Origin of the sequence: Ammoniphilus sp. CFH 90114 (genome assembly GCF_004123195.1) — a bacterium.
Taxonomy (GTDB): Bacteria; Bacillota; Bacilli; order Aneurinibacillales; family RAOX-1; genus YIM-78166.
The window spans coordinates 1-57671 of record NZ_SDLI01000005.1 but is presented as its reverse complement, the minus strand read 5'-3'; the positions used below and the strand labels follow the sequence as shown (position 1 = coordinate 57671).

The window sequence follows — 57671 nt, the reverse complement described above, 5'->3', positions numbered from 1 at the left end:
CGGATCAGCTCATTCAGTTTTTTCTTTTTAGGACTTCCTAAATAATGCAACGGTAGATCCTTCTCTTCTTCAAGCAGGCTAATTGCTGCAGTCTTGATCTCTTCCACCGGTACAAGATGAGGCGCCGGGTAGCCAGAGCTTAGACGGATGCACCCCTCTGGAATCGTTGGCATCCACTCCCCCGGTGGATCATTCTTCAGTGCTTCTTTACTATGTTTAGAAAAAAAAGATTCGACATTCACGTTATCATTCACCTTTCGTTTCATTCACGTACGTCTTTCTAAATAAAATAGAAAGTATTGGTAGAAACCCATGCTCTCTTTTATATTAAACTATAACTTTATAACGATTCAAATGAATTCCTAGGAATCTACATAAAAAGACCCAGAACGGATTCCTCACCGTCCTAGGCCACCTTCCTCTTCCTTATTTAATCCACTGCACGATATCTTCTATATTTTTTCTGGATTTCTGCCTCTTCGGTTCATGGGCTCGGTAGCCGAAGGCCACCATTACGGATACAGCGAGGTGGTCATCCTCTAACAAATTCTCCTCCTTGAGGATTTGTTGAACTTTTTCCATATTAAACCCTTCGATCGGACAAGAATCAATGCCTAGCATGGCGGCTGTCGTCATCATATTCGCCAAGGCAATGTAGGTTTGCTTTCCGGCCCAATCCAACATGGTTCGTTCATTTTCCAAGAGTTTCAGATCTTCTTCCTGAAACGTTTGGTACCTACCTATGATCTGTTCAAATACTTCTGGTGGAAATCCATGTACATTAATCATCTGATTTCTGACATATTCAGAGTCAAACTTTGTATCTTTGATCGTTCTAGCTAGAATGATGACGAAGTGACTTGCCGTTGGCAATTGTCCTTGTGCTCCCCAGGAAACGCCTCTTAACTTTTCTCTCAGTTCACGATTTTGAATTACGAGGAATTTCCAAGGCTCATAACCGCAAGAGCTTGGTGAAAGTCGGGCGGCCTCCAAAATTACACGGAAGTCCTCCTCTGCGATAGTTTTCGTTGGATCAAATTCCTTCGTCGCATGTCTAAATCGAAACGCATCAAGAATATTTTCCTTACTCATGATTACTTCTTGCATATGTATTCCTCCTCATCAGGCTACTTAGCCTACCTTTATTTAACTTCTCCAATAACAGGAAAAAGTATGGATGCTTAATCTGAAACTATATTTGTTGCAATTTACAAAAAAATAAACTCTATGGTCGTTGTTCATCCTCTCTTAGCATGAAGGTTACTGTAATTATATATAATACAGTTATACAAGTCAATATGGATGGAGTGTCCCACTTATTTTATTGAAGCATACCATTGCCGACATCGCAGTAGATTTTGAAATCAACCATACGGGGACGCTTAAGAACCCGCGATCAAAGCCGGAGAATAAAACCTTGCCCACCCCAACAGGGAAGCAGGGTTTTATAAAAACTTAAACATCGGATGCGTTTGTTTTGCTAGAATTAGTCTGCTTTCCTACTTCCTACTTCGTCTCGATTGCATACGATATGTAAAACTAGTCAAAGGGTTGCTGCTTTATGGCCATTTTGCATAAAACTTTACTATCTAGCCTTCTGGCTACCTCCCTACTAAGTGGGGTTGCTTTGGCGGATCAGAAGGAAGAGAGTCATTATCGAGACCTTCACGATACCCCATGGGCAACTTCGAGTATTCAGAAGCTGTATAATGAGGGCATGTTAAGGGATTTCAAGGATGCTGTCTTTTTACCTGCAAAAGCGATAACAAGAGCTGAATTCGTATCCCTTCTTTCTAACGCAATTAAAGAAGAGGTAGAATTAAAGGCGGTTCCCTTTCATGATGTAAACCCAAACGATTGGTTTTATGAATCTATAAAGAAACTCTATAGTATGGGAATGATCAAAGGCGTGGATGAAAACGCATTCCACCCTGAAAAAGCCATTTCACGAGAGGAAGCCGCGGTTATTGCTGCTCACGCTTTTGGTTATTCTCATAAAGGAAATCCCCCCCTCTATAAAGATTATAAGCAAATCAGTCCGTGGGCCCGGTCAAGTGTAGCTGCTCTATTCGAACATGATATCATGCTGGGTTCGAACCAACACTTTCGCCCAAAGGACTCCCTCACACGGGCAGAAACAGCCGTTTTATTACATCGCATTCTCCATGGAAGCCCCCCTACCTATGCTCCTCCCCCTCAAAAAACACCTTCTAAAGAAATAAAAAAAGTCCCCTCCTTCAAGAAAAAACTAGTAAAAAATGTAAACATGTTGCTAGAAACCCCATACCGATGGGGTGGAGCAACAATAAAAGGATTTGATTGCAGTGGTTTCACTCAATACGTTTTCAAAGAATTAGGCGTGGAGCTTCCTCGAACAACAAGGGAGCAATTTAAGGTAGGAAAAATCGTTTCCATGAAAAAAATGAAGGTCGGCGATCTCATCTTTTTTGATACGGGTAAAGGTTATATTAGTCATGTCGGGATCTACATGGGGGATAAAAAGATGGCACATGTGGGAAGCAAAGGCGTCAAAATCGATAAGCTAGATTGGTATTACAAGAACTATCGAGTTGTCGGTATTAAGAGGATAGAAAGGAAGTAACCGCAAGGTTCATGTTACATGGACTACTTTCCACTCGGTCAGCAGACCCTACCTTAGGAAGTATCAGGCAAATAAAAACCCCTTTCTATTATCACTAGAAAGGGGTTTTCTCAATTCGTAAAGACTCTAGCAGACTCGTATGGTCATTTTAGGTCAATGTTCATCCCTAAACCAAACGCCCAAATACAACTTTATCAATGGCTACAAAATCGTTGCGGTCGACTGAAGATGAAGGGATAGAAAATTGCACCCTTGCCGCTGCCGTCCCAGGAGGTGCCTTTTCCGTGATACCCGTATATACCAACCACCTACTGCCTACTGCAGGTGCAGAGATCCCCCGTCCAAAAAGGCTAAGTCCTAATCCAATTTCCTTGCCGTCACCATCTAACCATAAAACCTTGACCAGTGCATCAGCTATTGCAACACCAGCCCCTAAACGTCCAACCCTCAGACCATAGTTAAGTAAGAAGCAGTGGTTCTCAGCATTGGCAATCGGAACATCTTGAAAGATGATGCCTCCAACCCCTACATCCGTTCTAGCTTCGGTAGTTCCCTCATAAACAAAATTTGTAGCAACTGCTTGTGTGCTAACCGGTGTCCATTCGATCAAGCCATCTTCGAAACTGGGGTTTTGTATTAAATTTGCCGAACCGGCCCTGGCTAGGAGAACCTGGTCGATTTTTAGGGTACTGCCCTCGTCCATCACAGGGTTAAAAAGGATCCTCGCCATTACTGCACCAGGAGGAGCAGGATCTGTGATATCCAGGTATGTCAGATAGTTCACCTGATTGTTCAAGATGTTAGTTGGAATGTTTATTTCTAACCCAGGAGACCCAATCGTGTTGTTTCCTGCATCCAGCCACTGCACTTGAACTGTCATAGCCGCCACCCCACTAGCAAAAGCACCAAAACTAAAGAGGTAGGGGGCGTTGGAAGGCTGGTTCCCAATGAATACATCTTGGAAGAGGGTACCGCTTAATGTAGTCGTCACATCGACTGCACCCTGTAGAGGACTTCTAAAAGTCGGTTGAAATGTGGGCCCGGTCCAACTCTGCAATCCCACTTCAAAACTAGCGTTTTGTACAAGATTCATTGTGTTTGTTATAGCCAAAATAACTTGATCAATAGAAACAGAGCCTCCAGGTCCACTACTAAACAACAGGCGTGCAAAACGAGCACCAGGAGGCGGGGAATCCGTAATATCGTAAAAAGTGACCCTTGCATTGATATCACTATCCGTAGTGAATTGGGGAATGAACAGTCTTAAACCCGTGCCTATTTCTCGGCGCTTGGCATCCAGCCACAACACGTTTATTGTCATCTCGGGCTGAGAAGAACCAAAAGCATTGAAACTTAACAGCAAGGGAGAACATTCGGTACCAATTAATGCAACATCCTGAAACATATGAGCTATATCAGGACCCATGGTCGCGACCTGCGTTCCCTCAAAGTGCAACGAATTGGTAAGAGTAACATTTTCACTTGTCCAATCAGTTAAACCCGCTTCAAAGCTGGGATTTTGCACCAAATTAAAACACCTATGCCCGATAGCCGGAGTTACTTTTCTACAACCCACAATCTATCATCTCCTATTTATCATGTTTCAGTAGCTTCCTCTCTTTTGTAATAGTCTATGATTTCGATGGTAGTAGAGTGAGAACTTTCTCCGAATCTCAATACCTAAATAATATTCTAGTATTCATAACGATACTTGCTGACCGTTACTTCCGCCGTATCAGTTTTTTCACTTTTCTAGAAACTATGAAATAGAGAGGCCCAGAAACACCCGCAAGAAGAACGGAAGCCATCCATAAAGTCGGATTTCGTAATCCATAGGCTATGAATGCCAGGACGATGGATAAGACGAGCACGATAAAGGCATCCCTCTTTTTGTCCCTGGCATGTTCAAACTCAAACGATCTTCGCTGTGCTTCCTCCTGCCACTCTCGGTATCTGCGCGGTTCCTCCAACAAGCTAGGAAGGCTTTGAAGCGTTTGAAAGAAAGGCTGTCCTTGAACCCAACTGGCCACCAGCTTCCACCATCCACCCTGATGCTGCTCAAACCACTCCTTAAGAATGGGCTCACCCAGCCCGACTACATCTCCGTCAGGATAGATCGTGGCAATCAGCCCTTCCACCGTGATAAAGGATCGACCCAAAAACACGAAGCGTGTCGGTACCTGAATCGGCAGGGCCTCAATCACCTTCTGAAGCTCCATCTTCATTTTCAACATTTCCATTTGAGTCATCTGCTTAAACGATTTCAGGTCAAAAGAAAGAGCTTCTTCAAGCATCACTTCCATCTCTTTTCGGTTGGCGGAAGGAAGGACAAATTCCAGCTTGATCAGGTGCTCCACCGCTTTGGCATAATTTTTCACACCTAAAGCAATCAGAAGCTGCTGAAGGTGCTCCGCGTCTTTTTTGCTGATTTCCCCCATCATCCCAAAATCAAGGAGAATGATCTCACCCTTCTCATTCACCAGGACATTGCCGGAATGAGGATCGGCATGAAATTTTCCTTGCTCCAAATACTGAGGTATAAAAAGCTTCAAGAGCCTTTCCGCCAAACCTTTTCTGTCGATGCCGGATTGGTTCAAAAAGTCAGTATCCGTAATCTTCTGTCCTTCGACCCACTCCATGACCAATACTTTTTTCGTGGTGTATTCCGAATACACTTCGGGTATATAAACCTGCACCTCTTCTCTTTGAAATCGCTCCTTAAACTGTTGTGCGGTCTCCATTTCCTTTTTAAAATCCAACTCCCGCTCGATAACCGTCTTCATTTCCTTGTATAGCATAGGGAAATTCGCCTTATCTGAAAAAGGAGTAAACCGCGCAATCCATGTGATGATCCTTAGAGCTTGAAAGTCCGCTGCAATGACCTTATCAATACCGGTGCGCTGAATCTTCACCGCCACACTCGTTCCATCCAGCAGCTCCGCACGGTACACCTCCCCAATCGATGCGGACGCAACCGGTTCGCTTCCGACACTTCGCAAAATTTCACGGTAGGATGTTCCCCATTCCCGTTCAAGCTGTACCCTCGCTTGATCCCAACCTCCGGCTGGAACCTGATCTACAAGCCGCGTAATTTCTTCGACAAAAGGCTTAGGAAGCATATCCCCTCTAGTACTTAAGAATTGCCCCACCTTAATAAGTAAGCCTTGAAGCCGAATGGCCTTCTCCCTAAACTCTCGCGCTTGGCGCCGCATTAATCCATCCCATTCATGCCCCGTTTTTTTCCTCCATTGGTACCAAAAAATCTGTAAGAAAAACCGGAGCGCCATCCCCACTATGGAGACCATCCGAAACCATTTCCACTTCATGAAACCCTTCCCCCTAAAAATACGTATGGATTTCCTTATTCTTCACAAAGGTACATAATCCTCCAACTGGCTTAGTATTATGGTTATGAATGGGTCAGTTTCTTACCCAAGGGGGTATCCACGAGAGCGAACGAGGCTCGTATACTGACATACTCAAGCTCTTTTGGGCTTGCCCGGTCCGAATGAGGCTCGTATTCTGACAAGTTCTAGCTCTTTTAGACTTGGCCTGTCCAAATAAGACTCGTATTCTGACACACTCAAGCTCTTTTGAGCTTGCCCTGTCCAAATGAGACTCGTATTCTGACTGACTCAAGCTCTTTTGGGCTTGACCTGTCCAAATCAGGCTCGTATTCTGACAGACTCAAGCTCGATTGGCCTTGCCCTGTTCAAATGAGGCTTGTATTCTGACAGACTCAAGTTCGATTGGCCTTGCCCTGTCCAAATAAGACTCGTATTCTGACAGACTCAAGCTCTTTTGGCCTTGACCTGTCCGAATCAGGCTCGTATTCTGACACACTCAAGCTCTTTTGGCCTTGCCCTGTCCAAATGTGGCCCTATTCGACCTTCACCAGATAGGAGGCTTTAGATCTTTAATTATTCGTATCTCAATTATATCTCCTCTTTTTGCATAGAAAATAACGGATAAAGGAAAATAACTTAGCCAGGGCTTTGACGACATTTCTACCCAATGGAGACTTAGTTACCGAAGAGCCGAAAGAAAAAAACCTATCCAATCGTAATGTTGGATAGGTTTTTTGTTTTAATTGAGCAGTGGCAAGCCCTTCAACTTTCACTTACCGTTCAAGCATTTAAAAATGGCGTAAATCCCTAACCTGAACATCCCCGAAACGAGCATAGCACCTTGGATAATATCCCTATAGCTCTTTTGACATTAGGGTACATACACGACTTCAAATTGCTCAAACACAACAGGAAGCTCTTCGGTAAACTCTTTTTCAAGTTGCTCACAAATCTTCTTATAGTAGATTACATGCACCCTTCTCCAATAGTCCAGACTCAGATCGCCTTCTCCTTCAATCCGAGCGTGTTCCTCTGTAACGTCGCGAAAAGGAAGGATTTCGACCTTTGTCGTTTGGATGGAGCGATCCCATGCCAGTCAGTGATCACGCTGTAGTCTCCCACTTGCGGTAAGGGCTCGTTGTTTTGTTCAAATGACCATAACGCAGCAGCCGTGGCTTTTTTCTGTCCGTTCTTCACGAGATAAGCCAACTTATTTGCCGATTCTTCTGTTAGCTCAAAGTGCCAGGAAGCATAGCCCTTTTCAGAAGGCACTCCCTTCTTGCGAAGAAAGTCCCTCCACATCGCTCTTACGGATTCGTGTTCTGGTTTCAATCGAAGTTCTCCTTTATAAAAGCTAAAACCTCTTGAACATGCCCCTTTACCTTTACCTTCGGATAAACCTTCGCAATTCTCCCTTCCTGATCGATCAAAAAGGTCGATCGCTCAATCCCCATGTACTCTTTTCCATAGTTTTTCTTGAGCTTCCATACGCCATATTTCTCTGCCACTTCATGACTCTCATCGGCTAAAAGAATAAAATTCAGATCGTGCTTCGCGATGAACTTTTGATGCTGCGTGATTGGATCGGGGCTAATGCCGATGACCACGGTATTCAAGGCTTGAAAGGACGCATAATCATCACGAAAATCACACGCTTCCGTCGTACACCCAGGAGTCATATCCTTAGGGTAAAAGTAGAGAACCACGTTTTTTCCTTTAAAGTCAGACAACGTCACGTCTTTTCCATTACTGCCAGGCAACGTAAAATCCGGCGCCCATTGCTTCACTTCCATCATATTCATTCCTCCTATCATTTTGCTTTTCTTCTATTCTACCAATTTTTATAGCTCTCTATTAGCCAAAAAGAAACCAGTTCCTTACCTCTCCAAATAAGCCTCGTATTCAGACCGTTATATACATACAGCTGATCTATGGAGTTGATGACTCAACTTTTCTTAGAAATGATTCAACTGCCACTTGCCAAGCTTCCGGCTGATCATAATGAAGGAAGTGACCCGCGCATACAACACGAGTCATATAACCAAAAGCAAGTAGAACAAGTCTCCGAATTTGCCTTCTCCCCCCGCTTCTTATCCCATTCGCAAATAGACCATGAAAAAAGAGTATAAGTCAGGATCAGCCCTTCGCTCATACTCTTTAACGTTTATTCTATTTTGATTCTATAGGTGTAACTCGTTCGCAAGAGCTCATTTGCCGTTTCAACGTCTTGTACATTTGCCATAACAAAATTATCAAAAACCAACGGATGGGTCCATGTATCCGGTTTTGTCCTTTGAACCGTAATGACCGTTGCACTCACTACATTTTTATTTTTATCTAGCACTTCAAGTGTAAAGATAGGCTTTCGATTCAATTCCTTGGTGATGTTAAACGAAACATTCACATCATATCTTCCAAATACGGTTCCCGTAACTCCTTTAAATGCGTCGGGGAAAGCGGTTAACGATACTACTTCAATTCCTTCTACCTTATAGAGTGGATACGCCTCATCAGGTTTCTTGATTTGGACAGTGGAGGATTCACCATTCCAGGTCACATCATAACCTAGTGCTTCCCCCACCTTACGCAACGGTACGTAAGTCGTTCCATTATAAATAATAGGTGTTGCTGCAGAAGTATCAATGAGATTTCCTTCGTTTGTTATTTTAATATGTGGCGCTAGTTTGGCGCGGATTTCACTTACGGCATGCGTGACCATGGGGGTTGAAGCCACGATCGCTATAAGACCAACTGCCATAGCTAATTTTTTCAACTTCATCTCTCCTCTCCCTAATTGATGAACTTATTCCGCTCAAACAAGTGGTACTTGTTTCCTTAAAAAGGATATAATTCCAAACAGACTAATTTTAACATGTCATTTTAATAGAATCATCGTAAGAAAGTCCCAAATCTACGATCCTGCTTGATTCTACCTTAACAATGCGGCAAGTCCCCAACCATGGGTATCCCCGGCGCGAACACATTCGATTGTTTTGAGCGGCAAGGGAGAGAGTTGATTACTTTTTCACAGCATGGACATAATGGATCGTTTCGAAGGCAGTCAAATCATCCGTTCGGTGTTGAAAGAATCGCTCATTAATCTCGTTGGGGGATAAATGTTCATAAATAAGTAAACCTGACTTTTCTAGCATTTTCTCCATTTCCCAATAAGTGAAACAAGATTTGATGGGTTCTCCACCTTTTGATGCCATTTTTAGCATATTTTCAACTCGGTTAGACTTCCCTTTCTCTATAAAGAGGTTTTCGTCTGCATAATCAAAAACGATAGAACTTCCCGAGGGCATATCGGCAAATAAATCTTGTATTAACCTTGCATTCTCTTCTTTTGTTAAATAATAAGAAACGCCTAGTAGGTTAAAGAACGTTTTTTTGTTTTCAAACCCTTCATTTGATAGATTCTGATAAGAAAACGTCTCGGTAAAGTCCATGGGAACAAAATGAAGATGGCTTGGAATATCAAGATTTGCCTGAGCCAATCTACTCTTTTTAAACTCCTGGGTGGCTGGTTGATCCACCTCAAATATTTCTAAGCTACCTTTCCATTCTGGATGTCTAAAAGCAAACGTATCCAGCCCAGCTCCTAGGATGACATATTGCTTTAATCCTAACGACATTTCGTTCAATAATACTTTTTCGCAATAGGCAGCACGGGCTAAGGGAGTGGGAGAAAGCTGCACTTGAATAATCCATTTTAACTTTTCGTCTGGATCATCTCGAAACTTTTCCGTCCTATCTTGGTTGAAAAACGAAAATCCTTGAATCATATACTGACTGATGTTCGAAAATTCTTCTTGGAGTAGCAAATCTTGTGCAATAAAATCGTCGAAAATTTTTGGCGTGTCATATTTACTGTGGTATGCTCGAGCAAAAGCTGATATCAAGGACGTTAAACTGGACTCATTTGGCTTCATGCCATTTCCTCCCCATAAAAAAATAAGATTCCCCTGAACAGGAGAATCCTATTATACAAACATATTTTATAAATGTAAATTATAGAATAAATACTAATTTTTGTCAATGTATTTTTGTATAATAATGAGCCTATCGTAAAGGATTTTGTTGATGAAGGCTCTAAGACAGATATTCACGCGATGAAAGGATATGATGGTTATGCCCCCAAAAGTACTTGTCACAGGTGCAACGGGTAACATTGGCTATGATGTGGTGAAAGACCTTTTGAAAAAACGCGTCGCGGTCAAAGCAGCGGTCCGCGATGTGCAGAGAGATTCCAGTAGGTTTAAAGGTCTAGAGGTGGAGGTTGTTCCCTTTGACTTCTTGAAGCCTGATACATTTGAGCCTGCGCTGGAAGATGTTGATCGCCTGTTTTTAATGAGACCGCCCAAGCTAGCTAAGCCCCAAACGGAGATGAAGCCGTTCTTTAGGGTATTGAAAAAAGATGTCATTTCCCAGATTGTATTCGTGTCCTTGATGGGCGTTGAAAAAAATCCAGTCGTTCCCCACCGTAAAATCGAAAATATGATTAAGGCATCCAAAATACCATTCACATTTTTGCGGCCTGGTTTCTTTATGCAAAATTTAAATACCACGCATCGAGAGGATATCGCCATACGAAACGAACTCTTTATACCAGTGGGCCGTGCGAAAACCAGCTTCATTGATACAAGGGATATCGCAGCTGTTGCGGCAGTCTGCCTTTCATCTGAAGGGCATCTTGGAAAAAGTTATACCTTAACAGGGGCAAAAGCCTTTAATTACTACGAGATTGCTGACATCCTCTCCAACATCTTAGGAAGGAAAATAGAATACAAGAATCCATCCTTGCTGCAGTTTAGGCGCACGATCATCCGCCGCGGGATTCCCGAGGAGTTTGCCAATGTGATGACAATGCTTTACTTCATCACAAGACTCGGAACCGCAGAAAAAGTAACGACAGATGTAAAAAACATTCTAGGGCGAGATCCGATTTCATTTGAGCAATATGCGATGGATTTTCAATCCTTTTGGAATGAATGAGAAGTAGTTGTCGTTCTCCTTTCCGGACAAGCCTCGAATCGTGATAACTACGGTCCCTACATGAATCGACCATTCATTGAAATCGACTATTTTCTCCACCATACATATTAGGAAGATCATGGGAAAAAATAAAGGGCGTACGAAGCACTAAAGGAGGGAAAGTCAAATGCAGCCTTTAACCACGAAGGAAACAGAGTATATTGTTGATTCTTTGTCTAATGAGGATCTTGCAATAAAGCAGTGTATCGCTCTTGCTACACATACTCAAAACCCTGCAATCCAAAGGATATGCTTAGATTTAGCGGGCCGTCACCAACAGCATTATCAAATGCTATTGGACAGTTTGCAGCAGCATATCCCATTGGCGCCACAGTATCCCCAACAATAATAGGAGGTGAGTTCCATGTATCAGCAAGAATCCTTTACCTATAACAAGCCTGTCCTACCAGAAAAGGATTTAGCGTATTCCATTTTGGCAGACCTTAAAAGGATTGTTAGAGAGTACACAACAGCCGCAACGGAGTCAAATTGCCCTATGGTCCGACAGATGTTTAACAACCTCGTTCAGGACACTTTAATGATGCAAGGGCAATTGTACACCGTCATGAAGCAACAGAATATGTACGGTACGTCAACTCAGGCTTTAAGGCAGGAAATAGATAAGCAATACAGAAACTATCAAAATACACAGCAGCAAACACAACAGCTGCTTCAGCAGCACCTAGGAAGACTTCCCATGCAGACGAGCACGCCTTCTCCTACGATGCAATATCAAGGAAATCCATTCCAAATGTAAAGTACGTGAAAATGCGTAAAGCCCTACCCAGCTATCGACTTCTGGTGTAGGGTTTTTCTAGAACGTCAAATTGATAGATCTATTGCTTTTCATCATGGCTTGCTTTTCTTTTTACCGATGTTGTTATCACTTACTCTTCAACATCCCAGCAAGTTCACTTAGAGAATGATACTGTTTAAGTTGATAGTTTCGCCCTACTTTCTCCATGTAGCCTTTATCGCAAAATTGGGTAAGCACATGCAATAGATGACGATAGGATACACCTAAATAATCACAAACGGTTACATGCTTCTCTTTGTAAACCCCTTTATCAGCCGTTCGCAGGATAAAGTCCGCCAGCCGGTTTTCAAGAGGAAAGGCTAGGCTTTGTGAATATTTTGCAGACATCTTGGTGGCCTTTACACTTAGAAATTTGGCCAGTTCCCGTAAGAATTTGGAGTCTTCAAGCAATTGCCCTCGAAACTTTGGAATAGAAAGGGCAAAACAAACGGTGTTCGTTGAAGCTTGAATCCCTTTGGTATAGTACACGTCATGTATTAATTCCATTTCTCCGATGTAGTCATTGGCACTGATAAAATTAATTAAGGAAACTTTCCCATTTTGATGGGTTACATACGTTTTGGCTGCGCCACTAATCACATAAAAGAGAAAATCCGGTCTCTTGCCTTCTTGAATAATCCATTCATCCCGTTGATATTCGTGCACTTCTATAGACTCTTCCACGTTAAAAGAAAATAAATGCGCGATAGAGTTTTCCTCCAAGTATTGCCGCTTTTTCTCACCTTTGTAAATTTCCATTATCCACCTCAAAATAGGAGATATCTCATATTATTCTGCCGCATGTCCATGATATTATCAAGCAAAGGTGGGATAACGAATGAATACACATCGCTGGATGAGTCTACAATTTTTTAGTTTTTTTATGACTTGGGGCATTTTTTTACCTTATTGGACAGGTTGGATGATCTACACAAAAGGAATTACCGTTTCAGAAGCTAGTTTGATTATGAGCTTAGGTTTGGTTGCTAGAGGGATTTCAACTTTGTTTGCCTTTCCTTATTTATCAGGGAAATTTAGCAGTAAAACCATATTAAATGTAGCAGGGTTAGGGACGTTCTTGGCTTTATTGTGTTATATACCCTCAAGCTCCTTTACAAGCTTACTGATCATTACATTAGTCCTTCATTTATTTTACCCAACGTTGATGCCTGCTTTAGATAGCGCTGCTGGCGTCCTTGTTCAAAGAAAACAATTAGAACATTACGGCCGAAGCCGACAGTGGGGTTCCATCGGGTTTGTAGTGGCTGGCATGATGTTAACGGTCTTTACAGGAAAGCTTGGAGATGAAGTCGTTTTATGGGTACTCTTACTTAGTATTTTCATTTTCGTGGGTCTGGGCTTTACTCGTGCACCCGCTATTTTATCCGAAAAGCCGCAGCAAGCTGACCCATTGCAAAAAGAGAGCCTACTCAAATTATTTACGATTAAACATTTCCCTTTAGTCCTGCTTATCGTGATTTTATTACAAGCGGCACATGCCTCTTATTACAATTATGGCTATCTGTTTTTACAAGACATTCAGGCGCCGAAATATTTGATTGGTGTGATTATTAACATTGCCGTGATCGCGGAAATCCTTTTTTTCTCCATCGCCGATACGAAATTCCAACACTTTTCCGTAGGCTCCTTGCTGGCACTCGCAGCTCTTGGCTCCTCCTTACGTTGGATCTTAATCTTTGCCTTTCCGAATGTGATCGTTTTCTGTATCGCGCAAACCTTGCATGCCTTCTCGTTTGCTATGGGGCATTATGCCTTTATGAAATACCTGGTCGATCACGTTCCCCCTACGCAAGTTGCGAAAGCACAAGGCGTCTATTCCGCGCTTGCCCTTAGCTGGAGCACGGCCGCGTTCACGATTTTTGGCGGTTATTTATACGAAATCGAGCCTCGTTATGCCTTTATTGGAATGATTGCCTGTTCCATACCTTCGATGTTGCTCGCACTGGTCTATCGGAAACAGCAAAATAGATTGACCCAAGTAAAAGAAAAAGCTGTTATCCTTTAATACGAAGGATAACAGCTTTTTAATTCTCTCATTTTAAAATACTCATCTTGCATACCCCTCACGTTCTTCGGCAATCATTATGCACCAATCAACGACAATAACCTGTCAGCTAGTATCTATTCAGTGAATGAGTGATTTATCTTCATAACGTACTCAGCCGTAGTTCATAAAAATACTGCACAATGGGATGCTTTAGTTTCATCTTTTCGGTCATATTCAAAATTCGCTTTTTTCCAACTCGTCTATCCACCAAAGCAAGAATATTCAATAAGATATCATTACTCTCTAAGCTTTCCTCTATAGAAATGGATAAAAATTGATTAGCTACAACGATGAAATTTGATTTACTCAATGATGTCTGTGCTGACAAAAGCTCCTTTGCATGTTCTGATATTTTTCTACTTCTTGCCATTACTTTCAGACGATCCTCCGGAACTTTGCCGTTAGTATCTTTCCTGACCGCTTCAATTTCTTCATTGCTAATAGGAATCTCGATATCTGGATCATTCTTAATTTCCTGCTCCGTCTGATACCATCTGTTTAAGGTAGTTCTATCACTCATATTAAGTACGTTCTTTTTATCTACCGAAATATAACAAATACCTGCTTTATCAGGTAAATAACGGTAGCCGGTTGCACGGTATTCAACCCTTCCATATAACGCAGGACAAAGAAAGCTCTCCAGTTGTTGCTTTAACTTGCTCCAGGCCATGTAATCCTCCTATGTTCCCTATCGTTCTATTCTCTATAATACAATAACCAACCCATCGGATGATACCAAATACAAGTAACCTTGTGTTTCTCACATTTGACAATACCCTAGCTGTTCTTCCGATAAAAGTGCGAAACTGTGGGTCAAAGCGATATTTTTTATGGGCTTGGCCAATATGAAGGGATGCCCGTTCTTAGTTCAATCCCATCTCGAATGAATCATTTTATGGATGCAGTGTATCTCCATCTCCTGATTTCCCTGCTTTCCTGATAGATAAACCATATCCGCTTTCATATTGTCAATCTTCAATTCCAACCGTTCTAAAATGGGAAGGATATCGTCATGCGAATGATAATTCATTCGACCAGCTAGGGTCCGAATGTCTTCGAAAGAGCGCTCTAAACGTTTTTGGCCTTCCTTTATGGCTTGGAGATCTTTTTTGAAAGGTTTTAATTCTTCCTGGAGAACGGCACGCAACCCTTCTGCAATATCTTCCATAAGTTAATCACCTCTTGTAGGAGTAGAAATAAAGACAAACAACACACCAAAAATTTTGAATAGTATGGATAGGTATGGAACGAGACTGGTCTAGGGGTAGATAAGAGGTAGTCTTAGGGGGATAAAAAATAGGGGATTAGCTTTTCAAATTGAAGATTTCCTTTTCATGTTCTACGATCTTGTGATCATAAAAGCGCATCCCTTGTTTGATTTCCTTGATCGCATGCGTATTTCCTTGTACTTCTACTTTCAATTCCCGTATCGCTTGCCTATTTTCTTGTACTTCTCCTTTCAATTCCCGTATCGCTTGCCTATTTTCTTGTACTTCTCCTTTCAATTCTCGTATTACTTGCCTATTTTCTTGAATTTCTTCCTTCAGGCTGATTTGTCCTTGTTCAAGTGCTTTTTGTCCTTTCTCCAATGTAACAAGCTTCTCAAAAATCAGCTGCAACATCTCATTTTGATTCATTCATGTTCACCTCCTTGAGATCTATTTTACCACAGCTCGTCCTTACGAGGAAAGAAAAAGCATCGATCTGACTCCGATGCCAAAAGTAAACTTCTTTATTATCTTCAGAGATGCTGTGTATATTCTTCGTCCAGATACTCCTGGGAGAAATTTTGCACCAGATGCAGCAAGCACTCATAATCGAATGTCTTATTAAAACGGTTGATCTAACAAACTTTGAATCCAAAAACCTTTGCTGCAGTTCGGATTCACAAAGTAATGTGAGGGTACTTTGCTGTTACACCCTAAATCCCTTATAGCGGCCATAGGCCTTGCCATAACGGATAATTTTACGAAACATCCGCTGATCCTCCAGTTTCATGAACGGATGAGGCTCCGGAAAGGTATTCACTTCGAGGATCCATGGCTTGAACTGGGGATCGAAGGCGACATCGAGGCCGATTTCTCGAATAGCTGGGTACAGTTTTTGCAAATGATTGGCCGTGGTTAAGCCCAAATGGTTTAAGCGAGCCTTCAAGCGTTTGGTTTGGGGTTTGGGGAACAAGATATCCACGGAAACACTTTCCGCCCCTTGGCTGCCATTCGTGACAATTCTTCCCTGTTGAGCCAGCCGACCGACCATGCCTGTGGTTTCCCATTGTTGGCGGGGGCCTATTTGCACCATAACGCGAAGATCATAAGCGCGCCCATTGAACTGGGTAAGCTGAATCCCCTTTTGAATCAAATAGTCCTTAATTCCTGCAAAGGCTAAAACATACTTCTCCATGGATTCATAGGAAGAGAACGAGCGGACCTTAATGCCCGTCTGACAGCGATAGACCGTGCTTCCGCTTCCCCCTGATTTCGCGATTTGCATCACACCGATCCCCTTCGATCCCCGATCCGGCTTAATATAAATCATGGCATATTGACCCAGCATGGCGCGAAGGTTCGCTGTAGTGAGTTTCTTGGTTGCAGGAACCCATCGCGCCACTTGGCTATTTTTCATTAAGGCCTGCGTTTTTGTCCATTTGCTGGGAAGACGAAATGTATAGTGCTTCTCTTTCATCACTTCCACCCCCATTTACTATATGAGGGCGCCGATTAGGGTGACATCGCGGGTTTCATGGTCTTGGCATTCTTCTCCCTGTGCTCATATACATACATATCACGACCAGGAAGAAGGGGAAAAAGATGAGCGCGGCAGAGCGCAACTGGAAACAAAAAGCAAATGAGGTCACGTCCGTATTCCCATGGTATAAGGACCTGTTTTCCTGTACACCGAAGAACTTGGAAGATTTCCCGCTGATGACAGCGGAGCTTTTGGAACAGCATTATTATACACAGCCCTTAACAAGCCCAGATTCTACCCCGCTTCATGTCTATCAGACCTCAGGCACCAGCTCCAAAGTCCGCAAGCAAATTTATTATTCCGAAGCCGATGATCAAGTCTATATCAACCTGAAAACCGACGTATTCCATCAATTCATAAAAGACGCGGGTGTCCGAACGGCGATGGCGGATATGGGAACAGGCCATGCGGCAAGCACGGCCCTGAAGATTTTTGATCAATTGCACTTGCACAGTCAAGAGATCTCCTTCCAACTGCCCATTGCAGAACACGTCAAGCAGCTGAAAGACTTTCAACCCGATCTCTTCTATACGATGCCGTCGATTTTAGATCACCTGGTATATGCAGCGGAAAACCCAGCCGAATTCGGTATTAAGAAAATCATTCTCGTGGGAGAAATCGCGACCAAGCCATGGATCAAGCGAATGGCTCAGCTATTTTGCATTCAGCCCACAGATATTATGGATACTTATGGATCCATCGAGATCGGAACCATTGCCTACTACTCCCATGAGCACGACCGATACCTTCTTGTCGATGGGATGCTGGCTGAAGGCATTGGAGTGGAAGCCATAAATCTGGATATCGATCCGCTGAGAGAAGATGAGCAGATTCTGGTTCTCACCTCCTTTGCCCGAAAGATGTTTCCCGCGATCCGTTTTGTCACCTACGATGTGGTCCGCGACTTGAAGCCGATCCAGATCCAGGGCGAATGGAGGCAAAGCTTCAAGAAGCTGGTGAAAAGAGTCGGTACCGAACTCAAGCACGGGGAAAAAATCAGCCTGTATGATATTGAAGAAATCGTTTATCGTTATCTTCCCAAGGCAGGCATTCGCGTGAAAGTCAGCGGCAACGCGCTCAGAGTCTTGATTCAAAGTCCATTTCTCGAGGAGGCCGTCAAGCATCAGATTCAGCATGAATCGAACATAAAATACCTGAGATCGGAGAAATGATTGAACATAAGATCCTCGATCGGATCCAGGTGATCGCGGTTCCTGACGGCGAGCAGCTAGATAGGGGAACCGTAAAAAACAAGAAGATCTATGAATAATTTCTACTATGGCTTCGAATTCAAAAAAAGGAAAAAAGGCAGATCTCCGTGGATCTGCCTTAGTGGACTGCTTCCTGCATGGTGGGGTGTTGGATCGTTTATCTAATTTCTACAAAAGTAATATTAGCCTAACTCTTTTTACAATAAGATCAACGTTGAGTTCTCTTGTACCTACAATGGTCTCGAGTTCCCACTTGTGCAGTTTCCTATAAATGATCTACCGATTTCACATAAACCTTGAAAATTGGGTTATCGTAAAGCACTTCGCGTCTCAACTAAGAGACTGTCACCAGGTAAAACGCGAGCACTTTACTGATGACGTGCATGTTACTAAATCATTGTAGCCAAACACCACATCATCCCTTCTAGTTAAAACAAAAAGATGGTAACACCCCCATTTATAATGGAAGTATTACCACCTACGTTTTAGGTAATTGCTCTTTAACAATGTCTAATTCATCTTGCATACACTTTATATCTGCTTCATTTTGGACGGAGCGAGAAGATAGCATTTCAATGACTCGTTGCTGCCTATTCTGAATGGTAGCTAACTGCTTGGCTTCGCTTCTTGCTTCTGTTCGACTTTCCACTAATATCTGCTTCATTTCTTTTTGGTCAGCTTTAATTTCTTTAAGTTCTTCTAGAATTTGCAACAGAATTTTTTCATTCACTCCGGTCACTCCCTTCATTCTTTTTATTATACCAGACGTAATTGAATGTTGCCTCTAATTCCTGATATTCCTACAAGACTTTTTCTTTTTCAATACTTGCGAGGTACTATAAAGCGCTTCGCGCTTTACCTTATGAATGGGGTCAGTGCCTTACCTGAGGGGGTATATCCGAAGTGAGTAAAGGATATATTTAATATAAAAATAAAGCCATCTCAAAAACTTACATGAGATGGCTTATTGACGTTTAAGCCTCAAACAAAACCATCCATTCATCAATATGAATCGATGATATCTTGCCGTCCTTCATCGTTAGCCCGCAATATTCCTGCATTCTCTGATCCGCCTGAAGAATATGCTGCTCCACTCTTGTCACTTGTTCTTCCGATTTTGTAGTCCGTCTTACCCATGTCGGGAAGTCAAAGTTTTTTTTGCGCAAGCGAGAATTAACGATTTCCAGCCCTGCTTCGTTTGCCCAGGCCGTCCACTCTTCGGTTCGGTGGCACCGTCCATGGCTTTCGTCTCTGATATATTCCAGCGTATTTATAAACTGGTCTAGTTGATCGTCGGCCGGTACGACATTGTCGATAAACAGAAACTTCCCTCCTGGCTTCAGCACCCTAGCTGCTTCGCGTACGAACTCCTTAGGATTCGGAAAGTGATGAGCGGCAATGCGGCAGGTTACGACGTCAAATGTTTTATCTAGGAAGGGAAGATTCTCTGCATCTGCGACGATGTACCAGACATTGGGACAAGTCGGCGCGAGATGCTTTTGAGCAGTCGCCAACATATCGCGAGTGAGATCCGTGGCAAACACATGGGCCACATGTGGAGCTAAGTGCTTCGTCACATGCCCCCCGCCTGTCGCAATGTCGAGAACCGTCCAATCCGGCTTCGGCTGGAGCCACTCTAGCATCAGGGTTAAGTCATCCCCTTTCGCATGCGTTTCGCTCGTTACGTACTTTTCAGCATTTCTCGAAAACTGGTCTTTCACGGCATCCTTGATTTTCTTAGGATCTTGCTCTTGCATGTCCGTCCCTCCTCATCTATGCTTCCTCATTAATAATAACCTTCTTCCCTCTCATCTTCAGAATCAGCGGAACCAACATCCACAATGCCGCTACAATCAAGAAGACTAAGGAAATGGGCTTCTGCAAGAAAACCATCAAGTCCCCATTCGAACCCGTTAACGCTCTGCGAAGGTTGTTTTCAATCATTGGCCCTAGAACCAGACCAAGGACCAGCGGGGCTACAGGGAAGTCATTCTTCGTTAAGAAGTAGCCAACGACTCCACAACCGATCAGGAGCATTAAGTCAAAAGTAGTATACTGCACCGCATAGACCCCGAAAAACGAGATGGCAATGATGATAGGAAGTAAATATTTGGCTGGGGTTTCAATCACTTTCGCAAACACTTTGACTAAGGGCATATTCAAAATGAGAAGCATGACGTTCCCAATAAACATACTGGCGATTAATCCCCATGCGACTTGAGGGTGATCCGAAAACAATAAAGGACCTGGCTGAATGTTGTACATGATCAAAGCACCCATGAGGATGGCCGTGGTTCCGGAACCAGGAATCCCTAAGGTAAGTAAAGGAATCATGGCTCCTCCGGAAGCCGCATTATTAGCGGATTCGGGTGCAGCGACTCCAGCTATCGCTCCTTGACCAAACTTGCTTGGATTTTTGCTCAGCTTTTTCTCCATGATATAGGAGAAGAACGAAGCCAGTGTCGCTCCTGCGCCTGGAAGCAACCCGATAAAGAATCCAAGGAACGAACCACGTGCGATAGGTACGGCACTCTCCTTCATGTCTTGCTTGGTCGGAAGAATGCGTCCAACTTTCGCAATCACCGCTCCTTCCCCATCTTTTTCAAGAATGGTCTTAAATACTTCTCCTAACGCGAATAATCCTACAGCAACGGTCAAAAACTCTAGACCAGAATACAACACAGGGGTATCATATGTGAAACGGGCGACGCCGGATACATTATCGAGACCAATGGTAGCCAGAAGAAGGCCTGAGATCGTCATCATAAGGGCCTTGGTCATGGATTTTCCCGCGAGTCCGCTCACCGCACACAATCCAAGAATCATCAGGGAAAAATACTCTGCTGGACCAAAGGATAAGGCTAAATCGGATAAGGGCTCAGCTAAGATCACAAGCCCGACAATCGAGACGATCCCAGCGAAAAAGGAGCCGATCGCCGCAATCGATAGGGCTTGGCCCGCACGGCCTTGTTTGGCCATTTGATACCCGTCAAGTGCGGTCACGACAGAAGAGGATTCTCCGGGCGTGTTCAATAATATGGAAGTCGTTGATCCGCCATACATCGCTCCATAGTAGACCCCTGCGAGTAAAATAATAGAGCTCGTTGCTGCTGAACTGGGATCCAATCCCGAAGTTAAAGTCGAGGTCACGGGAATGAGCAAGGCCACCCCACTCATGGGCCCGATACCCGGCAGGACCCCTACTGCTGTACCAATGAGCACGCCAAAAAACGCAAATGCGAGGTTATGCCACTGAAGAGCGACAGCAAAACCGTTAGCTAGAAACTGTAATGTTTCCATCTCTACCTCCTAATTGAACCATACTGGAAATCCTGGTAAGGAACCTTCCAAGACTTCTACAAACAAATAATAGATACCATAGGAAAAGCCGCCAGAAATCAAAATCGTCTTGAGCCATCCGCCTTTTTCCATCGTTTGAAAACCGATCAGCAAAAACAAAAAGGTAGTAATCACATAACCTATCGGTTCTAGTAACAACCCATACAAGATGGCGGAGACAAGGATAATGCCAAATCTTTTATAGTCTAAGGACTGACCTTTTATTTTCAATGAGGAATAAAACCGAGTTTCATAGAATAATCGCATACTTAGTAGAATCAAAATAAGGCCTAGGCCCATAGGAAACATATCTGGACCCACGCTGCTTCCGTAAGCACTCGCCGAAATTTTCCTGCTTTCCACAATAAACGCTATACCGATTAAAAGAAACACCATGCTGGCTGACCTATCAAACACCGCATTCATCTTGGCTCACCTCCATTTTCATTTCCATAGAAAGAGAAGAAGAGAGACCCCCTCTTCTTCTGTCTAAGTGCGGATTTTACTTCGCCATGTCAAGGGAAACAAGAATCTCTTGGATCAAGGCTTCCTGGTCTTCTAGGAATTTCTTGAACTCATCCCCACTCTTAAATCCATTCTCCCAGCCGTTGGCTTCCAAGGCTTTCTTCCACTCTTCCGTCTCAGACATCGTCTGCAGAGTATCTTCCCAGAACTTCACCACGTCTACTGGCATGTCCTTTGGTCCAAACAATCCGCGCCAGATGGTAAATTCGGCATCGATATTTTGCTCTTTATACGTCGGGATGTCTTTGAATTCACCTGCTAATCTCTCCGGTGAGGAGATTCCAAGAACTCTTACTTTTCCTGCCTTTAAAAATTCACCCGTGCCTGAGATGTCTGTTGCAATAGCGTCCGCATTTCCGCCTAATAGGGCTGTCATCGCTTCACCGCCGCCATCATAGGAGACAAATTTGATTTTCTTTGGATCAATCCCCGCCTTTACAGCTGGCAGCATCGCGACAAGATGATCTTGTGAACCGGGGGCAGATCCACCCGCGAGGGTTACCGACGTTGGATTCGCTTTCATGTCTTCAAAAAGAGCGTTTAGGTCCTGATATTTAGAATCCGCCTTCACCACAATGGCCCCGTAGTCTTTGGTTAACTGAGCAAGCGGTGTCAAATCACGATAAGAATAAGGACTATTTCCTTCCTTCTTCAAGTTGTTAATGATGAGAGGCGCGGACGGTAAATACAATCGGTAAGGATCCTTGGAGTCCTTATTGACGAAATCCGCTAAGCCAACAGCTTGCCCTCCACCCGGTTTATTTTCTACCGTTAGGGTTTTCGTAACAAGATTGGTTTCTCCTAAGACTTTGGTTAGCGCTCTCGCTGTGGTATCCAAACCACCGCCTGCACCAGAAGGTGCGGTGATCACGATCGGCTTTTGTGGATAATCGGATTTCGCTTCCGCTTTGTTTCCGCTTTCATTAGCGGCAGTTGGTTGACTAGCCGTTTGCGTACCGCCGCATGCACTTAAACTAATGGCAAGGGCGCTTGTTACTAGGATGGCTGCCCATTTTTTCAACTTCAGGCTGTTGATCATATGATGAATCCCCCTCTTTTTGTTTTAAGAACTTGTCATCATATTAAACAAACCTCACTGGGAAGTGAATATTTAGAAAGTTTAAGTCTTTTTCTTCATTATTATTAATTTTTTATAATAAAAATTATTTTCCCATAAATTGTTTTGTTGAATTCTTCTTTTATGTTTTACAATATGAAGATGACTCTCAAGGCGGTGAAGTATGACCATCTTTAGCATGAAAATGAATTTGCTGAGTAAAATGATCTTCCTGATTTCTTTCGTTGTTTTACTGTGCATGTCCATAGCGGTGATGATCTTCAGTAATATGGTCGAGGATATCATCGACGAAAAGCTGGGGAAGCAAGCGTTGATGGTGGCCAAGCTGGCTGCTCATGAACCAAGGATCATCGAGGCCTTTTCCCATGATGACCCTTCTAGGACCATTCAGCCCATTGCGGAGGAGATTCGGGAAATGACAGGGGCAGGTTATGTCGTGATCGGCAATCGCAATAATATTCGTTACTCTCATCATCTTGTGGAACAGATCGGTCGCGAAATGGGTACAAGCAACGAAGAAGTATTTGAACAACACCGATCGATTGTGTTCGAGGGTACAGGGTTGTCCGGCCCAGCGATCAAGGCAAAAACGCCAATCTATGATACTCAAGGTCAGCTTATTGGTGTATCCTCAGTCGGATTCCTGCACGAGCAAATCGAGTCCCAGGTCATGGAATATATTTATAAGTTGATGTACTTAGCAGCCCTCCCACTTCTTCTAGGCGGGGTAGGTGCTTACTTCGTAGCTAAAAGTGTGAAGAGAATGATTTTTGGATTGGAGCCTGAAGAGATTTCTTATATCTTTAAAGAAAAAGAAGCCGTTCTGGAGTCCATCCACGATGCGATCCTGGCGGTGGATACTCAAGGCCGTATCGTGTCCATGAATAAAAAAGCGCGAGAACACCTTGAGCTTAACCAAGTCGAAGTTACACATATAGAACATCTGCCCTTCCCTTATCTAAGAACGGCCTTGCTTGAATCGTTAGGCCACAAACAAGACCAAAAGAATTTGAAAGTGCTGGTACAAGACCAACTCTTCATCATGGATTCCTCCCCTATCTTTTACAAGTCACGCTTAACCGGTACCGTGTTTTCCTTCCGACCCGTTTCCGAGATCGAGCAACTAACGGAGGAATTTGCCCAAATTAAATCCTTCTCGGACAATATGAGAGCCCAAAACCACGAGTATTTGAACAAACTGAATCTCATCTATGGCCTGTTAAAAATCAACCAAACCGATAAGGCCATTCAATTAATATCAGAAGAAGTGATTGAACGGCAGGATCTATTGGCTTTTCTCATGGAATCGGTAAAAGATCCGCTGATTGCTGCCTGTTTAATAGGCAAAGCGAATCGTTCTAAAGAGCTCAAGGTCCAATTCGAAATTGACCAAGAAAGTGAGTTACTAAATATTCCAGCACACTTTGACTCCTCTACCTTTGTTACCATTCTAGGAAATATCATTGATAACGCGCTAGAGGCGGCCTCGGGGAAACAGGGCTCAGATGCTAGAGTCAAAGTTTCCTTTACGGATATCGGCAAAGATATCATTTTCGACATTGATGATAATGGACGCGGAGTGTCTCCTGACGAGGAACAAAAAATTTTCCAATACGGCTACTCTACCAAAACGCATGGGCACAACCATGGACTTGGTCTGAGCCTTGTCCAGAATGCCGTTCGCCTACTGAATGGCCAACTGCATATTGGAGACAGCAACTTGGGCGGCGCCCGTTTTACCGTGATCATACCGAAAAAAGTCGCATAAAAAAGGAGAATACCCCCATGGCCATCCAACCGATTGAGGTTATGATAGTAGAAGATGATCCCAGAACAGCCGAGATCTATAAGCAATTCACACAAAAACTAGAGGGATATACCGTAAGCGACATTGCTAATACAGGGGAACAAGCGCTTGAGCTCTTAAAAATCTACTCCCCTGACCTCATCTTGCTAGACATTTATCTGCCGGATATGAATGGAATTGACTTGCTGTGGCAAGTGAGAAGCCACTACCGAGGGGTTGACGTGATCCTAATTACGGCCTCCAATGAGGCCGATACCGTTCGGGAAGCCATTCGCGGCGGCGTTTTTGATTATATGATCAAACCCGTCATGATCGACCGCTTTCTCGCGACCTTAAAGAAATACCAAGGTGTGAAACAACAGCTGAGTAACAGCAAAGTCTTTCGACAGCACGAAGTGGATTCGTTCTTTAAAACCACCCCCATGAGCCCGATCCTTGAAGGGGGCAGCAAGGAAACTCCTCTGCCCAAAGGCATAGATAAGCTTACCCTATCCCGAATAAAGAAACAGCTGAACGAGGTAAATGAAAGCGTAAACGTAGACGAATTAGCCAAGTCTTTAGGCATCACCCCCTCAACCTCGAGACGCTACCTAGAGTACCTTCTTTCCATTGATGAAGTAGAGGTAGAGTTAAAGTATGGGGCAGTGGGGAGGCCCGAGCGGAGATATAAGTTGGTTAATTGATAACTTTGCAAGATGTTATTGTAAAGCGCTTTGCGCTTTACTCAACTGAGGGACTGACCCTCATCACGAGGTAAAGTGCAAAGCACTTTACCGTTAGCGAATATTTATTATCTCATTCTGTTTGACAGTAGATCGGAAACAGTCACTTTCTAGACCAATCTACTACTTTCTCTACTTACACGGCTATTTATCTTGCCTTTATTTAACTGCACTTACTACCTACTGGAAGCTTGTATGATTCTGGGAAAGGTGATTCCGAGACAAATTAGTCCCAGCCAAAATGTTTGTTCTAGTTTTTTTCATTTAAGGGTGTTTGCACGGCTCTTTTTTTATGAAAATCTTAAAAAGCTAGACTAGGAATGAAACAGACCTCGATCCTCTCGTGTTCTTATCGCTCATTTTTCTAGTTTGGATCCTTTTCTTCTTTAGTAATCTNGAAAGGTGATTCCGAGACAAATTAGTCCCAGCCAAAATGTTTGTTCTAGTTTTTTTCATTTAAGGGTGTTTGCACGGCTCTTTTTTTATGAAAATCTTAAAAAGCTAGACTAGGAATGAAACAGACCTCGATCCTCTCGTGTTCTTATCGCTCATTTTTCTAGTTTGGATCCTTTTCTTCTTTAGTAATCTGTTTTCAATGAGTCTGAAGAGGATTCCTAGTGAAGGAGGCTCCAGTCCTAGACGGAATCTCACGAATTTTGGAGAATACTCACGAATCTGCTTCTTTTTCTCACGAAGAGGATGTGATTTCTCACTTTACTGTAACCATTCCAATTAATTAACCCGTTTTTCTCACAAATTCAACCATTTTACTCTCGAACCTGGAGCTATTTCAAATAAGTAAGATGTATAAGATCATTTAGCCAAAGAAAAATTTATCCCCCAATTGAAACTCACGAAATCCCCTCCTTAACTCACGAACGATAGTTACGAGATCACAAACCAGTAATAATTATAAATAAAGGAGATTAGTCACGGAACGATGCTTGAGACATTCGACTCCCTAATAGCTATCAGCAAGCACTTTCGCACTTTACCTTATGAATGGGGTCAGTCCCTTACCCAAGGGGGTATCCCCGAAACGAACACTGACTGAGGGGGGATGCCAGAAGTGAGCACTCCGTCCGCATCTTCGTCCTTCCCTCTACCGTATGCGGACATGAGGGACGTTATTTGAGTAAAAATCGCAGGTTTGGTAGATCGAGCGGACAAGGCGTACGTTATTTACGGAAAATACAGGGTGCATTCTTCTATTTTTGAGTAATAAGAGATCCTGTGTCCGATAAATCCTTCCGGTTAGACTTTTTCTAGGGAATAGCGAAACCTATGTCCGCTTCATCGCTTCGGGAGCTTCCGTTCTTCCTAGAAGAAATTCCCCATACGAGCAAATATTAAACCGAATCCAAGGGTTGGACTTTCACCCAATTATTCGGTAAACTCGAAACACTTCCTCTTGAGCTCTCTTGAGCTCATGTCTGACAGCATGTCCATGCAACCACTTTGGACCACTGCCCTAGTTCTTGAGCAGACCAGAATAGTTCATCAGGCTGCAAACCTCCAGGTCCAATGGCCGGAACGCTTGTGACAAAGCTTTAATCTAATACATCCATATCATTAGTGACATAAACCACATCGACTTTATCTTTCAGGTAGCTTTTTGCCCACTCGATGATGTTCTTCCGTTGCGGACAAAAGGATCATTCTTTTGTCCTCAGCCTATTTACGGCAAAACTTTGAGTTTGCAAAACTACACAGACAATCGTAACCAAGTCCCACGCATGTTCCTCTAGTAAGGTTCGCTGGGGTAACCCGTGGAAAGGCGATTAATGGTTGGCCGAAGGAGACATAGTTGGTGGAGACCCTAACAAGTAAGAGTCTCCGCCCCTCCTTATTGTTGGTTATCGTAAAGTACAAAGCAGTTTACCGTTAGCGGATATTACGTGGGTCAGCCTCCTACCTAAGGGGGTATCCCCGAAGTGAACACCAAAATTGAATAAAATGGATAGGTATGAAATGAAACCTGGGCTTGCTTGGAGCCACTCATGAAGAGTCACAGAGGATAGAAAATAAAAGGGGATTAGCTTTTCAATTTGTAGATTTCCTTTTCATGCTCTACGATCTTGTGATCATAAAAGCGCAACCCTTGTTTGATTTCCTTTACATCGTTTTGCAATTCCTTGATTGCATGTCCATTTCCTTGCACTTCTACTTGCAATTCTCGTATTGCTTGCCTATTTTCTCGAATTTCCTCCTTCAGGCTGGCTTGTTCTTGTTCTAATGTTTTTTGTCCTTGTTCTAATGTTTTTTGTCCTTGTTCTAATGTTTTTTGCCCTTGTTCTAAAGAAACAAGCTTCTCCAAAATCAGCTGCAACATCTCATTTTGATTCATTCCTATTCACCTCCTTGCATTCTATTTTACCATAGCTCATCCTTGCGAAGAAAGAATCATATTCGTAATCCAATTCTTTAACAAGGGAGCGTATAGGGTAAGTTTACTATATATTTCATTGGCTAGAGCTTCATTGTAGGTATGGACGGTAAGATTTCGGTCGTTGAACATCTGGAGGGCAAGCACGGTGGTATCCTCGTCAAAAAGACCAATCTCGCGAAAAGTACGAATAACACTTTTAAGAGTGGAATAGCTGGCTGTACTCTCCTCATCGTATCATAGGGAAATTAGGCAAAACAAGAAAACTGGTAACAGGGGCTTAACTAAGAAAGGAAATCAAAAGAGCGATGGTGTTAGTTCCGTCGCTCCCATTTCATCCACTGAATAGCTGAGGGACTATCCCTCCTCAGGGTCCCGATCCGCTATCGGCAAAGCGCTCGTACTTTACCTTATGAACGGTATGAGTCCCTTACCTGAGGGGGTATCTCCCGGGTTATCTCCAAAGGTAGCATTAAACTAATCTGTCAGAATGAAGCTCGGATTCTGACACGATCCAGCTTTTTGGGCCTTGCTCTGTCAGCTGACCCTCATCACGAGGTAAAGTGTAATGCTTTACCATTAGTGGATACAGTCAGTTACTAGATTGTTGTTCGGGCGTGCAAAGATGTTTACGACTCTAGGTCTGAGTAACGGGAATTTGACTTCGTTGGTGGGGACCCGAAAAGAAGAAAAAACCTATTCCATTCATGATGGATAGGTTTTTTTGTGTTTTATTAGATCAAGACTGAAAAAGATACTCTAGTTCAACACGAAATTCATCAAATAGCTTTGAAGTAATTTGTCCATTTTCCGTTTTCATATCGTGTTGTTCGTACAACGCTTCATGATTAAGAGCGTATACCGTTATGGAATGTAGCATGGGATTAATGATCCAATACTCAGGTACACCATAATTCATATAAAGATTTAACTTGGTAACCAGTTCATGAGACTGATTGGAAGGACTTAAGATTTCAATGATAAGATCAGGAATGCCCACATATCTAGCATCGGTAAAGCCGTCTTTATTGCATATAATGCTAATATCCGGTATGACTATTTTAGTTCCTTCCATTTTCTCATTTTTCAATTCGATATCGTAAGGAGCGCAAAATACTTCACACTCTTTCCCTTCGAGAAACTGACCCCATTTCACTTGAAGCCTGCTTGCTACTCTTTGATGTCTCGTTGATGGGGAAGGGGCCATAAAGACGAATCCATCGATATATTCTAATAAGTCTTCGCTGTTCTCTCTCATTTTAAAATACTCATCTAATGAAACAGCCATCGCATACCCCTCCCCGCGAAAGAACGTTTTAATGATATTTTACCACTCATCTCAATAATTTCCTAATAGCCAACTCGTTAGATAATTCGAACGCGTACAAAAACATCATACATCATCTCTTCTAGTTAAAACAAAAAGATGGCAACCCCCCCATTTGTAATGGAAGTATTACCACCTATGTTTTAGGTAATTGCTCTTTAACAATGTCTAATTCATCTTGCATAGGAAGAAAAAGGAGCAGCAAGACTGATCTGCTCCCCTTAGGCTTTAGTTTTCCAGCATTTCTAAAACGACACGATCCATTTCATTCATCAGGCAGAATCCTCCATCCACAACAATCGAGGCTCCTGTCACAAAGCTGGATTCTGGTTTGGCTAACATGGCAACAACTTGAGCAATATCACGCGGTTCCCCGATCTTCTGGTTCGGTGTGGCAAGTGATAAACGCTCTTCTGCCATGGACAGTATGCCTTGAGTCAGTGCGGAGCGGATCACTCCCGGCTTGATGGCGTTTACTGTCACATTATAGGCAGCGAGCTCTTTTGCAGCAGCTTCCGTTAGACCTACTATGGCATATTTCGCTGCTCCATAATGTGCGAAACCCGCCAAGGATGTTTCTGACGCAAGGGAAGACATGTTGATTACCCTTCCATAACGGTTTTTCCTCATCATTTTAGAGGCCTCCCGCAAGCAAAAGAAAGAACCGTTTACATGAATGGCTAGCATTTTTTTCCATTCTTCATCCGTCATGTTTGAGATTAAACTAGGTGTACCTGCTATTCCAGCATTATTGACTAGAATGTCAACCCGTTCATGTAATTGATTAACCTTTTGAAAAAAGTCAGAGACATCCGTTGAGTTCGAGACATCCAGCTTATAGGCCGTTGCCATATAGCCTTCTCCCTTAATTTCTGAAGCTACATGCAGGGCGTTTTCCTCGTTAATGTCTGTAACGTATACATGGGCACCCAAAGTACTTAATTCCTTAGCAATCGCTTTGCCAATTCCGCTTCCTGCACCGGTAACAACCGCTATCTGATTCGTTAATGAAGACATCCTCTCATCTCCCTTGATCAATAATGATAACGGTTACAAGTGTATCGTACCAGGTTTACAATAACCTTACAGAAGGTTGAGTGGCATTGTATTTTTCAAGTAAGGGACCAAACAACAAATCGACTCTGATGTCTAGCTCTTCTTCTAAATACTTTTTGGCCCTTAGGACTAACTGTTTGAGTTGCGAATAACGTTTCTGCTCAAGAAGCACCTCAGCATACTTTACATAAATATAATCTCTATAAGGATCTTTCTTCAGGATCCTTTCCAAGTATTCGACTGTTTTCTCATATTGATGAACATCAGCATAGCAGGTTGCTATTTTCTCTAGTAGATTAAGGTAAGTTTGAGTTAAGCTTTCCCGTTCGATTTCCAAAAAAGACTCATAAGGAAATTCATTCAAAAAATCTCCCTGGTATAGACTTTCAGCATGAAGCCAGGATTGCAACCCATCGTCCCCTTCTTTTCCTGTCAAGTCTATAAACTTCTCAGCATCAATAAACATTTCTTCTGTAGAAATAAAAAATTGATCTCCTTCCTGCTTAATGTACTTTGAATTTCTTCCTGAGAGGAGATCAGGTTCCAGTGACTTTCGCAGGACGGACAAGGATACATAGAATTTATTTTGTACAGTATCAAATGAATCTTCTGGAAACAAAGCGTCAATGATAACATCTTTGGCTAGTCTTCTTCCCCGGTTGGTCAGTAAGAAAAGAAAAAGACGCAAGCTGGACTTTCGAGGGATACCAAGCGGTTGCCCTCCCTTTAGAAGTTGGAATGTACCTAGCAAGTTCACCTGAAGGTTTGGAACTTTTTCAACTTGTGTCGGGGGTGGATTCGCAGAAAGATAGCGTTGCTCCTGGACGCTTCGTATCCATCTCCTCACTACCTGGTGCACATCTGAATAAAGATCGAAAATCTGATAAGCCTTCATTAGTGATGTTTCAGCTTCGTCGAGCATTCCAGCATGCAGATAAGTAATTCCAAGCTCCAACGAAGTCCAGCCTAGATCAGGCTCGATCTCAAATCGTACCGCATGCTCGAGTGCTTCCCTCCCCCACTTCATCGCTTCGTTATACTCCCCTCTTTCCCGATAGATCTTGCCCATCGTGCTCAAAGGATAGGCTTTGGACGCTTCATCGCATTGTTCAGAAACGGTAAGACTTTCTCTTGTCAGGGATTCTGCATAATGCAGATCCTTTTTCATGATACTTACCTCAGCAAGATTCCATAAGGCGTGCATCTTTACATGGGGAGGAATGGAATGCTCTTCTGCATAGGATAGGGCATAACGAGCATACTCTATGGCTTTCGCTTCATCACCCATAAATCTGTAAATCTGTGATATCATCGAATAATTTAAGGCTACGAGACCGAGATCATAACACTGCAAAGCGCCTTCAAGTGAAGCTTCAAATAATGCTTTTGAATCATTTAGCTCTCCGCGATAAAAATAAATATGGGCTAAACGATGCTGAACCTGGTTCAGAAGACTTCGATCCTCGGGGTTTATGCTAGCAAGATTCTTTTCAAATATAGGCACTAACTTTTCTAAGATAGATAGAGGAACACAACGAAAGATAAATAGACTTGTAGTGGCTAAGGAATTATCAGGAGTAAGTGCTTCTAATAACCCGTCTGCCACCGCTAAGAACAGCTCCGGATGAAATCTCTTGACCATCAGTCTCATTAACCGAGCAGCCTGAATATAATCTTTCCCCCAGGTATAGTGGGCAAAAGCCTTCATGAGCGAATGTCTCGTCTCATACACTTGCGCTAATTGTATATGCCTTAACCGAAATTCTTTTTCATCTATCTCTTTTTTTAAGCGTTGGTAAAGAAACATCCGAAACAGGCGGTGAAACCGATACCCTCTTTTCTCTCTTAATATAAATAAATGATTGGTATGTAAATAATCCAAAAGTTGAGCTGACCCTTCAATTCCTAAAAAGTCATTAATAACGAGTGGATCTAATTCATCCATTAAACAGATCTGCAGAAGAAATTGCTGAACCTTCTGCTGTTGCTGCTCAAATATCTCAGATTCCATGTAAAGATAGATGTCTTCCGTAATACTCAAACGAGCTAAATAATATCTTCGGTCTACTTCATTCATTCTCTTCATTAGATCTGCTAGCAAAACAAGGCTTGTAACCCAGCCCTCGGTCTTGCGAATCAAGGTCTGTATGTCCTCTATGGTTAGAGAAAGTTGGGAAAAGGTGCTGAAGTAAGATAACGCCTCGTGCTGATCAAACGCAAGATCTTCTGCATAAAGCTCCCCTAATTGTTGTTTAAGCTTAAACCGTATTAGAGGTAGTGAAGGCTTGACTCGGCTGAGCAAGATAAAGGTTACTTGGGGAGAGGCTGATTCGATTAGCTTTGCCATCCAATTTGCTAGTTCGGCTTGATCGTTAATCATTTGATAGTCATCGAGCACAATGAGAAGCGGTTCCTTGTGGGCAGAGAGTTTCATCGAAAGAGCTTCTACTTCTTGTTCTAATTCCAAGCTGATATCAGAACTCAGGGTGGAAATAAAAGAGGAAAGCCCCTTTTTTAAGTAAGAAAGGAATATACGAGGATTTTGGTCATTTGAATCTAATCGATACCACATGGAGGCTCGTTGTTGCTGCCGGATATAATTTGACATGAACGTTGTTTTTCCATAGCCTCCCTCACTCGTTATGGTAACTAGTGAGCGATGAAGATGGTTGTCGAGCAAGCGGAATAGCCGATCGCGCTGCATGCAAGGCAAATCCGGCACCAAAAGCTTAGTTTCATTTATCTTCATAGGCTCTCCTTTTCTACATATCTCTACTAGACAGAATTTACTAACTATTATTATACCTGAATATATTTTCCAGCTTCAAGCACTTGTCATCATTTCCCCCTTTTCTGTAAGAAGCTAGTAAGAATCTTTTTTTATAGTATTTGTAAGCGTTATTATTAAAGGAGGTAACAAACGATGTCAGAGAGTCAAAGCATGATGAAAAAGTTTAATCCATTATTTTGGATGCAAAATCCCGGGAATACCCCAAAAGGCTCTCGCCGAGACTTCATTAATCCAGAATGGATTCCCTGGACGGATTGGTTAATGCCGGGCACCTACTTTAAGCTGCTTTATTGTGATCTGGTATCCGGCAGTTTTACCCTTCTTCTAAAGGTTGATCCAGGAGTAAAAGCCACTCCACATTGGCATGTTTCCAACGCTCAAGCTTATATTATTGAAGGTGGATTTTACTACGAGGATGGAGATGACAAAGGCTACGAGGGCTACTACACAAGTGAAACGGCGGGATCCATTCATGAGCCCTTCACTACTCCACAGGGCTGTACCATGTTTGCTATATCCCATGGACCTATAGCAGGCTATACGGATGAGGGTCAGCTCGTCGTTATGGCAGATGCTAGACTCCATTACTATATGGCTAGAGAGAATAATGCGATTGAATACACGACCGTAGTAGATTACAGTTATGGTTCTACAGATTTACAATGGAAAGAAAACGCAAAATAAAAATAGCGAAAAAATCCCTTCTAAATTTAATGTTAGAGGGGATTTTTTTTGTCCTGAAACTCTTCTGGCGAAGACTGGAGTCTATGAGGAACGCCGAGCCTTTCTTTCTAGTTAATACTAGCTTCAATTAATTGAAAATCGCATTTATAGAAGACTTCCTCCAAAGACCAATCGGTACTCCCAATGGTTATCCTCAATGGAATCCATTCTCACGCCACCTGATTGTTCCGAATAAGTATGGAGGATCTTTCCATTTCCTAAATAAATGCCGTTGTGCGTAATTCTTTGCTTAGAAACATCAATTCCTTGATAATCAGATTTTCTAGGTCCATGAAAAATAAATTATCACGATCGAGCTCTATTCTCCTTGCCTTGTCAGTGGAGGTTATCGTAAAGCGCTCCACTCTCTCTTTACCCAACTGAAGGACTGACCCTCATCACGAGGTAAAGCACTTTACCGTTAGCTTTTATGTTTCACAATAAATCGCCTATCCACAAAATAGGCTGTCAACAGAGCGATCGCACTGAGGAACAACAGAGAGAAAAAGGCTTCTATAGGAAACGGTTTGCCTTCAAGTTTCAGATGATTGGCACGATATTCCAGTCGCTTGGCCGCCCATTCAGCTGTAAGCCTATCCTCTTGCATGGCTAAGTCTTCAAGTGTAGCATCAAATACAAATCTGTCTGGAGTGCCTCTATGGATAAACTCAGGTTCAACCCCTTCGCCCATTTCTACATCTAACGATGATAAGTTAGTGCCTGTCACCAAAATTCTGTCTAAGGTGGGAGCTTGGGAGATGGGAGATCTGGTTATTAGATTTAAATGGTGTTTGGTCACGATAGGGGAATAAGAGTCTGATAGGGTAAAAACCTTTGTCGTTCCCAAAGGGGAATACGTATCAAATATCGATGCCAGTGCTCCTTCTTCCATCCCTTCATAAAGAAGGACACCTACCTTTTTCTTATGAAACTGAAACGCTAAATTCAAATAGTAAACCACTTCAGTTTGATCAATATAATAGGGCTCTACCTTAGGATTTTCCACAAAATGATAGCTTGGGTAATTCATCTCCTTCGCTACTTTATCTGCCATGGACTCGCCTAATTGCTGTGAGATGACATAGAGCACGGCATCTATTCCAGATGTCAGTCCAGCAGATGATGTAACGTTTCCATCCTGAACGTACCTTTGGTCTCTTATCCAATTGGTATCGGGAAATAACTTTTCTACCTGATGAACAATACGCCAGTGGATTGTCGATGTATTCCCTTTTAACAATCCAGCCTCGGCCATATTCCTTGACCCTGAACAAATACTTAGGAACTGAGTATTCTCATGTTGTTGAATCCATTCCCTAACTGGGCGATATTTTTCTTCGTCGACCATAGGCATGTAAGGGACTACGATAAGGTCCGGGCTTTTTTCTAGTAACTGATCTAGTTCTTTAAAAGAGAAGTGTGGGACGATATCTAAACCGCCAGTCAACGACGTCACCTTGTTTTCTGGTGCAACCGCAAAAACGTTATAAGCTTCTGTCATAGCAAACATTTCATAAGGTACCATAAAGTCAAATACTTCTGTGAGTGGATCTCCTAATACAACCGCCACTGTAGGTTTATTAGGATGAAAATCAGGTACCTTTACTCCTTGTAAAGTAGGTGCTGGCATGTCACGTACGGAAAGCCAATCGGCACGTGAATGGAGTGCTCCCAATGCTCCAATCCCCCCTACAATCAAAACGAAAACGGATAAATAAACAAAAAAACGCACAAAAAATATCTTCATATACAATCCTCCCATACGCAACCCAGTAACTTTTTTCGTGATAAGACCACTCTAGCATGAAAGCAAATTTCTAAACGCGCAAATGAATACAGAGTAAACGCATTGTTTTGCGCTCTTCACGCAAAACAATGCGGATTCCTATCAGGCTCAAATGAGTCTTGGTAGGTAAAGTCAAACAGCCCACACCTAGTAAATAGATGAGGGCTGTTTATGACTGCACTACAATGTTAGGTTGTCCGCTTTACTCAACTAAGGTCGAGTAGAGCAAAGTCGAAGGTCCCCGAATCAGGTGGCTCGTCCTTGTCACGTTCCCGGCGGATACAAAGAATCTTCGTCTTTTCCTCCGCAATATTGAGGTTGAATTTTCGAAGTCTTATAAGTAAAGCCTGGTAGAAAACTTGGGCCTCTTCAAGCTGAAAACTGCAGACAAAGTCATCAGCATATCACACCATGTACGCTTTTCCACGACGGCTTTTGCGTAGGCTTTCTCAAACCACAGGTCTAGTGCATAGTGTAGATACACATTCGCTAGAATGGGGGATACGCCTTGCGGAGTCCCTTCATTGGTCGTAGAGTATTCACCGCTTTCTATGACGCCCGCCTTCAGAAAACGCGTAATGAGACGTAACATGTTGCTATCCTTGCCCATTTCGTTTCCATTTGTTGTACACCTCTGCGTGTGTGAAATGTTTCCTTAACAAGGGCGATAAACGCGTCATACGCCTTCCCTCCATGGGCATTCCCCCACTTCACCGGTACTATGCGATGATCCGACTTCCTACCGCCGTTTGGCATCCTTACTTTGTATCGCTTGGGTAGCTACTTCTCCTGATCTGAGGCTTAAGGGCATTAGCTGTAACGAGATCAACCCTCTTGTATTTTTAACTCAACCAATTCTTGCTTTAAGAGTGGGGTCAGTCTCTTACCCAAGAGGGTATCCCAAAGCGAGCACCAGCTAAATATCAAACCATATTTTACTCCCAAAAACACACTTGAAGCTTATTTCCATCTAAATCATAAAAATCAAAAAAATGATTCACTCCATCCCTTTTGATTTCGGTACATTTTACTCCTTTTTCTTTCAAATCTTTGAAGGTTTCTTTGATATTCTTAGTAAAAAAGATAGGGTAAGTTTGACTAGACTTTATTACGTCTACTTTCTCTTCCTCAATCGTTAAAGGCACTGCACTATCACCAATGCTTAAAACTCGATAACACTCACCTTAAAAAACGACTTTTAAACCTAGTATTTCTTGATACCATAAGCTTGACTTTTCAATATTACTGACTTTTAAACATATAGTATCAATTCTTTCAATTAAACTCATAGGACTAACTCTACTCCTTCATTTGATTTATTCACGCAGCTCCTCTGCAACTACCATTAAAGGTAATAGACCTCTCTTTACCTAACGTTAGGTAGGTTATGGCTATAATAATATTATAATGGATTATTTATGTAAAAAAATTCCAGTGCTTTATACCAGTTCAACAGCTAATGATCTCCAACGGTAAACAGCTTCGCGGCTTACCTTGATTTGGTATCGTAAAGCACATTATCTAAATGGTTTTCTTCCCATTATGTCGAAAAGGGTTATCAAGGATCGTTCGTTTTTTTGCTTTACTCGGTTTGACCTTCCTATTGATTAAAATATCAACTTTTATACTCGGATTTGGTGAAGTGATCTATCAATATATCTTCCCCTCGATGAATTCCAACTCGTTGATTCTATTTATTTTAATAACCTGTTACTACATAGCTGTTCAAGGAATGGAAAAAACAATACGGTTTGTTATGATTGCATTTTTCAGTACCATTTGGATGCTGAAACCGCTAGTTTAACCTCCATGGCACAAAAAGCCAAGAAGATTGGAGCAGACGTGGCCATTGTCACGATTTTCCCGGAATCGAGCCTTGGACAATTGGCTGACGTTGTGGTAACCTTACCTGGTTCACCTAAAGACAAGTCGACTAGTGGATACGACACCATCCAGCCGATGGGATCCTTATTTGAGCAAACCCTTTTATTAATCTATGGTGCGGTAATTTTAAGCCTTATGGAGAAACAAGGGCTGGATTCCCAAACGATGTATGGCAAGCATGCCAATCTTGAATAGAGCATAAACGAAGACTTTCCTATCGTCTACTGCAGACGATAGGAAAGTCTTTTATTTGTTTGCGAGGGTTTTAGAGAAAATTGATGACATCTGCGGGATCCTACCCATTGAAGATATTATTATTACAGATAACATAGATACGATCCGGGCTAAATTGCTTAAAGGTCGTGCTATTTTGCAAATGAAAGAAAAGGATCAAACGGGTGCGCTAAATTATCGTCGGGCCAAAAGTGGGGTTTGTTGAAAAAATTGACATTAATCTTCATTTACTGAGACAGCAAATCAATACTGAAAATTCCAAGTCCTTAGTTTAAACTAACAATGGTCCGACCCCGAATCGTACCTTTCAGGATCTCGGATAATACGGCAGGCAATTCATATAAGGTGACTTCATTACCAATATGCTCTAATAGATTTTTAGGTTTTAACTCGCTTGCCATCCGGTCCCATATTTTTGTACGCGTGTCCATGGGACATTCAACAGAATCAATTCCAAGAAGATTAACACCGCGAAGAATGAAGGGATAGACTGTCGTAGGGACTTCACCGCCGCCTGTTAAACCGCTAACGGCAACCGACCCTCCATATTGGGTTGTACTCAAGACATAAGCAAGAGTCTTTCCCCCGACTGGATCGACGGCTCCTGCCCAACGCTGTTTATCTAATGTCTGAATCTTGTCAGGGGAAAGATCTGCCCTGTGTAAGATCTCTTTTGCCCCAAGCTGGCGCAGGTACTCATGTTCCGAATCTTTTCCTGTACTTGCAACCACTTGATAGCCCCTTAACGCCAACATCGAAACCGCTAAACTGCCTACACCTCCCGTAGAGCCCGTAACGAGTACAGAACCTTTCTCAGGGTGCAAGCCATTTTCCTCTAGTCGCTGAATGGATAGCGCAGCTGTAAAGCCTGCGGTTCCCAGTGCCATTGCCTCTTTCATAGTAAGACCGTGCGGAAGCGGCACAACCCAGTCAGAAGGAACACGGGCATACTGGCTAAATAGCCCGTATAGAGCATTTCTGCCTGGGTTGTTTCTAAAGCCAAATACGTACTTTCCAGCCTTAAGCGCATAACATCCATCAACCTATTCTGGATATGCGGATCCTTTGCTAAATCGTACATCTGAGTGCAAGGACGCGATGAGTTGAATCAGTTTCAAAGATAATGGCAAACCAGTGATCGGCACCTAAATTGGATACAAAAGGCAGTGAACCTGAAATCCTATAACCATCGTTTATGCGATGGCCCCTCAACTGGATCAGCTCCATTCCCGCATAAAACTTAGGCAAAAACAAACTAAGAACAGAGGCTGTCAGGAAGTCCTCAAAGCGAAAGGCCGGATCCAGTGGTTCAGGACCTAATCCCGCCAGTTTATCCAGAATTTTTTCCGTCGATAGCAAATGAAGATATCAGTGCCTTAATCCCACAAAATAGAGCTCCCTCTCCCCAAAGGAAAGAATCACTTGCTTTTGGGGGACGGGATGCGCACCGTAATCGCCTAAAAAAATCCCCCCTCAATCATTAAATGAAGCAGCAGCTCTTCCGATCGATCTCTGAAATCCTCTCGCCCTGCACCTGGGCAATAAACTCAGGTACAGGCACATTGATAGACTTGGCTCTGTTTACTTCCACTCCCGTAATTTCTCTGCCGGTGATATGGGGGCTTAACACCAGTCGATACCTTTCGATCTCCGGAAGCTCAGTCATGCGTCTGCTCCTGTTCGATAAGCTCTAATCTAAAATCACCAACTTCATTTTCCTTATACAGGTTTGTGATCGAAGTCGAATAATTCACAATGGTTCCTCTGAATTCGAGCTTGCTCCCAGGAACCTTCACATCAAAACTTTGCTTATACAATAAGGTGGTGATCTTATGATACTCTTCCCCGCTTCGATGGTCTGGAAAATTTCACCTTCCTAAAAAAGGCAGCGGTCTTGGGAGATGGCTTTTCCTACATCCCCTTTAAGGAGCCCCCGTTTACCGTGTACTCGGCTCCTGTGACAAAAGAGGCCTGATCTGATGCCAAAAAAAGCACGACAGACAGATCCGGTCGTAAATCCAATTTTCGCGAGATATACATAGGATTCAGCAATATCATCCGGTGTGGCAATGCGTCACTATCCCACTTCTGCAATATAGAAGCACATATGCAGTTTCTCATTGGTTGCATGGTAGATAAAAAAATCTCCTGGTTTATCGCTGGAGCCAATGTATTCTTTAGATACTATATCGAAACCACAATCTTCTAAATTATCTTTCAAGTATGATGGATAGTACGTGCGTGCGTGTGGGTTCGGAAAGATTTTATTGATTTTCCTTATTGAATTTGCGTGTTGGTCATAGTAAACATGCGTACCGAGAACTTTAACATGATCTTTTAAATATGACCTTAATCTTTCAATCGGAAAGAAATTGTAAAACAGGGATATATCATTGACAGAAAAACTGTCAATAACGACATCGATAGAGTTCGGCTTTAGCGGGAATTTCATATTATTATTGGCTATATATAGGGCCTGTATGTCTGGCTTGGATTGTTCTATTCTTTTTCTTAGTTTCTGTAGGGTTTCAACAGAATAACAACTAAAAATATATAAGTTTTCATCGGAAAGGGAGTTTATGTATTTAGGGAGAAACGCAGCATCATTTACATTGGTCTCGATCATCGTCCTTGGTTTATGGTTTTCCTTCATTAAATATTTATGAATGCGAGAATATCCTCTTTCAGCTAATGTAATAAAATCAGAACTAAATTGTTCAAACCTCTCATAATCATAAATACATAACGATACATTGTAGATATCAGGATATACATTGTAGTGGTCCGGTGTAATAAGGATTCCGTCCTGTATAGTGGCTATATACGAACACCTGCATTCAAGCTTGCCGCTTACTATTCCCCCTTCTCGAATAAATAAATGATGTAAATCCAAGTTAACAAAACAATAAGGACAGTAAAGCAAAGCTATAAATGAAGGAGAGATCCCGCATGGAATTCCCTCGTTATTAGCACCTATTTCCGTATCTAAAGAAACTATCTTTTCTTCTATTTCTCCAATAGATCGTTGCCTATCCTGAATTTCATGACAAAGCTCTTCTTTTTTCCTCGTCAAAAGTCTCATGTAGTACTTCTTATCTTCCATATCATTGAAACTAGTTACACGTTTAAAAGATAAAATCTTATGGATCTCTTTTAAAGTGAAATGATACCGCTTTAATTCTTGAATGAGCTCCATATCTTCAACACATGTGTGATTGAAATAAAATTGGCCTTTTTGCTCAGGCAGTAGTAAACCTAATTTAATATAATATCTGACCGTATCTATCGGCACCTGGTATTTTTTAGAGAATTCACCAATCTTCAAATCATTCACCCCCTTATTCATTATAAATTAAAAAAGTGGACTATACTCCATCTTCTTCAAAAATTTCTAAAAAAAATGATATTGATCTAGTCTATTCTCTATCCGATAAACTGACTTAAAGTAGAAAGAAAGGAATGATATAAATGAAACGACTTCGTATCAAAGAGATTCATCAAGGGTTTAAATCGAGAGCGTTTTCCCCTGTCGAGTTGACCAAAGAGTATATCACTCAAGCCAAACATTTGAATAAGATTAATAATGCTTTGCTAATCATTCTAGAGGAGAGAGCGATAAAAGAAGCGGAATGGTTAGAAATGCGGTTAAAATCAGGAGAAGATCTGCGATTGTTGGATGGTATTCCTATTACGTTTAAGGACTTAATCGATACAAAAGGTATCCGTACTACATATGGAGCTGAGATTGATCGTTTTCACATTCCAGAGAGAGATGCCGTTGTAGTCGAAAAACTTAAAAGTGTGGGAGCTATCCATCTTGGTAAAACCAATCTGCACGAATATGCATTTGGAATTACATCAAACAATCCACACTTTGGCCCTGTAAGAAACCCATGGAACCCTAATTATACTCCAGGAGGTTCAAGTGGAGGTTCCGGTGCCGCCGTCGCCGCAAATATGTCTGTGGCCTCCATAGGTACAGATACTGGGGGCTCCATTCGAATTCCAAGTGCCTCCTGCGGGTTAGTCGGCTTAAAGCCAACCTATGGATTAGTAGATTCCACAGGCGTTCTGAATATCTCCTGGACATTAGATCACGTGGGCCCAATTACTGCCAATGTAGAGGACTGCGCCGTCATGATGGAGGCCATGACAGGCTTAAACTATCAGAACTACTTAAATAAAGATTGCAAGGGCATGAGAATCGGAGTGCCCAGTACGTTCTTTACTGAGCAAATTGAGCCAGAAGTAAAACAACATTACCATAAAGCACTCAAACAGCTTGAAGACCTTGGTGCTATTCTTGTAGAAGTTGATATGTCCATGGCTTCGAATGCGCTGCCGCATACCTTTACCATCGCTGGTTGTGAGGCTGTCTATATCCACAAGAGTCGCATGGAAGCGGATATTGAAAAATATGGAGCGGATGTTCGTGCAGTACTGGAAGGAAGTCGTCAGATACCAAGCCTAGATTACATTAGCTCATTAAAAACACGGTCAGAATTATCTAAACAAGTAGACGCAATCTTCGAGAACATTGATGTACTGGCAACTCCTACTTTGCCCGCAATGACCAAACAAATTGGCGTAGAAGAAGTTACCTTTCCAGACATAACAGAGCCTATTTTTCATTGCATGATTCGCTATACCAGTTTATTTAACATTACAGGCCATCCAGCCTTGAACTTGCCTGTAGGTTATTCAAGTGAAAGATTGCCTATAGGTATACAACTCGTAACGGGCAAGAACTTAGAGAAAAATCTTTTTAAACTTGGTAGTGCGTATGAAAGAGATTTCCTTCAGACTTTTTACGAAGAACGTGATGAAATATGTATGAGAGGAACAAAACATTAAAAAAAGGAGCAATTAGGACCGTATACCTTTCAGCCATTCTTGGAATTCTTGAATACAACCCAAGCCCGTTACGAGTTGCATGAAGGGTACCCTGTTCATATGACCCCCGCCTCCCCTCGGCATAAGGAAGTCTTGTTGAACATAGGATCGGAAATCAGGCGCTTCTAAAGAGGCGGACCTTGTCGTATCTTTGGAGGCAATGTAGCTTTTTACCTTCCATTCAAGGCAGACATACCTCACTACTATCTGCCTGACATCACGGTTATTTGCGATTCGTCCAAACTAGGCAAGATGGTTGTTACGGTGACCCAGACCTTGTTGTTGAAGTTCTCTCAGCCAGCATAGCCCGAAATGATGGGGTTTCCAAAAGACTGGTAAATTGAAAAGTACGTCTTAATAGCCGGGGAATTTGTACGTGAGAATGTATATGACTCCGAACATGATTTAGTTTCCACCATCTTCCCTAAAATTAAGATTCATCTTGTATTCCTTTCGCTCGAAGAAAATTGAAGGACTGCCTTAGTAAGACGTTAGCGGTGACCCGCATAACGCAAAGAGCCCCATTTCAGATTGATTGGTCAAGACCCCAAATTGTAGACAGTAAAAGTATCCAATAAATGGAGCGAAAAAGAAAGAGGGTGGTCCCTTGGGTCGGTTTTACCGACCTTTAGGTACACCCTTTTAAAGTCTGATTGGAGGGGCAAGCAGAATAAACATCAGGATAAAGATTCGGATCTCTCCCACTCTTGTATGTAAAATTCAACTCCAAACGATATAATACAAATGCAGTAATTATGTAGAGAATAATGTTTATTGGGATTTATGCATTCTCTTCAACGAGTGCCTTTGTATTTATAACTTTTTAGCCGTACCCATGTGTTCCAGCCAATCTCTCCATATTTATGTACACCAAATCCATCCCCTCTAACTTCAATTGTCCGATAGTAGTATGATAAAAGAGAAATTTTTTTAATCAAATCCTCATCTTTCACATTACCAGTTATCCAAAATGATAAAATACTCCTAAGACACCACCAGCAGGGATGACACCAACGATCACATGAAAAAATTACACCCAAAACAGGCAAGTAGAACAGAAACTATAAATCTTGAATACAATATCGAGTGATAATGCGGAAAAATTTTTAGTATAGCCAAGCTATCGAATCCAGTCGTAACAAAAAATTATTTTTTTATTGGTTATGAAAATTCTTTTAAGTTTTTCATTCGTCATTGCAGCAAATACAGAATGTTTTTTGTATGCCAACACGACCAAAACAGCGATCTTCAATATTATCTCCACTGTAAGAGACTGTAACTCTTCTTAAGTTTTCAACCTGAACTAAGAAACTACGAGATATTACTCCCGCAGGAATAGTTTCTTGAAAAGGGGGCGTCCGTCACTTTCAATTATCACAGTAAGTGCACAAGTTGTTTGAGGCATTCCTCTTGCAAATAAAGAAACAGTAACCATAGCTTTATTATGATTGTCAGTAAGATCGGTAAAATAAGTAATAGTTGATCCATCACATGGTTGGTCTATTTCCGCTGTTGTAGAATGCGTTGAAATAAAACATTGGCGACGTAGTGGACGTAAACCCATAAAAAATCAACGAATCGGCGCTCTCCCCTTTTTAACACCCAGTCCAACTTGAATATCGTGATCATTTCAAGCTTTAAGGGGCAGATACAGTCAGCCATTGAGCAAGCCAATTATCTATGGCTCATGTTCTATCCTTGTGTGTACCTCTTTGGAATGTGGGATGCCTATCGTGACGCTGGAGGGGGCAGGGATCCCAACTCTTTTCATAGGAACAATTGGAGTTATTTATTCCAATACCCTTAAGGTTTTTGGAGTGATGTGGGGACCTATATGGCTATCCATCTTGTTCTTAATTATCGGTGTAGGTGTAGGATTGGTTTAAGAAAATTATTATTAAGATTTGTTCCCTATTAAAAAATGAGGCTGAACGAAAGACGGCTCTCATTTTTTTATTGTAATACACCTCCTCAGTTAACATGAGGAACAGTGGTACTACACTGCTCCACAACCAATTAGACTTGACAGTAGAATGAAACTCATTTTAACGTTTTTATTTCTTGTTTCTTAACCCATTGATGAACTTTACAAATCCTTTGATCGAAGAAAATTTGTAAAAATGCTCTTTCTTTAATTGTCTTAGAGCATCATTATAGGATTGATAGTTTAATTGAGTAAATAATTTTCCACATAACACGTCCTCATAGATCTGGATGATTTTTTCCTGATCCACACTTCCCACTTCATCAACCCTTCTCATTGTTTGTTGATGAAACTTGTAGAAGCTTCTTTTCAAACAAAAAGCCAAGCGCCCATAGCAACAGAGGAAGACCGAAAGCAATAGGTAAAGCGATAGCTACCCACGTATTCTCCAACAAATCCATGGCGCGGTTGTGGTCAAGGACCACCCAGTAACCCAGTCCGCTTAAGACGATTCCTACAGGAATAATCATCGGACGATAATCCTGCAATCCAAAAATTTTGGCGGCGGAATGGCACGCACAAAATAAGCACATGGAAATTTGAACCAGGATGGATATCGCAAAAAATGCAATCATAATCATCTCATATCGATGTATAAACATCCCAATATGGGCGCTTCTCGCTAATTGCATACAGGCGACAATATATTGGGCGGTGACCTCAGGGGACAGAACAGCGGTTTCTAAAATCGGCCATTGGAGCACCATGAGACCACCCATAGCGATTCCGGCCACGGATGAATTGGCCCATGTTTTTTTATTTTTGACCGTAGGAAGAATCATCGCAGCCATTAAGGTAGCCATCGCCCAGTCGGTATCATTGTGTCTGCTCGTCCAAACCGTATTCCAAAACCCGGATTCAAGTACCGGGAGCAATTCTTGAACATCAAACTCAAGCAAAGAACCTGCCAATATGAGAATGTTAAGAACTAGGATAAAGAATACTCCCACTAGAGCCATTCTCCCAATCACTTCAATTCCGAATACGATCCCATAGCCACCAATGAAGAGGGCGATAAGAATAAAGACGAGGATGGGAACTTCGGGCAAAAAATAATCCATTAAATGATAAACATAGGTAATCATGATGGAACTGTAGGCCCCAGCGAAAAATACAAAAAGGACAAGCGCTACCAGTTTTCCCGCCCATTTTCCCAGCATGACTTGTGTTTGCTCCATGTAATCGAGTTCAGGCGAGCGTCGGATAATAAGAACGGTGAGGAACATCATGGCACAGCCTTGCAACGTGGCAAACATCGTTGAGATCCACATGTCGCTGCCTGCCTCTCGCGCCATGATGCCCTGCGTCATGCCAATTGCCTTGGCGTATACCATATTGATAATCAAGGCCATGAACATGCCATTGGTTATTTGAACCTTCATGATCCTCCATCTCCCTCCTTTCGCTTCTCTGTCGGCAATTTCAATAAGACTGGGCTATTGATATTGGCTTTAACCTGAACATTTGTTGTCGCTTGAGTAAACACTTGTTCCCATCGTGGCTGGAGCTTTTTCCACTCGGCCGGGTATCGGTTATTAAATGTTTCTCCCAGCTTGAGAAAATCGACCTTATATTCCTTTTGTGCTTTATCTATTACGCCATGAATATTATCCTGGAGTTTCTTTTCTAATTCGATTTCTAGTTCTTTTTTCATCGCATCAAGGGAAATATCGCATTCGGATTCCACTAGATCAGCATAAGTGGTCAAGCGGATATCAAACCCTGGTTCCTCATTTTTATAAGTGGGAGTGACACCAAATTTCTGGAATTTGAGCTCAACGGATACTTCTTTTTTCGTTTTGCTAGTCTGATCAGGACAAGGCAATACGACAACACTGGACTCCACATTTTCTATAAACAGCAGCAAAGCTCTCGATTCCTCTGGATCTAGCCAACCGATCATTTTCGTATGCTTAAACACGGCCGTACCTGACAATTCGACCTGCTTAAGGGAACCGAATTGTTCCGGCTTTTTATTCGATACCCCTCGCTCCCTCAAATGCATTCTGGCTAAGACCGGGTGGCTGCTGGCATCCAAAAATGATTCCTCGAACCTCATCACATTGGTTCTTGGCGCCTCGGCCACGATTTCGTTATAGCGAAACAGCTTGTCCAGCGCTTCACCTGGAACGACTTCTAATCCTGTAACGGTCGATACCACTTCAGAAGCCTGATCAGGGGTAACAACCAGCCATGTATTCATGCGAGTCTCATGGTTTCTGGTGAAAAAATCCAACACATCAGTCATTCCGCGTCTTGCAACATCTTCATTGACGACGATAATAAAACTATGTGCCCAGAAGATTCTGCGAGATGAGAAACGGGCCAAATTCCGAATCGCCGAAAATATGCTTTTTCCTTCTGCCGTGATGGAATAGATCGGCTCTCCGGTTCCGCCCGATGGCGCTCCCGTTTGACCCCTGGCATCTGGAGGACGGACAATCTGAGCTGTGACACGAATATTTTCCGGATTCTCCCCCAAATCAAAGCCCACAGCCGTCACCATGGCTAAATCATTAATTTCCCGTTTCCCGCAACCTATCGAAAGGAAAGATAAAAGGAGAAAAAGAAGCATCCAGCGACCCCATTTATCTTTCATTTTAATCCCTCCTCCACATCCTTGTTTTCTTTGATTTTTTAGTCTTATCGTTATTCGTCCCGGGAGTGGCCTTGGGCGGCGAAGGCATCTGATCATCCCCTAGACGTTGAGGGTCCCCTTGAGCCAATTGCGGTCTTTGTTTCATGGACCACCAAGGAGTGCGAATCACAATATCCTTCTGATCCGAAGGCACGAATGGTGTGGCCGGAGCTAAATAAGGTTCGCCGAAAGATCGTATGGATAAAGCGTGAATCACGATGGCAAAGAAAACAACTGCGAATCCCAGCAGACCTAAAGTGCCGGATGCAATCAGCAGCGGAAAACGAAGAACCCGTATAGAAAAGGAAGCCGCATAATTGGGAATAGCAAAAGACGCTATACCCGTTAGAGCTACGACAATGACCATGAATGGGGACACAATGCCTGCTTGAACAGCCGCTTGTCCAACAACCAAAGATCCGACGATACTCACGGCAGACCCAATCGGTTTAGGCATCCGCAATCCGGCTTCTCTCATCAATTCAAAGGCGATTTCCATAACTAGCGCCTCCACCAAGACCGGAAAGGGAACCACCTCTCTACCGGAAGCAATCGTAAAGGCAAGAGTCGTCGGTATCATTTCCTGATGGAAGGATACCAGCATCACGTAAATAGAAGGCAATACCAAGCTAATCAGAAAGGCAATGTAGCGAATGATCCGGAAGAAAGTCCCTACCCAATATCGGTTATAATAATCGTCTGATGCCTGTATGAACTGCCAGAAAAATGTAGGCACGATCAATACGAATGGGGTGTTATCCACGAATATGGCAACCCTTCCTTCTAAAAGAACGGAAGCCACTTTATCAGGTCTTTCGGTACACAAGACAGTCGGAAAAGGAGATAAAGGGGCGTCTTCTATGAGTTCCTCAATATATCCGCTTTCCAACACCGCGTCAATCTCAATTCGTTGCAGTCTCTTTTTGACTTCTTCCACCAATCCTTCTTTCACAGTTCCTTGAATATAGCCGATATTAATATCTGTTTTGGTTTTGGTTCCGATGACCATGGAATCAAACGTGAGGAGCGGATCCCGAATCCTTCTTCGAACATGAGCCGTATTGGTACGGATGTCTTCCGTAAATCCGTCACGGGGACCCCGCACAACGGCTTCAGTTTCTGGTTCAGCCACAGCCCTTGCATCCCATCCCTTGGTTGAAACCACCAGTGCCTTTTCGCACCGGTCCAGCAAAAGAAGAGTATCCCCCGATAAGATGGCATCCACACCTTGTTGTACTTTTGAAATAATTTTCACTCCGGTATTGAGCATTAAATGGATTTTTAATTTTTCGGCTAGATGCGGACCTAAAAGGTTTCCTTCGATTTGGGGACTGAAAATCATTAAGGATTTAAGTATCTTTTCAATATGTCCGGTATTGACTAAACCCTCTGTGTAAAAACATATCCCTTTGAGATCTCTTTCTTCATGCAAAATTAACTCACGATTGTGAAAATCTACACTCGGTCGAATAATTTTTTGGATCATAGCCACATTTTCATCTAATCGAAAATGAAACTCCCGTTTAAGGAGGTCATTTATTTCTGCTTGATTAATTTTTGTATTTGGTGAGGAGGTAGACATCCTCCAATTCCCCTTTCTCGGAGTATGAGACTACATCCATTTTTGTCCAAATCATTAAGTAGTTATTCAACTTAGGAATAACGTGGAAATATGGAGGGAAAGATGAACACTGATAAATAGGGAGGCATCGTATGGATCTTTATCACTCATGGTTTTATGTCAACATTCTCAATTCCAAGTGGTTTGTCTGGTCAATGGTTTATCTCATTTTGGGATTCAATGTACTAGCCCCAATTATAGTGTGGTTTGTGATGAGTGGGAAAAAGATTCCTTTTTGGGGATCTAAGAACAACGGCAATTCTGCAAACTAAAGCTTAAGTCATGAAAATACAAAGCTTTAAGGAATATTTCCAGACCGTTTTTTGTTTAGGAAACCATTGAAAAAACAAATAAGTAGTGACGATATACATCCCCATGTCGTTTAATACTTCTTTTACAAAGGTATTCACGTCATGGGGTTCATCATAATCCCATAGATTATAGTAATCGAGAAGTGTAGAGTCTGTTATTGAACCTAATAAAGCTGCAAAAACACCTACAGGATAAACAGTTCCCTCCACCTTTCTGTATCTGCTAGAAGAAACCAAATAATCCAAACCAAAATGAACGAACAGGTAAAAAACAAAAAATGCACCCTAATTACTGCAATCCTAATGGACAATCCATCATCTTTTTAAAATTACTTCCCGTTGCGGAACAAATAAAAAGACGGATGCCGACAACCGTCATGTACTACCGATTCGATTTCCGTTCAATAAAAAAATATTTACTTCATCAGCTTAGGCATGAATAACATGGTGAGGAGTACGATAGAGCCAAATAGAAATACCCACCAGGATGGCTGGCAAATCGAAGACCGATGAACGCATTGGAGATTACTCAGTGTTATTACAATATCCAAAGAAACGGCATTGGAAAAGCGTTGCTTCTTGGCTTCAGTCAGGTTGCTCGTTCGAAAAAGGTTCGGGAGTATTGCATAAGAGGAATAGTTATTGCTTTCGGCAATATACAGGAATTATCACATAAGCTGTCTGAAGAAAATATCAATGTATCTCCTACATGGGATTCAGATGTTTTAAACTCCACAACCCCACCGTTCTCAGACAAATTAATAATTATCATATAATAGCCATTGCCTACGCAGAGGATGGCACAAATTTGATGATTGAAAATCAATGGCTAGTATTAGGTTGTCGTAAAGCGCTTCGCACTTTACCGTTAGCGGATAAAAAAGATATATCCACCGTCTCTTCCACTCCCTCTCAGGATTCTACCTCTCTATCACTATAACTTTACTATCATTGTAATAATTTGATAATTCTAAAATATCTATTTATAAATTGATTATCTTATTCCACTGGAGGTTGACCTAAAAATGAAGAAGATACGCAAATGGTTTCTCCCCCTTCTCTGTTCCGTTACGCTTTTATGGGGGTGTGGACGTCCGGCAGCCGATCCCACGCCCTCGCCTACTCCTACTCCTGAGACTCCCACACCCTCAACTTCCGAGAGTCCAAAAGTCGAAGAGTCGTTTGAGGTCAGCTTCGGACATGGATTTATGCCAGAGACACCTCACCATCAGGCTGCGTTGATGTTTAAGGAGAAAGTCGAAACAAAGTCAAACGGACGACTTAAAGTAACAATTTTCCCGACTGACCAGTTAGGAAGTGCTCGTGAGCAGTTTGAAGGATTGCAGCTCGGTACCCAACAAGTGGCCTTGCTCCCGACAGCTCGGATTAGTGGATTTGTTCCAGAGCTTCAATTATTTGATTTGCCCTTTTTATTCCCGGATCGTCAAACGGCATACAAGCTTATGGACGGTGAAGTGGGAGCCGCCTTACTCGATAAACTATCCTCACAACAGGTGAAAGGCGTCGCTTTCTACGAAGATGGATTTAAACATTTCACGGCGAACAAAGAGATTCGAACGGTGGATGACTTTAAGGGGCTGAAATTCAGAACGATGGAGAGCCCGATTATCATGGAGCAATTTCGAGTTTTAGGCGCGAACCCGACACCGATCGATTTTGCTGAACTCTATAACTCCCTGCAGCAAGGAGTAGTAGATGGACAGGAGAATCCTTTAGTTACCATCAAAAATATGAAATTCTATGAAGTGCAAGATTTCGTCATTTTAAGCGGTCACGGGTACTTAGGTCATGCTTTTATGTTCAGCCAGAATTGGTTCGATTCCCTTCCGAAGGATCTTCAAGACATCCTAGAAAGTACCGGAAAGGAATTAGCGGCTTGGCAAAGAGCTGAAGTGGAAAAAGAAGAAGCCCTCTATCTAGAGGAAATTAAGAAGCATGGCACTCAAGTGATTGAGCTGGATTCGGAGAATAAAGCGGCCTTAAGAGACCTAACCAGATCCGTACACAAATTATACAGCGACAAATTTGGATCCGAGATATTAGACAAGGCTTACGCTGAGATCGGTCAGTAATCTAGGGCAAGAAAGGTGAGGAATGATTGGCCTTAGGTCAATCGTTCCACTTTTTTAGGGGATGGTGATTTGAAAGGATGAACAGGGTCATTCGTTTCAGTAAAGCCTTGCAAGAATGGTTTATCGGAGTGGGGCTTTTAGTGATTGCCTTGATTTTGTTTTGCAATGTCGTTCTGCGGTATATTTTTAATTCTTCCATAGAATGGGCAGAGGAACTGACCCGTTATGGTATTGTCTGGATCACCTTCATTGGGGCAAGTGTATGTATTTACAAAGGGGCTCACTTAGGAATCGACACGGTTCTAAGCTTGCTTTCTAAAAAGGGAAAACGTAACGTCAACGCCTTCGTTCTTCTTTTATGTATTCTTTTTTGCCTCATTTTTCTCGTTCTATCGTTTAACATCACGCTCAAAGCCTTCGAAACCGGACAGGTTAGTTCAACCATGGGCGTACCCATGTATCTGGTCTATGGCGTCATGCCAGTCAGCGCAATCCTGATGAGCTTGAATTACCTTTCTCAACTTGTTGAACACGTTCGGAGAAAGGAGGAGTCATCTTGATCCTTACTCTCTTTCTCGTTCTCTTTGTTTTGCTGTTAAGCAGTTCTCCCGTTTTTATTGCTTTATCTTTTGCCTCTCTGATCTCCATCTACTTCTTTACGACCCTGCCGATGGAGGTGGTTGCCCAACGGATGTATGCTGGAATTGATAAATTCTCCTTGATGGCCATTCCTTTTTTCATTCTGGCGGCCAATGTCATGCAGTCTGGAGGTCTTTCCTCTCGAATTCTCCGGCTGGCCAATGCTTTAGTTGGACATCTTCGAGGAGGACTAGCCATGGCTGTCGTGATCGCCAGCCTATTCTTCGGCGCCGTTTCCGGCTCTAGTCCAGCCACCGTTGTGGCCATTGGAGGACTTATGCTCCCCGCTTTGGCCAAAGCCGGCTATGTTGAAAAGTTTTCCACGGGGCTGATCACTTCCACCTCTGCCGTCGCCGTGATCATCCCTCCCAGTATCGGGCTCATTGTGTATGGATCGGTGACCGGCACCTCCGTCGGGGACCTGTTTATTGCCGGATTTCTGCCAGGTATCCTGTTCGGTTTGATCTTTATTCTTTACAGCTACTACTATGCAAAAAAACATGAGATTAAGGTAAACCCTAAAGCTTCCACTCAAGAATTAGGGGCAGCCTTCAAAGATTCCCTTTGGGCACTCGGCATCCCCGTTGTGATCGTCGTTGGCATATATGGAGGCATTTTTACCCCTACCGAATCCGCCGCCGTGGCTTCCATTTATGCGATCTTTATTGCTTTATTTATCTATCGTGATCTGGATTACAAAGGACTCTTAAAAGCATCCATAGAATCAGGAATCGGAACGGCCCAAATCATGATTCTCCTTGCTGCTGCTTCTGTTTTTGCCTGGGTCCTCACACGATATCAAGTCCCTCAGGAATTAGCTGTAGTCATGGTCTCCATCAGCGAATCGAAAATCGCTATTCTTCTCATGATGAACCTCATCATGCTGATCGCAGGGATGTTCATTGATTCTGCATCCTTTACCATCATCTTGGCACCATTGTTTCTTCCCATCGCAGCCACTTTTGGGATCGATCCCGTTCACCTCGGAATCATCATGATCTTAAATGGAGCCATTGGTATGTTTACCCCTCCGTTTGGCTTGAACTTGTTTGTAGCGGCTGGAATTGCAAAAATACCGGTAACGAAGGTCATGTATGGAGTGGCCCCGTTTATCCTCTTGGCTCTGATCGTTCTTCTGTTGGTCACTTATATTGAAGGGATCTCGCTCTTCTTGCCTGAGATGATGAAATAAAAAAGAAGCCTACCGGTGAAACACTGGTGGGCTACAACAACCTCATACACATTCGCTAAAGGGGAGTGATCATACATTCTTCGGTTTCAGGGGTGGTAATGGACAGAGACCAACTTGCAATAGAACCAGCCCCACCTTCATTAAGATCAAATACGAAAAGGCTCCACGTTCCATTCGGATCCAATCCGATAAAGTTCCCGAGGTTTACACTAGGCGAAGTCGTAGGGGCATCTGGAAGCGTTTCTAATCCTCCATAGTTTGGCCACCAAAAACAAAGGTATTACTGGGAAAACGCCGGCAGATCTGTCGGGAAGGACAGCACGACTTGGTTTTAATCGAACTTTTGTCATCTCTATAATTTCCTAATAGCCTGTTACAGCTTCAATACCCGACCACACATCTTTCACATAACTTCCGCTCGCCTCAAGACGTTCCAACCATTTTTCAGCTTCCCGTTCTCCAACTTCATGGACAGATTGATAGCCTTTCTTCAATTCCTTCTCCACATCAGGCGTCATCTTGCTGCCATCTCCACAAACATAAAGCTTTCCTCCACGTTCGAGAATGTCGATTAATTCGGATGCGTTTTGAGCCATCAAATGTTGTACATACATTTTAGGTTGGCCTTCCCGGCGTGAGAATGCGGTATGAAGTGTCTTTTAAAGATTTTTAGCCCGGAGTTTTTGATGTATGTATGGTGGAGCTGAATGGGATCGCCCCCATTTGGAGGAGCGGTCTTTATTTTACTAGGTTTTAATACGCTAAAACACCCATAATACCGAAAGTTTAGAAGCGGGACCCTCTGTCCCGCTTCTTTTATTGTTATCGAATGTTGACGGACAGGATAGTGAGCATTTAGAACAGTAGTCGTCCGTTAGACGTCGATGCTAGACGCCTGTCTTATCGTTAATTTCTTTCCTTGATATTAGGTCGATAAAGGTATTGATTGTCTGGTTTTGATTCTTCCGTGTCAATAAATAGGTGTGTGCAGACGGGAGAGAGAAGTATGGAAAAGGAATCATCTCGATATTTCCCTTCTCGATCTGGTCTTTCACTGTTGTGAGCGGAAGAAAGGATATGCCCATCCCTTCCTTAATCCATTCAATGGAAACGTGTACCTTGTTTACCTTCATGGTTCTCACATTAGATACGTGTCGCCGAAGCTGAAACAATAGGTCATCCCAGTATAGCGGATGGTTATTGGTGAACAGTAAATTTTCTCTGAAGATGTCGTTCGTACTTACCTCTCTTTCATTTCGTACACCCACGCCGTGTGGACCAACGAGAACAATGGGGTCGTTATATAGTTCAATACTTTCCAATTGTTCCTGTACGGCGGGAATTCGGCTAATGCCGATGTCACACTCCTGATTGATCACGCTCGCTACGACTGACCTCGAATCCGTTACTTCAATGGAGAACTCTGTTTCTGGATTCACTTTGCGAAAATCTCTAATCCACCTGGGAAGATAGGTTGTTGCAACGAGTGTAGATACAGAGATTTTGATCGTTTCCTGGTAACCCTGAAGACGCCTTGCGACATATTCTACGCTCCCGTTGTAGGTCTCCATAATGGTTTTGGCGTACTCTAAGAATCCAAGTCCTGTTGGATTTAACTGAACTGACCTACCGACGCGGTCGAACAGCTGAGTTTCGAGCTTGTCTTCAAGATTTTGAATATGAAGCGTGACCGTTGACTGGGCAAGATGGAGTCTCTCCGCAGTTTTCCTGAAATTTCCCTCTTCTGCAGCCGTTATAAATGTATTTAGCCAACTAAGTTCCAAAGTGACTCTCCTCCTGATGACTACGATATTAACACTTTTGATCAGTATGGACGATCAATCTATTCATATATAATCATTATACATGATCAATTGTTTATTCTATACTTAATTCAAGGGACGAACAAGGGATCTTTTCGTAAACAAAAAAATAAAAGGATGGTTGAGAATGAGGAACATTTCTGTAGAACAAATTCGCGATGCTGTTGCTGTACTTTGCTGGGAGGCTTGTTATTACCTGCCAGAAGACATTGTGGAAGGATTCCATAAGGCTCTGGAAACCGAACAATCTCCACTGGGGAAATCGATCCTTGAGCAGCTCATTGAAAACGCTCAATTAGCAGCCAAAGAAGACAGACCTTACTGCCACGATACAGGGCTTACCGTTGTTTATGCGGAGGTGGGCCAGGATGTACACATCATGGGAGGAGATTTTGAAGGCGCGATTCATGATGGCATTCGAAAAGGCTACAAAGAGGGATACCTTCGCAATTCAATCGTAGGGGATCCATTACTCCGAGTTAATACAAACGATAATACCCCAGGTGTGATACACACCAGAATCGTTCCTGGTGACAACATTAAACTTACCGTGCTGCCTAAGGGGGGCGGAAGTGAGAATATGAGTGCCATGAAATTCTTGCTCCCTGGAGAAGGGGTGGCAGGGGTGAAGAAATTTGTATTGGACACGATTGAAGCTGCTGGCGGAAGAGCGTGTCCCCCTATCGTCGTGGGAGTGGGTATCGGCGGGAGCTTCGATAAAGTAACGGAGATTGCAAAAGAAGCCGCACTGCGTGAAGTGGGTGCTTATCATCATGAACCGCATATTGCTCAGCTAGAGAAAGAATTATTGGAAGAGATCAACAAGCTGGGTATTGGTCCGCAGGGACTGGGTGGTACGAATACGGCATTATGGGTAGCTGCTGAAACCTATGGATGCCATATTACAGCTCTTCCAGTTGCCGTGAATATCCAGTGCCATGCTGCACGTAAAAAATCATACGTACTTTAAATTTACAAAGGAAGGTGCTCAAAATGGCCAAGGTCTATTTACAAACGCCGCTTACGATGGAGGATGTTTTAAATTTACAGGCAGGAGATGAAGTTTTCCTCAATGGAATCATATATGTAGCGAGAGACGCAGCCCATAAGCGGTTTCTCGAGCTGTTGGACAAGAATCAACCCCTTCCTTTGGATCTAAAAGACCAAATCATCTTTTACGCAGGGCCTACACCGCCTAAACCCGGTCAAGTGATTGGATCCATCGCTCCTACAACGGCTTCCCGCATGGACCCTTACACACCGGCCATGTTTGAATACGGGGTTAAGGGTGTGATTGGAAAAGGGCCGCGGGGTCAAAAGGTAAAAGATGCGTGCATAGATCACCAAGCCCTTTGTTTTTCTGCCGTTGGCGGACTATCCGCCCTCCTAAGTGATAAAATCCAATCCGCAGAAGTAGTGGCATATGAAGATCTGGGCCCAGAAGCCATTCGTCAACTTATTGTTAAGGATTTCCCGGTTATGGTTGTCTATGATGCACACGGTAACGATCTTTATGAACAGGAGATCGCAAAGTATCGGACAATGTAGCAAACGTACCTTTTTTCCTTTCTGTTTGATTAATCAAACGCAAGCAGTCACTTTTTTGCAATCGTCTTCCTTTTTTGAATAAAAGAGAAGATTGACAGTTTTTTATCTTAGTAATAGGAACCAAACGCGCTTGTTCAATCTTAATAGTTAACGGAGTTAAATAGAAGAAGGAGCCATCGTGAAGTGACCCCTTTTTCAGTTGTTTAGCTATTAGGCGGCAATCTTCTAGCTCTTGAGATGACCTACGATCCTCTATTTAGGGTGAAAAAGGAAGTTCTCCAAGGAAAGCGGACATTGGTTCCGTTAATTCTCCATTTTAGAGGAAATTCTATTGATTTTTAAAGAAATAAGGGAACGTATGTCCTTCAACTCGTCTAAAAAGCGGTTTTTTAAGGAAATAGCGAACTCTATGTCCGGATGGTTTAACAGTCTGCCCTATACTCGGCTAACGGGAGTCTTTAGAACAATAAATAAACAACAAAAGCCAGTAATTCCTTTGCTTAGGAAGACCGGCTTTTGTTTATCATCATTGAGTTGTTATAGCTTTTTTTATTAGCTTAATGTCCATTTCGAGATCGGAAACCTTACCTGTTAAGTCTTTGTTGGAATCTAACTTCAAATTAATTTGTTTTAACAATCCAGTGACATCTTCAGGCACTTCTCCACCCATTCGTTTAACATCGGTTTTGACTTCTTCAACATTATTTTCAATACGAGAAACCTTTGCTTCTCAAACAACAATCCCAACAACCACAGCACAATAGAATGTATTGGTAATGGAATATTTTGCTTATTTTTTCACGTGGACATACTTCTATTCATCTACACCTCCTACTATTTCTATTTAACTCCACTTACTACCTACTGGAAGCGTGTAGGATTCTGCGATAGGTAATGTGTAGAAGTTAATTCAAATTAGTGCCAGCCTAAATGCTTGTTCTAGTTTTTTTTCATTTAAGGGTGTTTGCATGGCTCTTTTTTATGTAAATCTTAAAAAGCTAGACTAGGAATGAAACAGACCTAGATCTTCTCGTGTTTTTATCGGTCATTTTTTTAAGTTTGAATCTTTTTTCCTTTAGTAATCCGTTTTCATTAAGTCTGAGGAGGATTCCTAGTGTAAAGAGGTCCAGACCTAGACGGATTCTCACGAATTTTGGAGAATGCTCACGAATCTGCTTCTTTTTCTCACGATTACGATGTGAATTCTCACTTTACTGTAACCATTCCAAGTAATTAACCCGATATTCTCACGATATCAGCCATTTTACTCACGGACGTGGAACTCTTTCAAATAAGTTAAGATGAATAAGATCGTTCAGCCAAAGAAAAATCTCCCACCCAATTGAAACTCACGAAATCCCCTCCTTAACTCACAAACGATAGTTACGAGGTCACAAACCAGTAATAGTTATAAATAAAAAGATTAGTCACGGCACGCTGCTTCAGCCATTCGACCACCAGGAGG

The 57671-nt window shown here is 42.6% G+C and carries 55 protein-coding genes and 4 pseudogenes (1 of these 59 running past the window's edge); 21 read left to right on the top strand and 38 right to left on the bottom strand.

Annotated elements, in window-relative coordinates:
• Positions 1 to 242, bottom strand: partial view of an aminotransferase-like domain-containing protein gene (locus tag EIZ39_RS12570; protein ID WP_129200336.1) — the beginning only. The gene continues 946 nt to the left of window position 1, outside the view; only the first 242 of its 1188 coding nucleotides appear in the window; its start codon is at positions 240 to 242; the stop codon falls past the left edge of the window.
• Positions 243 to 426: 184 nt separating this feature from the next.
• The gene (locus EIZ39_RS12565; protein WP_240675795.1) at positions 427 to 1107 is read right to left on the bottom strand and encodes an NAD(P)H-dependent oxidoreductase; all 681 of its coding nucleotides are present in this window, start codon (positions 1105 to 1107) and stop codon (positions 427 to 429) included.
• Between the two features lie 454 nt (positions 1108 to 1561).
• On the opposite strand from EIZ39_RS12565, the gene EIZ39_RS12560 reads away from it, so the two are divergent.
• Entirely contained in the window at positions 1562 to 2602 is a 1041-nt protein-coding gene (locus tag EIZ39_RS12560) for an NlpC/P60 family protein (RefSeq protein WP_129200335.1), read from the top strand.
• A 166-nt stretch (positions 2603 to 2768) separates the two neighbouring features.
• On the opposite strand, the gene EIZ39_RS12555 is transcribed toward EIZ39_RS12560, so the two are convergent.
• The 5 genes from EIZ39_RS12555 to bcp all read right to left on the bottom strand — a co-directional run bounded on the left by EIZ39_RS12555 (position 2769) and on the right by bcp (position 7745).
• Complete coding sequence (locus EIZ39_RS12555) at positions 2769 to 4127, bottom strand: hypothetical protein (RefSeq protein WP_129200334.1); 1359 nt, start codon at positions 4125 to 4127, stop codon at positions 2769 to 2771.
• A gap of 196 nt (positions 4128 to 4323) precedes the next feature.
• The gene (locus EIZ39_RS12550; protein ID WP_129200333.1) at positions 4324 to 5928 is read right to left on the bottom strand and encodes an ABC1 kinase family protein; all 1605 of its coding nucleotides are present in this window, start codon (positions 5926 to 5928) and stop codon (positions 4324 to 4326) included.
• An 892-nt stretch (positions 5929 to 6820) separates the two neighbouring features.
• A complete protein-coding gene (locus tag EIZ39_RS27075; protein ID WP_240675810.1) occupies positions 6821 to 6967 on the bottom strand; it encodes an ASCH domain-containing protein in 147 nt (48 codons plus the stop codon).
• Positions 6946 to 7281: an ASCH domain-containing protein gene (locus EIZ39_RS12545; protein WP_205668549.1), complete on the bottom strand. Its 336-nt coding sequence runs from the start codon at positions 7279 to 7281 to the stop codon at positions 6946 to 6948. The genes EIZ39_RS27075 and EIZ39_RS12545 overlap by 22 nt, the downstream gene beginning before the upstream one ends.
• On the bottom strand, positions 7278 to 7745 hold the full coding sequence (bcp, locus tag EIZ39_RS12540) for a thioredoxin-dependent thiol peroxidase (RefSeq protein WP_129200332.1): 468 nt from the start codon (positions 7743 to 7745) through the stop codon (positions 7278 to 7280). Before bcp ends, EIZ39_RS12545 begins: the two co-directional genes overlap by 4 nt.
• A 141-nt stretch (positions 7746 to 7886) precedes the next feature.
• Between bcp and EIZ39_RS26630 the strand changes: the two genes are divergently transcribed.
• Positions 7887 to 8078, top strand: a complete 192-nt coding sequence (locus EIZ39_RS26630; protein ID WP_164985071.1) for a hypothetical protein — start codon at positions 7887 to 7889, stop codon at positions 8076 to 8078.
• Between the two features lie 35 nt (positions 8079 to 8113).
• Here EIZ39_RS26630 and EIZ39_RS12535 read toward each other — a convergent pair whose 3' ends face one another.
• Both EIZ39_RS12535 and EIZ39_RS12530 read right to left on the bottom strand, forming a co-directional pair.
• Positions 8114 to 8728, bottom strand: coding sequence for a stalk domain-containing protein (locus EIZ39_RS12535; protein ID WP_129200331.1), 615 nt, complete (start codon positions 8726 to 8728; stop codon positions 8114 to 8116).
• 238 nt (positions 8729 to 8966) lie between these two features.
• On the bottom strand, positions 8967 to 9881 hold the full coding sequence (locus EIZ39_RS12530; RefSeq protein WP_129200330.1) for a class I SAM-dependent methyltransferase: 915 nt from the start codon (positions 9879 to 9881) through the stop codon (positions 8967 to 8969).
• A gap of 199 nt (positions 9882 to 10080) precedes the next feature.
• Between EIZ39_RS12530 and EIZ39_RS12525 the strand changes: the two genes are divergently transcribed.
• The 3 genes from EIZ39_RS12525 (at position 10081) to EIZ39_RS12515 (ending at position 11740) form a co-directional block, all read left to right on the top strand.
• Positions 10081 to 10944: an SDR family oxidoreductase gene (locus EIZ39_RS12525; protein WP_129200329.1), complete on the top strand. Its 864-nt coding sequence runs from the start codon at positions 10081 to 10083 to the stop codon at positions 10942 to 10944.
• A 166-nt stretch (positions 10945 to 11110) separates the two neighbouring features.
• Entirely contained in the window at positions 11111 to 11332 is a 222-nt protein-coding gene (locus EIZ39_RS12520; RefSeq protein ID WP_129200328.1) for a hypothetical protein, read from the top strand.
• Positions 11333 to 11347: 15 nt separating this feature from the next.
• The gene (locus tag EIZ39_RS12515) at positions 11348 to 11740 is read left to right on the top strand and encodes a spore coat protein (protein ID WP_129200327.1); all 393 of its coding nucleotides are present in this window, start codon (positions 11348 to 11350) and stop codon (positions 11738 to 11740) included.
• 126 nt (positions 11741 to 11866) lie between these two features.
• Here EIZ39_RS12515 and yeiL read toward each other — a convergent pair whose 3' ends face one another.
• Positions 11867 to 12538 carry a transcriptional regulator YeiL gene (yeiL, locus tag EIZ39_RS12510; protein WP_129200326.1) on the bottom strand — a complete coding sequence of 224 codons (672 nt, stop codon included), beginning with the start codon at positions 12536 to 12538 and terminating at the stop codon, positions 11867 to 11869.
• A 79-nt stretch (positions 12539 to 12617) separates the two neighbouring features.
• Here yeiL and EIZ39_RS12505 point away from each other — a divergent pair, with 79 nt between their 5' ends.
• Positions 12618 to 13805 (top strand): MFS transporter, encoded by a 1188-nt coding sequence (locus EIZ39_RS12505; protein ID WP_129200325.1) that lies wholly within the window; start codon positions 12618 to 12620, stop codon positions 13803 to 13805.
• Between the two features lie 142 nt (positions 13806 to 13947).
• On the opposite strand, the gene EIZ39_RS12500 is transcribed toward EIZ39_RS12505, so the two are convergent.
• The 4 genes from EIZ39_RS12500 to EIZ39_RS12485 all read right to left on the bottom strand — a co-directional run bounded on the left by EIZ39_RS12500 (position 13948) and on the right by EIZ39_RS12485 (position 16532).
• A complete protein-coding gene (locus tag EIZ39_RS12500) occupies positions 13948 to 14517 on the bottom strand; it encodes an SF0329 family protein (protein WP_129200324.1) in 570 nt (189 codons plus the stop codon).
• Positions 14518 to 14715: 198 nt separating this feature from the next.
• A complete protein-coding gene (locus EIZ39_RS12495; RefSeq protein ID WP_129200323.1) occupies positions 14716 to 15015 on the bottom strand; it encodes a hypothetical protein in 300 nt (99 codons plus the stop codon).
• Between the two features lie 136 nt (positions 15016 to 15151).
• Entirely contained in the window at positions 15152 to 15484 is a 333-nt protein-coding gene (locus tag EIZ39_RS12490) for a hypothetical protein (RefSeq protein ID WP_129200322.1), read from the bottom strand.
• Positions 15485 to 15761: 277 nt separating this feature from the next.
• On the bottom strand, positions 15762 to 16532 hold the full coding sequence (locus EIZ39_RS12485; RefSeq protein WP_164985070.1) for a YheC/YheD family protein: 771 nt from the start codon (positions 16530 to 16532) through the stop codon (positions 15762 to 15764).
• Positions 16533 to 16612: 80 nt separating this feature from the next.
• Here EIZ39_RS12485 and EIZ39_RS12480 point away from each other — a divergent pair, with 80 nt between their 5' ends.
• Positions 16613 to 17767, top strand: a complete 1155-nt coding sequence (locus EIZ39_RS12480; RefSeq protein WP_129200320.1) for a phenylacetate--CoA ligase family protein — start codon at positions 16613 to 16615, stop codon at positions 17765 to 17767.
• Between the two features lie 517 nt (positions 17768 to 18284).
• Here EIZ39_RS12480 and EIZ39_RS12475 read toward each other — a convergent pair.
• The 5 genes from EIZ39_RS12475 to EIZ39_RS12455 form a co-directional block, all read right to left on the bottom strand.
• The gene (locus tag EIZ39_RS12475; RefSeq protein WP_129200319.1) at positions 18285 to 18536 is read right to left on the bottom strand and encodes a hypothetical protein; all 252 of its coding nucleotides are present in this window, start codon (positions 18534 to 18536) and stop codon (positions 18285 to 18287) included.
• Between the two features lie 244 nt (positions 18537 to 18780).
• Complete coding sequence (locus EIZ39_RS12470; protein WP_129200318.1) at positions 18781 to 19563, bottom strand: class I SAM-dependent methyltransferase; 783 nt, start codon at positions 19561 to 19563, stop codon at positions 18781 to 18783.
• Between the two features lie 16 nt (positions 19564 to 19579).
• Positions 19580 to 21106: a tripartite tricarboxylate transporter permease gene (locus EIZ39_RS12465; protein ID WP_129200317.1), complete on the bottom strand. Its 1527-nt coding sequence runs from the start codon at positions 21104 to 21106 to the stop codon at positions 19580 to 19582.
• Between the two features lie 9 nt (positions 21107 to 21115).
• Positions 21116 to 21571, bottom strand: coding sequence for a tripartite tricarboxylate transporter TctB family protein (locus EIZ39_RS12460; protein ID WP_129200316.1), 456 nt, complete (start codon positions 21569 to 21571; stop codon positions 21116 to 21118).
• 76 nt (positions 21572 to 21647) lie between these two features.
• Positions 21648 to 22709: a tripartite tricarboxylate transporter substrate binding protein gene (locus EIZ39_RS12455; RefSeq protein ID WP_129200315.1), complete on the bottom strand. Its 1062-nt coding sequence runs from the start codon at positions 22707 to 22709 to the stop codon at positions 21648 to 21650.
• A 202-nt stretch (positions 22710 to 22911) separates the two neighbouring features.
• Here EIZ39_RS12455 and EIZ39_RS12450 point away from each other — a divergent pair, with 202 nt between their 5' ends.
• The 3 genes from EIZ39_RS12450 (at position 22912) to EIZ39_RS27525 (ending at position 26017) form a co-directional block, all read left to right on the top strand.
• Positions 22912 to 24516, top strand: a complete 1605-nt coding sequence (locus EIZ39_RS12450; RefSeq protein WP_129200314.1) for an ATP-binding protein — start codon at positions 22912 to 22914, stop codon at positions 24514 to 24516.
• A gap of 17 nt (positions 24517 to 24533) precedes the next feature.
• Positions 24534 to 25238, top strand: a complete 705-nt coding sequence (locus EIZ39_RS12445; protein ID WP_129200313.1) for a response regulator — start codon at positions 24534 to 24536, stop codon at positions 25236 to 25238.
• A 656-nt stretch (positions 25239 to 25894) separates the two neighbouring features.
• On the top strand, positions 25895 to 26017 hold the full coding sequence (locus EIZ39_RS27525; RefSeq protein ID WP_255433938.1) for a hypothetical protein: 123 nt from the start codon (positions 25895 to 25897) through the stop codon (positions 26015 to 26017).
• A 1295-nt stretch (positions 26018 to 27312) separates the two neighbouring features.
• Here the strand turns inward: EIZ39_RS27525 and EIZ39_RS12440 are convergent.
• The 5 genes and pseudogenes from EIZ39_RS12440 to EIZ39_RS12420 all read right to left on the bottom strand — a co-directional run bounded on the left by EIZ39_RS12440 (position 27313) and on the right by EIZ39_RS12420 (position 32795).
• Positions 27313 to 27624 (bottom strand): hypothetical protein, encoded by a 312-nt coding sequence (locus tag EIZ39_RS12440; protein ID WP_129200312.1) that lies wholly within the window; start codon positions 27622 to 27624, stop codon positions 27313 to 27315.
• Positions 27625 to 27660: 36 nt separating this feature from the next.
• Positions 27661 to 27873 (bottom strand): annotated as a pseudogene (locus tag EIZ39_RS27730) (nucleotidyltransferase substrate binding protein); the annotation flags it as partial.
• Between the two features lie 529 nt (positions 27874 to 28402).
• Positions 28403 to 28951 carry a Uma2 family endonuclease gene (locus EIZ39_RS12430; protein ID WP_129200311.1) on the bottom strand — a complete coding sequence of 183 codons (549 nt, stop codon included), beginning with the start codon at positions 28949 to 28951 and terminating at the stop codon, positions 28403 to 28405.
• Between the two features lie 267 nt (positions 28952 to 29218).
• Positions 29219 to 30007 (bottom strand): SDR family NAD(P)-dependent oxidoreductase, encoded by a 789-nt coding sequence (locus EIZ39_RS12425; protein ID WP_129200310.1) that lies wholly within the window; start codon positions 30005 to 30007, stop codon positions 29219 to 29221.
• Between the two features lie 55 nt (positions 30008 to 30062).
• Positions 30063 to 32795 carry an AfsR/SARP family transcriptional regulator gene (locus EIZ39_RS12420; protein ID WP_129200309.1) on the bottom strand — a complete coding sequence of 911 codons (2733 nt, stop codon included), beginning with the start codon at positions 32793 to 32795 and terminating at the stop codon, positions 30063 to 30065.
• Positions 32796 to 32969: 174 nt separating this feature from the next.
• Between EIZ39_RS12420 and EIZ39_RS12415 the strand changes: the two genes are divergently transcribed.
• Positions 32970 to 33521, top strand: a complete 552-nt coding sequence (locus tag EIZ39_RS12415; RefSeq protein WP_240675794.1) for a 2,4'-dihydroxyacetophenone dioxygenase family protein — start codon at positions 32970 to 32972, stop codon at positions 33519 to 33521.
• A gap of 144 nt (positions 33522 to 33665) precedes the next feature.
• Here EIZ39_RS12415 and EIZ39_RS27310 read toward each other — a convergent pair whose 3' ends face one another.
• The 4 genes from EIZ39_RS27310 to EIZ39_RS12395 form a co-directional block, all read right to left on the bottom strand.
• Positions 33666 to 33803 (bottom strand): NlpC/P60 family protein, encoded by a 138-nt coding sequence (locus EIZ39_RS27310; RefSeq protein WP_255433964.1) that lies wholly within the window; start codon positions 33801 to 33803, stop codon positions 33666 to 33668.
• 178 nt (positions 33804 to 33981) lie between these two features.
• Positions 33982 to 35307, bottom strand: coding sequence for a DJ-1/PfpI family protein (locus EIZ39_RS12405; protein ID WP_129200308.1), 1326 nt, complete (start codon positions 35305 to 35307; stop codon positions 33982 to 33984).
• A gap of 373 nt (positions 35308 to 35680) precedes the next feature.
• Positions 35681 to 35938 carry a hypothetical protein gene (locus EIZ39_RS12400; RefSeq protein ID WP_129200307.1) on the bottom strand — a complete coding sequence of 86 codons (258 nt, stop codon included), beginning with the start codon at positions 35936 to 35938 and terminating at the stop codon, positions 35681 to 35683.
• Positions 35939 to 36281: 343 nt separating this feature from the next.
• Positions 36282 to 36491 (bottom strand): VOC family protein, encoded by a 210-nt coding sequence (locus EIZ39_RS12395; RefSeq protein WP_129200306.1) that lies wholly within the window; start codon positions 36489 to 36491, stop codon positions 36282 to 36284.
• A gap of 643 nt (positions 36492 to 37134) precedes the next feature.
• On the opposite strand from EIZ39_RS12395, the pseudogene EIZ39_RS12390 reads away from it, so the two are divergent.
• Both EIZ39_RS12390 and EIZ39_RS12385 read left to right on the top strand, forming a co-directional pair.
• Positions 37135 to 37425 (top strand): annotated as a pseudogene (locus tag EIZ39_RS12390) (SIS domain-containing protein); the annotation flags it as partial.
• 55 nt (positions 37426 to 37480) lie between these two features.
• Positions 37481 to 37669 (top strand): hypothetical protein, encoded by a 189-nt coding sequence (locus EIZ39_RS12385; RefSeq protein ID WP_129200305.1) that lies wholly within the window; start codon positions 37481 to 37483, stop codon positions 37667 to 37669.
• Between the two features lie 61 nt (positions 37670 to 37730).
• Here EIZ39_RS12385 and EIZ39_RS12375 read toward each other — a convergent pair.
• From EIZ39_RS12375 to EIZ39_RS12355, 4 genes and pseudogenes are all read right to left on the bottom strand, one after another.
• A pseudogene (locus EIZ39_RS12375) lies at positions 37731 to 38432 on the bottom strand (acrylyl-CoA reductase family protein); the annotation flags it as partial.
• A gap of 512 nt (positions 38433 to 38944) precedes the next feature.
• On the bottom strand, positions 38945 to 39130 hold the full coding sequence (locus tag EIZ39_RS12365; RefSeq protein ID WP_129200302.1) for a DNA-formamidopyrimidine glycosylase family protein: 186 nt from the start codon (positions 39128 to 39130) through the stop codon (positions 38945 to 38947).
• Positions 39123 to 39260, bottom strand: a complete 138-nt coding sequence (locus EIZ39_RS12360) for a DUF3219 family protein (RefSeq protein ID WP_240675808.1) — start codon at positions 39258 to 39260, stop codon at positions 39123 to 39125. Before EIZ39_RS12360 ends, EIZ39_RS12365 begins: the two co-directional genes overlap by 8 nt.
• 281 nt (positions 39261 to 39541) lie before the next feature.
• Positions 39542 to 40789, bottom strand: coding sequence for a MerR family transcriptional regulator (locus EIZ39_RS12355; protein ID WP_164985069.1), 1248 nt, complete (start codon positions 40787 to 40789; stop codon positions 39542 to 39544).
• Between the two features lie 143 nt (positions 40790 to 40932).
• Here EIZ39_RS12355 and EIZ39_RS12350 point away from each other — a divergent pair, with 143 nt between their 5' ends.
• Both EIZ39_RS12350 and EIZ39_RS26625 read left to right on the top strand, forming a co-directional pair.
• A complete protein-coding gene (locus EIZ39_RS12350) occupies positions 40933 to 42318 on the top strand; it encodes an amidase (protein ID WP_129200299.1) in 1386 nt (461 codons plus the stop codon).
• 1772 nt (positions 42319 to 44090) lie between these two features.
• Complete coding sequence (locus EIZ39_RS26625) at positions 44091 to 44243, top strand: hypothetical protein (RefSeq protein WP_164985068.1); 153 nt, start codon at positions 44091 to 44093, stop codon at positions 44241 to 44243.
• A gap of 361 nt (positions 44244 to 44604) precedes the next feature.
• On the opposite strand, the gene EIZ39_RS12340 is transcribed toward EIZ39_RS26625, so the two are convergent.
• The 4 genes from EIZ39_RS12340 to EIZ39_RS12320 form a co-directional block, all read right to left on the bottom strand.
• On the bottom strand, positions 44605 to 45723 hold the full coding sequence (locus EIZ39_RS12340) for a GerAB/ArcD/ProY family transporter (RefSeq protein ID WP_129200297.1): 1119 nt from the start codon (positions 45721 to 45723) through the stop codon (positions 44605 to 44607).
• Positions 45720 to 46940 (bottom strand): Ger(x)C family spore germination protein, encoded by a 1221-nt coding sequence (locus EIZ39_RS12335; protein ID WP_240675793.1) that lies wholly within the window; start codon positions 46938 to 46940, stop codon positions 45720 to 45722. The genes EIZ39_RS12340 and EIZ39_RS12335 overlap by 4 nt, the downstream gene beginning before the upstream one ends.
• 1 nt (position 46941) lies before the next feature.
• The gene (locus EIZ39_RS12330; protein WP_129200296.1) at positions 46942 to 48561 is read right to left on the bottom strand and encodes a spore germination protein; all 1620 of its coding nucleotides are present in this window, start codon (positions 48559 to 48561) and stop codon (positions 46942 to 46944) included.
• A 314-nt stretch (positions 48562 to 48875) separates the two neighbouring features.
• Positions 48876 to 49121, bottom strand: coding sequence for a hypothetical protein (locus EIZ39_RS12320; RefSeq protein WP_129200294.1), 246 nt, complete (start codon positions 49119 to 49121; stop codon positions 48876 to 48878).
• A 281-nt stretch (positions 49122 to 49402) separates the two neighbouring features.
• Here EIZ39_RS12320 and EIZ39_RS27725 point away from each other — a divergent pair, with 281 nt between their 5' ends.
• The 4 genes from EIZ39_RS27725 to EIZ39_RS12300 all read left to right on the top strand — a co-directional run bounded on the left by EIZ39_RS27725 (position 49403) and on the right by EIZ39_RS12300 (position 52835).
• Positions 49403 to 49687, top strand: a complete 285-nt coding sequence (locus EIZ39_RS27725) for a DUF3231 family protein (protein ID WP_368666320.1) — start codon at positions 49403 to 49405, stop codon at positions 49685 to 49687.
• A 249-nt stretch (positions 49688 to 49936) separates the two neighbouring features.
• Positions 49937 to 51004: a TRAP transporter substrate-binding protein gene (locus EIZ39_RS12310; RefSeq protein WP_129200292.1), complete on the top strand. Its 1068-nt coding sequence runs from the start codon at positions 49937 to 49939 to the stop codon at positions 51002 to 51004.
• A gap of 77 nt (positions 51005 to 51081) precedes the next feature.
• Complete coding sequence (locus tag EIZ39_RS12305; RefSeq protein ID WP_129200291.1) at positions 51082 to 51564, top strand: TRAP transporter small permease; 483 nt, start codon at positions 51082 to 51084, stop codon at positions 51562 to 51564.
• Positions 51561 to 52835 carry a TRAP transporter large permease gene (locus EIZ39_RS12300; protein WP_129200290.1) on the top strand — a complete coding sequence of 425 codons (1275 nt, stop codon included), beginning with the start codon at positions 51561 to 51563 and terminating at the stop codon, positions 52833 to 52835. Before EIZ39_RS12305 ends, EIZ39_RS12300 begins: the two co-directional genes overlap by 4 nt.
• 362 nt (positions 52836 to 53197) lie before the next feature.
• Here the strand turns inward: EIZ39_RS12300 and EIZ39_RS12295 are convergent.
• Together EIZ39_RS12295 and EIZ39_RS12290 are read right to left on the bottom strand one after the other, a co-directional pair.
• A pseudogene (locus tag EIZ39_RS12295) lies at positions 53198 to 53491 on the bottom strand (hypothetical protein); the annotation flags it as partial.
• 231 nt (positions 53492 to 53722) lie between these two features.
• Complete coding sequence (locus tag EIZ39_RS12290) at positions 53723 to 54619, bottom strand: LysR family transcriptional regulator (protein WP_129200289.1); 897 nt, start codon at positions 54617 to 54619, stop codon at positions 53723 to 53725.
• A 166-nt stretch (positions 54620 to 54785) separates the two neighbouring features.
• Between EIZ39_RS12290 and EIZ39_RS12285 the strand changes: the two genes are divergently transcribed.
• Both EIZ39_RS12285 and EIZ39_RS12280 read left to right on the top strand, forming a co-directional pair.
• Entirely contained in the window at positions 54786 to 55628 is an 843-nt protein-coding gene (locus EIZ39_RS12285) for a fumarate hydratase (protein ID WP_129200288.1), read from the top strand.
• 23 nt (positions 55629 to 55651) lie between these two features.
• Complete coding sequence (locus EIZ39_RS12280; RefSeq protein WP_129200287.1) at positions 55652 to 56206, top strand: Fe-S-containing hydro-lyase; 555 nt, start codon at positions 55652 to 55654, stop codon at positions 56204 to 56206.
• Positions 56207 to 57671 lie beyond the last annotated feature (1465 nt).

Coding starts and splice junctions, on each gene's coding strand:
- EIZ39_RS12565 (WP_240675795.1), bottom strand. CDS start 1,107: ATGCAAGAAGTAATCATGAGTAAGGAAAATATTCTTGATGCGTTTCGA.
- EIZ39_RS12560 (WP_129200335.1), top strand. CDS start 1,562: ATGGCCATTTTGCATAAAACTTTACTATCTAGCCTTCTGGCTACCTCC.
- EIZ39_RS12550 (WP_129200333.1), bottom strand. CDS start 5,928: ATGAAGTGGAAATGGTTTCGGATGGTCTCCATAGTGGGGATGGCGCTC.
- bcp (WP_129200332.1), bottom strand. CDS start 7,745: ATGATGGAAGTGAAGCAATGGGCGCCGGATTTTACGTTGCCTGGCAGT.
- EIZ39_RS12535 (WP_129200331.1), bottom strand. CDS start 8,728: ATGAAGTTGAAAAAATTAGCTATGGCAGTTGGTCTTATAGCGATCGTG.
- EIZ39_RS12530 (WP_129200330.1), bottom strand. CDS start 9,881: ATGAAGCCAAATGAGTCCAGTTTAACGTCCTTGATATCAGCTTTTGCT.
- EIZ39_RS12525 (WP_129200329.1), top strand. CDS start 10,081: ATGCCCCCAAAAGTACTTGTCACAGGTGCAACGGGTAACATTGGCTAT.
- EIZ39_RS12520 (WP_129200328.1), top strand. CDS start 11,111: ATGCAGCCTTTAACCACGAAGGAAACAGAGTATATTGTTGATTCTTTG.
- EIZ39_RS12515 (WP_129200327.1), top strand. CDS start 11,348: ATGTATCAGCAAGAATCCTTTACCTATAACAAGCCTGTCCTACCAGAA.
- yeiL (WP_129200326.1), bottom strand. CDS start 12,538: ATGGAAATTTACAAAGGTGAGAAAAAGCGGCAATACTTGGAGGAAAAC.
- EIZ39_RS12505 (WP_129200325.1), top strand. CDS start 12,618: ATGAATACACATCGCTGGATGAGTCTACAATTTTTTAGTTTTTTTATG.
- EIZ39_RS12500 (WP_129200324.1), bottom strand. CDS start 14,517: ATGGCCTGGAGCAAGTTAAAGCAACAACTGGAGAGCTTTCTTTGTCCT.
- EIZ39_RS12495 (WP_129200323.1), bottom strand. CDS start 15,015: ATGGAAGATATTGCAGAAGGGTTGCGTGCCGTTCTCCAGGAAGAATTA.
- EIZ39_RS12490 (WP_129200322.1), bottom strand. CDS start 15,484: ATGAATCAAAATGAGATGTTGCAGCTGATTTTTGAGAAGCTTGTTACA.
- EIZ39_RS12485 (WP_164985070.1), bottom strand. CDS start 16,532: ATGAAAGAGAAGCACTATACATTTCGTCTTCCCAGCAAATGGACAAAA.
- EIZ39_RS12470 (WP_129200318.1), bottom strand. CDS start 19,563: ATGCAAGAGCAAGATCCTAAGAAAATCAAGGATGCCGTGAAAGACCAG.
- EIZ39_RS12465 (WP_129200317.1), bottom strand. CDS start 21,106: ATGGAAACATTACAGTTTCTAGCTAACGGTTTTGCTGTCGCTCTTCAG.
- EIZ39_RS12460 (WP_129200316.1), bottom strand. CDS start 21,571: ATGAATGCGGTGTTTGATAGGTCAGCCAGCATGGTGTTTCTTTTAATC.
- EIZ39_RS12455 (WP_129200315.1), bottom strand. CDS start 22,709: ATGATCAACAGCCTGAAGTTGAAAAAATGGGCAGCCATCCTAGTAACA.
- EIZ39_RS12450 (WP_129200314.1), top strand. CDS start 22,912: ATGACCATCTTTAGCATGAAAATGAATTTGCTGAGTAAAATGATCTTC.
- EIZ39_RS12445 (WP_129200313.1), top strand. CDS start 24,534: ATGGCCATCCAACCGATTGAGGTTATGATAGTAGAAGATGATCCCAGA.
- EIZ39_RS12440 (WP_129200312.1), bottom strand. CDS start 27,624: ATGAATCAAAATGAGATGTTGCAGCTGATTTTGGAGAAGCTTGTTTCT.
- EIZ39_RS12430 (WP_129200311.1), bottom strand. CDS start 28,951: ATGGCTGTTTCATTAGATGAGTATTTTAAAATGAGAGAGAACAGCGAA.
- EIZ39_RS12425 (WP_129200310.1), bottom strand. CDS start 30,007: ATGTCTTCATTAACGAATCAGATAGCGGTTGTTACCGGTGCAGGAAGC.
- EIZ39_RS12420 (WP_129200309.1), bottom strand. CDS start 32,795: ATGAAGATAAATGAAACTAAGCTTTTGGTGCCGGATTTGCCTTGCATG.
- EIZ39_RS12415 (WP_240675794.1), top strand. CDS start 32,970: ATGTCAGAGAGTCAAAGCATGATGAAAAAGTTTAATCCATTATTTTGG.
- EIZ39_RS12405 (WP_129200308.1), bottom strand. CDS start 35,307: ATGAAGATATTTTTTGTGCGTTTTTTTGTTTATTTATCCGTTTTCGTT.
- EIZ39_RS12400 (WP_129200307.1), bottom strand. CDS start 35,938: ATGTTACGTCTCATTACGCGTTTTCTGAAGGCGGGCGTCATAGAAAGC.
- EIZ39_RS12365 (WP_129200302.1), bottom strand. CDS start 39,130: ATGACTGAGCTTCCGGAGATCGAAAGGTATCGACTGGTGTTAAGCCCC.
- EIZ39_RS12350 (WP_129200299.1), top strand. CDS start 40,933: ATGAAACGACTTCGTATCAAAGAGATTCATCAAGGGTTTAAATCGAGA.
- EIZ39_RS12340 (WP_129200297.1), bottom strand. CDS start 45,723: ATGAAGGTTCAAATAACCAATGGCATGTTCATGGCCTTGATTATCAAT.
- EIZ39_RS12335 (WP_240675793.1), bottom strand. CDS start 46,940: ATGAAAGATAAATGGGGTCGCTGGATGCTTCTTTTTCTCCTTTTATCT.
- EIZ39_RS12330 (WP_129200296.1), bottom strand. CDS start 48,561: ATGTCTACCTCCTCACCAAATACAAAAATTAATCAAGCAGAAATAAAT.
- EIZ39_RS12310 (WP_129200292.1), top strand. CDS start 49,937: ATGAAGAAGATACGCAAATGGTTTCTCCCCCTTCTCTGTTCCGTTACG.
- EIZ39_RS12305 (WP_129200291.1), top strand. CDS start 51,082: ATGAACAGGGTCATTCGTTTCAGTAAAGCCTTGCAAGAATGGTTTATC.
- EIZ39_RS12285 (WP_129200288.1), top strand. CDS start 54,786: ATGAGGAACATTTCTGTAGAACAAATTCGCGATGCTGTTGCTGTACTT.
- EIZ39_RS12280 (WP_129200287.1), top strand. CDS start 55,652: ATGGCCAAGGTCTATTTACAAACGCCGCTTACGATGGAGGATGTTTTA.